Annotated in this window: 60 protein-coding genes, 1 tRNA gene and 3 rRNA genes (1 of these 64 only partly in view); 31 read left to right on the top strand and 33 right to left on the bottom strand. The window is 30.3% G+C overall.

What is annotated here, in order from left to right; translation table 4 throughout:
• The 3 genes in view from rpsP to trmD are tightly spaced (each overlapping or abutting the next) and all read left to right on the top strand, a layout consistent with a single transcriptional unit that may run on beyond the window.
• Positions 1 to 140: the 3' portion of a 30S ribosomal protein S16 gene (rpsP, locus tag A6V39_RS04695; RefSeq protein WP_187150509.1), read on the top strand. The gene continues 91 nt to the left of window position 1, outside the view; only the last 140 of its 231 coding nucleotides appear in the window; its start codon lies beyond the left edge, outside the window; it ends in the stop codon at positions 138 to 140.
• Positions 130 to 492: a 50S ribosomal protein L19 gene (gene rplS / locus A6V39_RS04690; RefSeq protein ID WP_245633518.1), complete on the top strand. Its 363-nt coding sequence runs from the start codon at positions 130 to 132 to the stop codon at positions 490 to 492. The genes rpsP and rplS overlap by 11 nt, the downstream gene beginning before the upstream one ends.
• Positions 493 to 1,170, top strand: a complete 678-nt coding sequence (gene trmD, locus A6V39_RS04685; RefSeq protein WP_187150508.1) for a tRNA (guanosine(37)-N1)-methyltransferase TrmD — start codon at positions 493 to 495, stop codon at positions 1,168 to 1,170.
• A gap of 1 nt (position 1,171) precedes the next feature.
• On the opposite strand, the gene A6V39_RS04680 is transcribed toward trmD, so the two are convergent.
• Genes A6V39_RS04680 through A6V39_RS04660 form a run of 5 tightly spaced genes read right to left on the bottom strand, consistent with a single transcriptional unit; the run spans position 1,172 to position 6,145 of the window.
• Positions 1,172 to 3,841, bottom strand: coding sequence for a hypothetical protein (locus A6V39_RS04680; protein ID WP_187150507.1), 2,670 nt, complete (start codon positions 3,839 to 3,841; stop codon positions 1,172 to 1,174).
• Positions 3,842 to 3,857: 16 nt separating this feature from the next.
• Positions 3,858 to 4,058, bottom strand: coding sequence for a hypothetical protein (locus A6V39_RS04675; protein WP_187150506.1), 201 nt, complete (start codon positions 4,056 to 4,058; stop codon positions 3,858 to 3,860).
• A 1-nt stretch (position 4,059) separates the two neighbouring features.
• Positions 4,060 to 5,100, bottom strand: coding sequence for a glutamyl-tRNA amidotransferase (locus A6V39_RS04670; protein ID WP_187150505.1), 1,041 nt, complete (start codon positions 5,098 to 5,100; stop codon positions 4,060 to 4,062).
• Positions 5,100 to 5,423, bottom strand: a complete 324-nt coding sequence (locus A6V39_RS04665) for a thioredoxin family protein (RefSeq protein ID WP_187150504.1) — start codon at positions 5,421 to 5,423, stop codon at positions 5,100 to 5,102. Before A6V39_RS04665 ends, A6V39_RS04670 begins: the two co-directional genes overlap by 1 nt.
• Entirely contained in the window at positions 5,423 to 6,145 is a 723-nt protein-coding gene (locus A6V39_RS04660) for a hypothetical protein (RefSeq protein ID WP_187150503.1), read from the bottom strand. The genes A6V39_RS04665 and A6V39_RS04660 overlap by 1 nt, the downstream gene beginning before the upstream one ends.
• A gap of 25 nt (positions 6,146 to 6,170) precedes the next feature.
• On the opposite strand from A6V39_RS04660, the gene A6V39_RS04655 reads away from it, so the two are divergent.
• Positions 6,171 to 6,246, top strand: a tRNA-Arg gene (locus A6V39_RS04655).
• Between the two features lie 3 nt (positions 6,247 to 6,249).
• Here A6V39_RS04655 and A6V39_RS04650 read toward each other — a convergent pair.
• Positions 6,250 to 6,738, bottom strand: coding sequence for an inorganic diphosphatase (locus A6V39_RS04650; protein ID WP_245633517.1), 489 nt, complete (start codon positions 6,736 to 6,738; stop codon positions 6,250 to 6,252).
• 28 nt (positions 6,739 to 6,766) lie between these two features.
• Between A6V39_RS04650 and A6V39_RS04645 the strand changes: the two genes are divergently transcribed.
• The 3 genes from A6V39_RS04645 to A6V39_RS04635 all read left to right on the top strand — a co-directional run bounded on the left by A6V39_RS04645 (position 6,767) and on the right by A6V39_RS04635 (position 8,184).
• Positions 6,767 to 7,579, top strand: coding sequence for a DUF6856 family protein (locus A6V39_RS04645; protein WP_245633516.1), 813 nt, complete (start codon positions 6,767 to 6,769; stop codon positions 7,577 to 7,579).
• An 84-nt stretch (positions 7,580 to 7,663) separates the two neighbouring features.
• On the top strand, positions 7,664 to 7,888 hold the full coding sequence (locus A6V39_RS04640) for a hypothetical protein (protein WP_187150502.1): 225 nt from the start codon (positions 7,664 to 7,666) through the stop codon (positions 7,886 to 7,888).
• 116 nt (positions 7,889 to 8,004) lie between these two features.
• Positions 8,005 to 8,184 (top strand): hypothetical protein, encoded by a 180-nt coding sequence (locus A6V39_RS04635; RefSeq protein WP_187150501.1) that lies wholly within the window; start codon positions 8,005 to 8,007, stop codon positions 8,182 to 8,184.
• On the opposite strand, the gene A6V39_RS04630 is transcribed toward A6V39_RS04635, so the two are convergent.
• The gene (locus tag A6V39_RS04630; protein WP_187150500.1) at positions 8,174 to 9,085 is read right to left on the bottom strand and encodes a type II restriction endonuclease; all 912 of its coding nucleotides are present in this window, start codon (positions 9,083 to 9,085) and stop codon (positions 8,174 to 8,176) included. The two genes, A6V39_RS04635 and A6V39_RS04630, sit on opposite strands and share 11 nt — an antisense overlap.
• A 48-nt stretch (positions 9,086 to 9,133) precedes the next feature.
• Here A6V39_RS04630 and A6V39_RS04625 point away from each other — a divergent pair, with 48 nt between their 5' ends.
• A complete protein-coding gene (locus A6V39_RS04625) occupies positions 9,134 to 10,111 on the top strand; it encodes a DNA cytosine methyltransferase (RefSeq protein WP_187150499.1) in 978 nt (325 codons plus the stop codon).
• On the opposite strand, the gene A6V39_RS04620 is transcribed toward A6V39_RS04625, so the two are convergent.
• Positions 10,108 to 10,431, bottom strand: a complete 324-nt coding sequence (locus tag A6V39_RS04620) for a hypothetical protein (RefSeq protein ID WP_187150498.1) — start codon at positions 10,429 to 10,431, stop codon at positions 10,108 to 10,110. The genes A6V39_RS04625 and A6V39_RS04620 overlap by 4 nt on opposite strands.
• 53 nt (positions 10,432 to 10,484) lie before the next feature.
• Between A6V39_RS04620 and A6V39_RS04615 the strand changes: the two genes are divergently transcribed.
• On the top strand, positions 10,485 to 12,320 hold the full coding sequence (locus A6V39_RS04615; RefSeq protein ID WP_187150497.1) for an ATP-dependent helicase: 1,836 nt from the start codon (positions 10,485 to 10,487) through the stop codon (positions 12,318 to 12,320).
• On the opposite strand, the gene rsmH is transcribed toward A6V39_RS04615, so the two are convergent.
• Both rsmH and A6V39_RS04605 read right to left on the bottom strand, forming a co-directional pair.
• Positions 12,310 to 13,245 carry a 16S rRNA (cytosine(1402)-N(4))-methyltransferase RsmH gene (rsmH, locus tag A6V39_RS04610; RefSeq protein ID WP_187150496.1) on the bottom strand — a complete coding sequence of 312 codons (936 nt, stop codon included), beginning with the start codon at positions 13,243 to 13,245 and terminating at the stop codon, positions 12,310 to 12,312. The two genes, A6V39_RS04615 and rsmH, sit on opposite strands and share 11 nt — an antisense overlap.
• Positions 13,246 to 13,247: 2 nt before the next feature.
• Positions 13,248 to 13,697 (bottom strand): division/cell wall cluster transcriptional repressor MraZ, encoded by a 450-nt coding sequence (locus A6V39_RS04605; RefSeq protein WP_187150495.1) that lies wholly within the window; start codon positions 13,695 to 13,697, stop codon positions 13,248 to 13,250.
• Between the two features lie 131 nt (positions 13,698 to 13,828).
• Here A6V39_RS04605 and A6V39_RS04600 point away from each other — a divergent pair, with 131 nt between their 5' ends.
• The 4 genes from A6V39_RS04600 to A6V39_RS04585 are packed head-to-tail and all read left to right on the top strand — an operon-like array spanning position 13,829 to position 17,485.
• Complete coding sequence (locus A6V39_RS04600) at positions 13,829 to 15,100, top strand: glycine--tRNA ligase (RefSeq protein WP_187150494.1); 1,272 nt, start codon at positions 13,829 to 13,831, stop codon at positions 15,098 to 15,100.
• A complete protein-coding gene (gene dnaG / locus A6V39_RS04595) occupies positions 15,075 to 16,913 on the top strand; it encodes a DNA primase (RefSeq protein WP_187150493.1) in 1,839 nt (612 codons plus the stop codon). The genes A6V39_RS04600 and dnaG overlap by 26 nt, the downstream gene beginning before the upstream one ends.
• A gap of 6 nt (positions 16,914 to 16,919) precedes the next feature.
• Positions 16,920 to 17,255, top strand: a complete 336-nt coding sequence (locus A6V39_RS04590) for a hypothetical protein (protein ID WP_187150492.1) — start codon at positions 16,920 to 16,922, stop codon at positions 17,253 to 17,255.
• The gene (locus A6V39_RS04585; RefSeq protein ID WP_187150491.1) at positions 17,255 to 17,485 is read left to right on the top strand and encodes a hypothetical protein; all 231 of its coding nucleotides are present in this window, start codon (positions 17,255 to 17,257) and stop codon (positions 17,483 to 17,485) included. The genes A6V39_RS04590 and A6V39_RS04585 overlap by 1 nt, the downstream gene beginning before the upstream one ends.
• Here A6V39_RS04585 and A6V39_RS04580 read toward each other — a convergent pair.
• Positions 17,472 to 18,173 carry a DUF5385 family protein gene (locus A6V39_RS04580; protein ID WP_187150490.1) on the bottom strand — a complete coding sequence of 234 codons (702 nt, stop codon included), beginning with the start codon at positions 18,171 to 18,173 and terminating at the stop codon, positions 17,472 to 17,474. The two genes, A6V39_RS04585 and A6V39_RS04580, sit on opposite strands and share 14 nt — an antisense overlap.
• A 6-nt stretch (positions 18,174 to 18,179) precedes the next feature.
• On the opposite strand from A6V39_RS04580, the gene rpsT reads away from it, so the two are divergent.
• Both rpsT and A6V39_RS04570 read left to right on the top strand, forming a co-directional pair.
• Complete coding sequence (gene rpsT, locus A6V39_RS04575) at positions 18,180 to 18,413, top strand: 30S ribosomal protein S20 (protein WP_187150489.1); 234 nt, start codon at positions 18,180 to 18,182, stop codon at positions 18,411 to 18,413.
• Positions 18,413 to 18,577: a 30S ribosomal protein S21 gene (locus A6V39_RS04570; RefSeq protein WP_245633515.1), complete on the top strand. Its 165-nt coding sequence runs from the start codon at positions 18,413 to 18,415 to the stop codon at positions 18,575 to 18,577. The genes rpsT and A6V39_RS04570 overlap by 1 nt, the downstream gene beginning before the upstream one ends.
• Before the next feature lie 107 nt (positions 18,578 to 18,684).
• Here the strand turns inward: A6V39_RS04570 and A6V39_RS04565 are convergent, their stop codons facing one another.
• The 6 genes from A6V39_RS04565 to A6V39_RS04540 form a co-directional block, all read right to left on the bottom strand.
• Positions 18,685 to 19,236, bottom strand: coding sequence for a hypothetical protein (locus tag A6V39_RS04565; protein WP_187150488.1), 552 nt, complete (start codon positions 19,234 to 19,236; stop codon positions 18,685 to 18,687).
• Positions 19,237 to 19,490: 254 nt separating this feature from the next.
• Positions 19,491 to 20,981: an ATP-dependent helicase gene (locus A6V39_RS04560; RefSeq protein ID WP_245633523.1), complete on the bottom strand. Its 1,491-nt coding sequence runs from the start codon at positions 20,979 to 20,981 to the stop codon at positions 19,491 to 19,493.
• Positions 20,918 to 21,565, bottom strand: coding sequence for a UvrD-helicase domain-containing protein (locus A6V39_RS04555; RefSeq protein WP_187150486.1), 648 nt, complete (start codon positions 21,563 to 21,565; stop codon positions 20,918 to 20,920). The genes A6V39_RS04560 and A6V39_RS04555 overlap by 64 nt, the downstream gene beginning before the upstream one ends.
• A 6-nt stretch (positions 21,566 to 21,571) precedes the next feature.
• Positions 21,572 to 24,673 carry a hypothetical protein gene (locus A6V39_RS04550; protein WP_187150485.1) on the bottom strand — a complete coding sequence of 1,034 codons (3,102 nt, stop codon included), beginning with the start codon at positions 24,671 to 24,673 and terminating at the stop codon, positions 21,572 to 21,574.
• 216 nt (positions 24,674 to 24,889) lie between these two features.
• Positions 24,890 to 26,923, bottom strand: coding sequence for an ATP-dependent helicase (locus tag A6V39_RS04545; protein WP_187150484.1), 2,034 nt, complete (start codon positions 26,921 to 26,923; stop codon positions 24,890 to 24,892).
• 6 nt (positions 26,924 to 26,929) lie between these two features.
• Positions 26,930 to 27,646, bottom strand: coding sequence for a hypothetical protein (locus tag A6V39_RS04540; RefSeq protein ID WP_187150483.1), 717 nt, complete (start codon positions 27,644 to 27,646; stop codon positions 26,930 to 26,932).
• A gap of 254 nt (positions 27,647 to 27,900) precedes the next feature.
• Here A6V39_RS04540 and A6V39_RS04535 point away from each other — a divergent pair, with 254 nt between their 5' ends.
• Complete coding sequence (locus A6V39_RS04535; protein ID WP_187150482.1) at positions 27,901 to 28,518, top strand: hypothetical protein; 618 nt, start codon at positions 27,901 to 27,903, stop codon at positions 28,516 to 28,518.
• Between the two features lie 87 nt (positions 28,519 to 28,605).
• A complete protein-coding gene (locus tag A6V39_RS04530) occupies positions 28,606 to 29,217 on the top strand; it encodes a hypothetical protein (protein WP_187150481.1) in 612 nt (203 codons plus the stop codon).
• 36 nt (positions 29,218 to 29,253) lie between these two features.
• Here A6V39_RS04530 and A6V39_RS04525 read toward each other — a convergent pair whose 3' ends face one another.
• Together A6V39_RS04525 and A6V39_RS04520 are read right to left on the bottom strand one after the other, a co-directional pair.
• Entirely contained in the window at positions 29,254 to 30,885 is a 1,632-nt protein-coding gene (locus A6V39_RS04525; protein WP_187150480.1) for an ATP-dependent helicase, read from the bottom strand.
• Between the two features lie 41 nt (positions 30,886 to 30,926).
• Entirely contained in the window at positions 30,927 to 31,133 is a 207-nt protein-coding gene (locus A6V39_RS04520; protein ID WP_187150479.1) for a UvrD-helicase domain-containing protein, read from the bottom strand.
• 72 nt (positions 31,134 to 31,205) lie between these two features.
• Between A6V39_RS04520 and A6V39_RS04515 the strand changes: the two genes are divergently transcribed.
• Positions 31,206 to 31,832 carry a hypothetical protein gene (locus A6V39_RS04515; RefSeq protein ID WP_187150478.1) on the top strand — a complete coding sequence of 209 codons (627 nt, stop codon included), beginning with the start codon at positions 31,206 to 31,208 and terminating at the stop codon, positions 31,830 to 31,832.
• Between the two features lie 30 nt (positions 31,833 to 31,862).
• On the opposite strand, the gene A6V39_RS04510 is transcribed toward A6V39_RS04515, so the two are convergent.
• The 6 genes from A6V39_RS04510 to A6V39_RS04485 form a co-directional block, all read right to left on the bottom strand.
• The gene (locus A6V39_RS04510; protein ID WP_187150477.1) at positions 31,863 to 32,204 is read right to left on the bottom strand and encodes a hypothetical protein; all 342 of its coding nucleotides are present in this window, start codon (positions 32,202 to 32,204) and stop codon (positions 31,863 to 31,865) included.
• A 127-nt stretch (positions 32,205 to 32,331) separates the two neighbouring features.
• Positions 32,332 to 32,655 (bottom strand): DEAD/DEAH box helicase family protein, encoded by a 324-nt coding sequence (locus A6V39_RS04505; protein WP_187150476.1) that lies wholly within the window; start codon positions 32,653 to 32,655, stop codon positions 32,332 to 32,334.
• An 18-nt stretch (positions 32,656 to 32,673) separates the two neighbouring features.
• Positions 32,674 to 32,776, bottom strand: a 5S ribosomal RNA gene (gene rrf, locus A6V39_RS04500).
• A gap of 47 nt (positions 32,777 to 32,823) precedes the next feature.
• Positions 32,824 to 35,714, bottom strand: a 23S ribosomal RNA gene (locus tag A6V39_RS04495).
• 187 nt (positions 35,715 to 35,901) lie between these two features.
• A 16S ribosomal RNA gene (locus A6V39_RS04490) occupies positions 35,902 to 37,373 on the bottom strand.
• Together the 16S, 23S and 5S rRNA genes form the textbook arrangement of a ribosomal RNA operon.
• A 141-nt stretch (positions 37,374 to 37,514) precedes the next feature.
• The gene (locus A6V39_RS04485) at positions 37,515 to 38,816 is read right to left on the bottom strand and encodes a hypothetical protein (RefSeq protein ID WP_187150475.1); all 1,302 of its coding nucleotides are present in this window, start codon (positions 38,814 to 38,816) and stop codon (positions 37,515 to 37,517) included.
• A 45-nt stretch (positions 38,817 to 38,861) separates the two neighbouring features.
• On the opposite strand from A6V39_RS04485, the gene A6V39_RS04480 reads away from it, so the two are divergent.
• A complete protein-coding gene (locus A6V39_RS04480; protein WP_187150474.1) occupies positions 38,862 to 39,452 on the top strand; it encodes a hypothetical protein in 591 nt (196 codons plus the stop codon).
• On the opposite strand, the gene A6V39_RS04475 is transcribed toward A6V39_RS04480, so the two are convergent.
• Both A6V39_RS04475 and A6V39_RS04470 read right to left on the bottom strand, forming a co-directional pair.
• Complete coding sequence (locus A6V39_RS04475) at positions 39,449 to 39,814, bottom strand: hypothetical protein (RefSeq protein WP_187150473.1); 366 nt, start codon at positions 39,812 to 39,814, stop codon at positions 39,449 to 39,451. The two genes, A6V39_RS04480 and A6V39_RS04475, sit on opposite strands and share 4 nt — an antisense overlap.
• Position 39,815: 1 nt before the next feature.
• A complete protein-coding gene (locus A6V39_RS04470) occupies positions 39,816 to 40,175 on the bottom strand; it encodes a hypothetical protein (RefSeq protein ID WP_187150472.1) in 360 nt (119 codons plus the stop codon).
• Between the two features lie 118 nt (positions 40,176 to 40,293).
• Between A6V39_RS04470 and A6V39_RS04465 the strand changes: the two genes are divergently transcribed.
• The gene (locus A6V39_RS04465; protein WP_187150556.1) at positions 40,294 to 41,730 is read left to right on the top strand and encodes an MIP family Ig-specific serine endopeptidase; all 1,437 of its coding nucleotides are present in this window, start codon (positions 40,294 to 40,296) and stop codon (positions 41,728 to 41,730) included.
• A gap of 170 nt (positions 41,731 to 41,900) precedes the next feature.
• Here the strand turns inward: A6V39_RS04465 and A6V39_RS04460 are convergent, their stop codons facing one another.
• Positions 41,901 to 43,841: an iron ABC transporter substrate-binding protein gene (locus A6V39_RS04460; RefSeq protein WP_187150471.1), complete on the bottom strand. Its 1,941-nt coding sequence runs from the start codon at positions 43,839 to 43,841 to the stop codon at positions 41,901 to 41,903.
• A 171-nt stretch (positions 43,842 to 44,012) separates the two neighbouring features.
• On the opposite strand from A6V39_RS04460, the gene A6V39_RS04455 reads away from it, so the two are divergent.
• Positions 44,013 to 45,479 (top strand): MIP family Ig-specific serine endopeptidase, encoded by a 1,467-nt coding sequence (locus tag A6V39_RS04455; RefSeq protein WP_187150470.1) that lies wholly within the window; start codon positions 44,013 to 44,015, stop codon positions 45,477 to 45,479.
• Here the strand turns inward: A6V39_RS04455 and A6V39_RS04450 are convergent.
• The 3 genes from A6V39_RS04450 to A6V39_RS04440 are packed head-to-tail and all read right to left on the bottom strand — an operon-like array spanning position 45,476 to position 48,941.
• Positions 45,476 to 47,299 carry a DUF2779 domain-containing protein gene (locus A6V39_RS04450; protein WP_187150469.1) on the bottom strand — a complete coding sequence of 608 codons (1,824 nt, stop codon included), beginning with the start codon at positions 47,297 to 47,299 and terminating at the stop codon, positions 45,476 to 45,478. The two genes, A6V39_RS04455 and A6V39_RS04450, sit on opposite strands and share 4 nt — an antisense overlap.
• Positions 47,284 to 48,318 (bottom strand): hypothetical protein, encoded by a 1,035-nt coding sequence (locus A6V39_RS04445; RefSeq protein WP_187150468.1) that lies wholly within the window; start codon positions 48,316 to 48,318, stop codon positions 47,284 to 47,286. Before A6V39_RS04445 ends, A6V39_RS04450 begins: the two co-directional genes overlap by 16 nt.
• 26 nt (positions 48,319 to 48,344) lie before the next feature.
• Entirely contained in the window at positions 48,345 to 48,941 is a 597-nt protein-coding gene (locus A6V39_RS04440; protein ID WP_187150467.1) for a DNA-3-methyladenine glycosylase family protein, read from the bottom strand.
• A gap of 31 nt (positions 48,942 to 48,972) precedes the next feature.
• Between A6V39_RS04440 and A6V39_RS04435 the strand changes: the two genes are divergently transcribed.
• From A6V39_RS04435 to A6V39_RS04400, 8 genes are all read left to right on the top strand, one after another.
• Positions 48,973 to 49,260: a hypothetical protein gene (locus tag A6V39_RS04435; RefSeq protein WP_187150466.1), complete on the top strand. Its 288-nt coding sequence runs from the start codon at positions 48,973 to 48,975 to the stop codon at positions 49,258 to 49,260.
• A 414-nt stretch (positions 49,261 to 49,674) separates the two neighbouring features.
• Positions 49,675 to 49,815, top strand: coding sequence for a hypothetical protein (locus A6V39_RS04430; protein ID WP_187150465.1), 141 nt, complete (start codon positions 49,675 to 49,677; stop codon positions 49,813 to 49,815).
• Positions 49,816 to 49,980: 165 nt separating this feature from the next.
• On the top strand, positions 49,981 to 50,388 hold the full coding sequence (locus tag A6V39_RS04425; protein WP_187150464.1) for a hypothetical protein: 408 nt from the start codon (positions 49,981 to 49,983) through the stop codon (positions 50,386 to 50,388).
• Positions 50,389 to 50,516: 128 nt separating this feature from the next.
• Complete coding sequence (locus A6V39_RS04420; RefSeq protein WP_187150463.1) at positions 50,517 to 50,807, top strand: hypothetical protein; 291 nt, start codon at positions 50,517 to 50,519, stop codon at positions 50,805 to 50,807.
• Between the two features lie 22 nt (positions 50,808 to 50,829).
• Positions 50,830 to 51,213: a hypothetical protein gene (locus A6V39_RS04415; RefSeq protein ID WP_187150462.1), complete on the top strand. Its 384-nt coding sequence runs from the start codon at positions 50,830 to 50,832 to the stop codon at positions 51,211 to 51,213.
• Positions 51,214 to 51,672: 459 nt separating this feature from the next.
• Positions 51,673 to 52,053 (top strand): hypothetical protein, encoded by a 381-nt coding sequence (locus A6V39_RS04410; protein ID WP_187150461.1) that lies wholly within the window; start codon positions 51,673 to 51,675, stop codon positions 52,051 to 52,053.
• Positions 52,054 to 52,179: 126 nt separating this feature from the next.
• On the top strand, positions 52,180 to 52,530 hold the full coding sequence (locus A6V39_RS04405) for a hypothetical protein (protein WP_187150460.1): 351 nt from the start codon (positions 52,180 to 52,182) through the stop codon (positions 52,528 to 52,530).
• A 15-nt stretch (positions 52,531 to 52,545) separates the two neighbouring features.
• Positions 52,546 to 52,950, top strand: a complete 405-nt coding sequence (locus tag A6V39_RS04400) for a hypothetical protein (protein ID WP_187150459.1) — start codon at positions 52,546 to 52,548, stop codon at positions 52,948 to 52,950.
• A gap of 1,007 nt (positions 52,951 to 53,957) precedes the next feature.
• Here the strand turns inward: A6V39_RS04400 and A6V39_RS04395 are convergent.
• Positions 53,958 to 54,875: a hypothetical protein gene (locus A6V39_RS04395; protein ID WP_187150458.1), complete on the bottom strand. Its 918-nt coding sequence runs from the start codon at positions 54,873 to 54,875 to the stop codon at positions 53,958 to 53,960.
• 688 nt (positions 54,876 to 55,563) lie between these two features.
• Positions 55,564 to 56,472 carry a hypothetical protein gene (locus A6V39_RS04390; protein ID WP_187150457.1) on the bottom strand — a complete coding sequence of 303 codons (909 nt, stop codon included), beginning with the start codon at positions 56,470 to 56,472 and terminating at the stop codon, positions 55,564 to 55,566.
• Between the two features lie 101 nt (positions 56,473 to 56,573).
• On the opposite strand from A6V39_RS04390, the gene A6V39_RS04385 reads away from it, so the two are divergent.
• Complete coding sequence (locus A6V39_RS04385; protein ID WP_187150456.1) at positions 56,574 to 57,227, top strand: hypothetical protein; 654 nt, start codon at positions 56,574 to 56,576, stop codon at positions 57,225 to 57,227.
• 23 nt (positions 57,228 to 57,250) lie between these two features.
• The gene (locus A6V39_RS04380; RefSeq protein ID WP_187150455.1) at positions 57,251 to 57,490 is read left to right on the top strand and encodes a hypothetical protein; all 240 of its coding nucleotides are present in this window, start codon (positions 57,251 to 57,253) and stop codon (positions 57,488 to 57,490) included.
• The last annotated feature ends 181 nt before the right edge of the window (positions 57,491 to 57,671 follow it).

The raw sequence follows: 57,671 nt of genomic DNA, 5'->3' as shown, positions 1-57,671 counted from the left end.
CTTACATAGAGTTAGTTGGTACTTACAATCCTATTAAGAAAGATGTAAGAATTGATAAAGAAATATACAGTAAATATATAAGTAATGGAGCACAGCCCACAGAAGTAGTAGAGAGATTATTTAAATCTTATGGCAATTAATAAAGTAGCTTTAACTGAATTAGTAGAGTCTTGACAGTGCAAGGTTAATATTCCTAATATTGCGCCTGGCTATACTGTAACTATTTCAGAAAGAGTAGTAGAGGGAAAGAAATCAAGAATACAAAAATTTCAAGGAATAGTAATTAGTAATAAACATAGAGGAAGACTTACTCATAATTTATTAATTAGAAGAAAATTTGATGATTTCTGAGTAGAAAAAAGATTCTTCTTACATTCTCCTTTAATTGAAGAAATAACTATAGATAGGTTAGCTCATGCAAGAAGAGCTAATTTATATTATTTAAGAAAGCCTAAAGGATTAGCGGAAAAACTAAGAAGACTTAAGAAATAGTTGCTAGAGAGAATTACAGTCTTAACTATCTTTCCAGAAATAATAGAATCATATATCTCTAAATCTATACCTAAACAAGCACAACTTAAAGGCTTAATAGAAATTAAAGTAATAAATATTAGATCTCATCCTCAAGAACAAATAGATGACTATGCTTATGGCGGGGGAGGTATGGTACTTAAAGTTGAACCTATAGTTAGAGCTTTAAGAGAAAATAACTTATTAAATGAACATATTATTCTTATGACTCCTGCAGGAATAAGATTAAATCAAGAAAGAGCAAAAGCTATAACTACAATAGCTAAACATATAGTGCTAATATGTGGGCATTATGAAGGAATAGATGCAAGAATCAATAAATATATTAAAGAAGAGATATCTATAGGAGATTATGTGCTTAGTTCTGGAGAATTAGCTTCATTAGTCTTATTAGATTCTATAATAAGACTAATACCTAATGTAATTAATAAAGATAGCTTAATATCAGAATCCTTTAATGATTACTTATTAGATTATCCTGTATATACAAGACCACAGAATTTTGAAGGTGATTTAGTTCCTGATATATATTTGTCAGGAGATCATAAAGCTATTGAAAAATATAGATTAGAGATGAGAAAGAAGATTACAGAAGAGAAAAGACCAGATTTATTTAAGAAATACTTAAAGCTAAAGTAATTTACTTCTTAACGAACTTGTCAACGAGTCAACCCAATTGTAACTTAGCAGGATCTAATTCTGGATTTACCTTTAATCAAAGTTCACTATTTGGAAAATAATCCATTCTTTTTGTTATTTGCATATCTTTTTTAGTAAACATACCATATTCATGCATCATATTAATATTGATTCAAAATCCATCTCTAATTAATGCTTCTCCTAGAATTTTGTGGAAATAAATACCTACTGAACTTAATAAAGTACCAGTTAATAAATCGCTTCAAGTATTCTTTTGTGAAAGTACTGATTCAATAGCTTTCTTTAAATTTAATTGTGCAAATGAAACTTTAGCTTTATTTCAATCAATTACTTTTCTTCCTTCAAATAAATTAGAGCTAGTGTCATATTCTTGTTTAATTGCTTGAATAATATCTTTAGTTCCATTTACTATTCCTTGTGATGTCTTACCTGCTCCATTTAAGAATTGATCATATTGTCCCTTTTGAATAGAGCCCTCTAATACTATTGGAGCATCGGGTAGGTACATAGAATGATTGAAAATTAGACTTCTTGCAATATTTTCAATTTCATCATTTTTTGGCTTTGCTATTGCTTCTCTATTATCAAATGAGAAATTAGTACCTCAATATTCTGATGATGTTGACGCTTTACAATTCTTGCTAGCTTTATTCTCAGTCTTGTTCTCAGTACCTCATCATTTAGGGTAATCAAAGAATAATTTACTATATCCTGTTACCATTTGGGAATGCTCAAATACTAGAGCATTTCCTAATAAAGAATTAAAGAAAACTGGTCAAGGGCGTGTATTAATATCAGTATCTTTTCTGTGACTTTTTTTGTAATTCTCATCAAATATAGAGTTAATAGCATGAGCAATGAAAGTAATAGGGCTTTGATTTAATTTTGCTTCAAGTTGAAATAAATCGTTGTAGCTTAAAGGATTATCTTTTTCTGAACCTAAATCAAATTTCTCATAGATTGAATAGAAAAGTTGTGTAAATTTAGATAAATCTAAACCTGCACTAACATCTAAAGCTTTTCATCCTATACTCATTCTTGGAAATAATTTACCCTGTAAATCTGATGTTTCATCTAGTGCTAAAGTTAAAGGTGTTCCATTAGTTTTATAAGTGTAAGTAATTGCTTCGTCTTTATTAATCTTTAGTGACTCTAATCCAATAAATTTACCAACATCAGGAATTAAGCTATTCATAATATCAATATCCCCAAACTTACCTCCATTAATTCCAGATATTAAGCCAGTTAAAGGAGTTAATACCTCTTTAAGATTTATTAATTTATTTGTAAGATCAAATTTGTACTTACCACTTTCTGTTTGTTGTTGTTTTAACTCTTCATATTTATTTTCACTAATATTCCATACACCTTTCAAAGGTATTTTCATTTCTTTAGTTCAAATAATTTTCTGTTCAAAACTAAAGGCAAAATTAGGAAAATCTCCACTTTGTCCTGCTTGGGAATAAACTCTTCTAGGTGTTTCGATTCACTTAATTTCAACTCTAATTGAATCTTGAATTTGCTTTAATTGATAAATTCAACTCTTTAATAAACCTATTACTTCTTCAATTGTTATTCTTATTCCACCTGTTGAATTCTTATCATTAGTTAATAACTTATTAAGTACTTGTTTGTAAGTATCATTAAGTCTAAAGTGATGATATAGATTATTTCTGAATTGATAATTATTTAATACTTGTTCAAATATGGATTCTTTAATTCCTTTATCATTCTCTATAGTTTTCTTTTGCATTAAATCAATAAGATTCTGAATATCCTCTATTCTTGTTCTTATTAAATAAGCAACATATCCTCCATATCAACTCTCTATATCTTCTTTAACTTGTTGTTCTGTTATTCGAGTTAAATAAGGTGTTAATTTATCTTTAATATAGCCATAGTCAATAGTATTGAAAGCTGTTTTCATTCACATAGAATACAACTTCTCATCACGAGAGATAGAGTGTGGAATGAATCTACTGGAACCATAAATTAATTGCAAAGAAAAATGAGTAGAGGTAATTGTTTGTTTATTAGGTTGTTGAATATTCTTTACTACTTTTCATTGGTCATTTTTGGGAAATAAATTTCAAGAACTATATTTAAGACCATGTATACCTGCGGCAACAGGTGCTACTTTTAATTCTGCATTATTTAGTAATATATTTACTTCTGTTTGAGTATGTGGGTCTAAATCAATAGATCTAAATACTTGTGCTTTTCTTCCGCTTAAATTAGATACTTTGAATGAAATAGAGAATTGTTTAACTTCTGTTATTTTGTTATCTTTATTTAACTGTAAATCTACTTTAATGCTCTCAGTATGTATTAAAGTATCATTGTATTTTGATTCTTCTCATAAAGACCACAAAATATCTTGTACTAATTCCTCTTCTTTAAGTTCTCTTACTTTTTCAGAAAAATAAGTATCTCCATAAATTAATTCTCTATCTGAAAGAGTTGCACAAGATAAACAATATGCTTCACTAGAAATAGCTGCTTTAATCTTTCCATTATTAGCTTTTCATAAACTAAATTTCTGTTTTTCAAAGATATCTTTCTTATTTAAGTACTTAGTTAAAGAAGGATGAAATCTATATTTATTTTGATCTAAATTCTTTAATGTATTTAATTCAAGTGCATTATGCACTTGAGGTATAGGAGCTTTAGTGAGCTTTAGTGAGCTTTATAGAATCTCTATATTTACCTTGTTGTATATTAGCCCCTTCTACTTTTCTTATGGAATTAGAAAGAGAGGGCTTTATGGCTCCGAGATAAGCACCATAAGTAATAGAGCTACCTAATACAAATTTAAGTAATGATTTCTTATGTGAAAGTAATAAGAAGATTAATTCAGCACAAGACATATTAGAGTAATACTGGTAATACTCTCTTCTCTTTTTTCTTTATAGGCATAAGTCCTCAAGTTGGATTCTTTTGAGTAGCTAAATTACCTCTAATATCGTTATGTAATTGGTATATATACCAAATAATATTAGTGAAGAGTATTACTGAAGGAATTGAAGTAACAATTCTTGCTACTAAGAATTGTTCATAAGGAAGAGCAGAAAGCTTAATATCAAAGAGTGGTAAAGCAATAATATCTACTATTAAATAAATAGCACAGTTAACTACAAAAATAAGAAAGAATTCATATAACTTAGCATATTTATGTACTCATGCTACATCTTTAAATTCTTCTTCATTAACACGATTAACAGCTAATACAGAAATTCATAAATATGTTAGAGCTATTGAGAGCATAAATGTTACAAAAATAAAGATTAGAGATCAAGGTAAAGAGAAGGAGAGGGAGAGAAATTGCACTCTATATAGAGAATCGCCTCCATGATTTGAAAATAGTAAGATACCTAAGTAAATAAGACTTCCTATAGCCATAGCAGCTGCTAAACCAGCTGGTTGATATTTCTTAGGATCTTTCATACGAATAAGTAAATTAATAAGACCACCTAAGAAACCATTCATAATGGCAGAGACAAAATAACCATAATTCAATACAGAAGAAGTAAGAATAACTGTTAATAAGTCAGTACTAAATCCTATGAAAGCTCCTATTATGGGGCCAAATAGAATGCCTCCTATTTTGATAAGAATATTCTCAACTAAGAAACGGGCTCCTGGATAAATCTTGAATAGTCATCCCATCATTTGATTGGATAACATTGAAATAGTAATAATTAATGCAATATTCATTGCAGTAATCATTGAGACACTTGAAATACCATTAGTTTGTAATCTAGGTAGTATTATGTATTCTTGATTAGTAGTAAATCTATAGTAGAGTTTCTTTCCTAGTAATACAGCAAAAAAAGTACTTACTATTAATGCATAAACAGAGGTGACATGTTTATCATTAATAGCATTGTCTTGCAGCAATGCCAAAAACATTACTGCAAATGCCTTTCAATTAAAGCTCTTAATTTTGATCCTTCCATAAAGCCTAATGTTCTATATACTTCAATACCTTTTTTGTAGAATACAAGTGTAGGAACACTACCAGTACTTACTATTTGATTAATTTCAGGTACTTCATCTAAATTAGCTTTAATGAAAGTAATATTTGGATAACCTTCTGCTATTTCAAAAAATATAGGTGTTAAATGTTTACAAGGAGGACACATAGTAGTGCTAAGCATTAGTAATACAGCTTCTTTTTCTTGTAAAGCTTCAACTATTTCTTCTTTAATTAGTGCTTGTCTTGCTTTAACCATTATTCTTTAAGTATTGAAATATCTAGCATTTGATGTTTAATTAAGTGTTTTGGTAAGTCAGGTATATCAAAGTCCATTTTTACAGCTATTTTTAACTTTAAATTAGGTGGTAGTAATTGCTTAAAGGAAGCATACCTTACTGCATTAAGAAATGAGCAATATTCTAAAAAAGTTAAATCAAATTCAATCTTAGTAATATTTATGCTTTTGTATCTAATTCCTTCTGCTTCATTCTTAAGTACAAATAGCTTTTTTTGATGATGTCTTTCATAAGAAGTTTTTAATAGTCTTTCTTTAGCTGAAGCAGGCTCAATACTATTATGTAATACCATAAATTCCAACATAGGATATTCCTCTATTGGCTTTACTTGTGTCTTACTAGAAAAAAAGAAACTAAGAATATTACTCCTACTTATTATTTTTTCTTTTTTAGGTGATAAGTAATCATGCTTAATAATAGTTTCAGGTTCTGGAGAGACAAAGAATAATCTATCTAGAACAGCTACTTTAGTATCTGGATAATACACAACTTGTGGATATAGTTCTAATTCTCCTTCGTATTCTTTACCTAAAAAGGCACATTCACCATTATGATAGCCAACATATTCTTTGAGTGCATCTCAAAGAGTTAAATTCTCTTCATTTCTAAAAGATTTAAAAAAATCTACTAAAGCTTCTGATAGCCAAGAGTTAACATCTGGATAAATCAGTTGCTTTTCCATATATTAATATTATTTTAAGTTATATGCACCTGTAGCTCAACGGATAGAGCATTTGACTTCGGATCAAAAGGCTGTAGGTTCGAATCCTATCAGGTGTGCCAGTTTTAATAGATACTTTTTTTATAAAGATCTCTACATTCCGCTAATACCTTTAAAGCTCCCTCTTTATCTATAAATTCTTGTACTTCAACTGCTTTATTTTCCAGCTTTTTGTAATTAGTAAAGAAATCTTTGATTTCTGCAAGAATAGCTTTAGGAATATCATTTAAATCTTGAAATTCACTATATCTAGGATCTACATCAACTACTCCTAATAACTTAGTATCTCTATCTCCTGCATCTATCATTTTCATAGCTCCTAATATTCTTGTTGGAACTACCGTATTAGGAATAAGAGATTCAGAAGAAATAACTAATGCATCTAATGGATCTCCATCGTGATCTAATGTTTTCTCTATATAACCATAATTTTGTGGGTATACATTAGAACCATGTAACACCCTATCTAAGGATAATTTTCCTGTTTCTTTGTTTATTTCGTATTTAAGTCTTGAACCTTTAGAAATCTCAAGAATTACTTCCAACTTATTCATAATTATCTATTAATATTAGCACAAATATATGTCAATACTGGATAATCCTAATTTACTAAAGAATATTTTAATGGGGGCTGGAGGAACAGGAATAGTTGGTGTTATGGCTATTACTAATCTTAGACCAGATGAAAGTGCTTATTTGTTAAGAGTAGTACCTGAACCAAATAGTGTATCAGGCTGTAATGCAAATAATGCAGATACTTGTATGGATGGAAAAAAATTTGAAGAGATTGAGAAAGTTAATTATTCCTACAAAGAATTAATTAATGGTACTACTAGGTACAATAACGGTGATTATGTAATCTATTATGGTTCTGAAGCGTGTCCTCACTGTACTGGTTTCTTATTTGGTAATGAAGAATTATCGAGAGGTAATCTTTATTTAAAGAGGGACAAAATGAGTGATGGGGCCTTTATGAAGGCCTACAAATATACTCGCACTAATGAAGCTTTAAAGAGTAAGAATATTAAATTCTTAATGTATGAAGATGTGCCAGAAGTAACTAAGTATACAACTAATGATGATTTATGAGTATTGCCTTGAAGTACATGAGATACTACTGATTTAAATAAAGGAAGAATTAAAGGAGAATACAAGAGAAATGATAAGTCTGCTATAGAGTTTAGGAAGGTATTTAAAGCAGCTAGAGAAAGATTTGGAGATAATGCTGGCGGTACTCCTACAGCTATTATTTACAAAAGAGGAGTAGGAAAAATATTCTATAGAGATAAGTTGCCTGGACTTAATTTAAGACAACAAGGAGAAGCTCTTTCTGACGATATTGAATTAATGAACTATATTCACTATTACTATGTAGCGATGGACAAAGCAAATTAATAAATATTTATTTAAATTTAAAAATTAGAGTACTAAATAAGAAGTAGTTTCTTTAATAAAGATTGCATCTAGTGTAAGTACAGTATGTGCTGTAAATTATTTAAGTCTCAAAAATCCACTACTGTAAGTCAAGATTTATTTGCTAAAGGACTTAATTTAATTTCTTCTTTTCTTTCGAGTGATTTAGCTACTCAATGACAAGAAGAATTTGAATCATATGAAGAGAATATTAAGAAAGCTATTGGGGTAATTGAAGTAATAGACAAGAAGGAGGAAAGAAATTACAACGATAATGAATTCAAAATATAGTAAAGATTCAGAAAATACCCAAAAATGATATGTAATTAGATCAAACAAAAGCCAGATGGAGATAGTTAATTACAGATGCAAATGTTGATAAATGAAATACCAATTACTTAATCATATTGAAAAATAATGAAAATAAATTTCATGCAGAAATAGGTTGCTTGCAAGGGCTAAAAGGCGATGCAAAAGACATAGAATTAATAGAGGGTTGATGAAATAAGAAAGAAAAAAGTCGTAGCGCTTTTTCTTTCTTCTGTACAAAGGCTAAATATGATATTTTTCAACCCTCTACTGATTAGATTCAGATACTTCTTTAATTTTTCTTAAGTAGTATTCCTTTATTTCTTGTAACTGTGAATATTTTTTTAATTGTTTATTCAATATTTCTCTAATTTCTTGTCTTTCTTTTTCAGAATAGTCATAATTAATCCAATAAACCAAGTTGTTTTTGCAAATATTTAATAGCTCTTCAATAGATATTATTTCATTGCTATTAAAATAATATTTCTCTTTAACAGATTTAAGCGTTACTAACTGTATATTTAATTGTTTACAAGTATGTAATAAATTCTTAGTTAATTTTTCATCTAAAGTTATTAAGAAAATCTTTGTTATTTCTGCTCTATTTATTTCATCTATTACTTCTTGCCATCTTTCTCTCAAAGTGGTCTTTACACTAATAAAGATCACTTTATCTTTGTCTATTTGATACTCTACAGAGCTAGGAGAGATAAAATCTATTAATTTTTTTGAATCTTTATTTTTAATAACACTTTGATTATTTACGGGAATATTGCTACTAGAAAAAATTAATTCAATAATACTTTCAAATTCCTTTCCGGTTCTTGATCTTCTGCTTTGAGTTAAGGATAAATTCAATGAATAAAGATGTTCATGAAATTGCTTTAAGAAATTAACAATTATTTCTTTAGTTTTTGGATCACTAATTTTAGCTTCTTTAAATAAATATTCAAATACATGATCTAATGAAAATATCTCTCTATTTTTCAATTCTTTAAAACTTTTTCATCTTATTTCTTCAATAACAGTACTAGCATTCTCTAAAAAATAATTCTTATTTTGTTTATTAAAACCTAACTCAATAAATAATTCACAAATTAATTCTCAAGCCGCTTTAGAACGCTGTTTTTGTCATTCTCTAACAAATTTTTTAAATTCCTTTAAAGATTGTTCGTTCATTCTTAAAATAACTTTTCCAATACTACTAAAAAAATATTAATTCAAACTATGAAATCAATACCTTTCCCTAATAATGAAAAAGCTAAATATAAAATGATTGATTTATTTGCTGGTATTGGTGGGACAAGATTAGGCTTTCACTTAACTGGACAAGTTAAAGTAGTGTTTAGTAGTGAAATTGATAAATTTGCAAAAATCACTTACAAAACTAATTTTGGTGAAGATACGGCCGGAGATATTAGAGAAATAAATACTAATGATATTGATGATCACGAAATATTAGTAGCTGGATTTCCTTGTCAAGCATTCAGTCAAGCAGGCAAGAAAAAAGGCTTTAATGATGAAAGGGGAGCATTATTTTTTGAAATAATAAGAATTCTTGAAGATAAGAAACCAAAATCATTTCTTCTTGAAAATGTAAAGAATTTAAAGACGCATAATAAAGGCGAAACATTCAAAATAATTAAGGATAATTTAGAAAAATTAAACTACTATGTTACTTATTCTATACTTAGAGCTAGAGACTTTGGAGTGCCTCAAAATAGAGAAAGAATATATATTGTTGGCTTTAATAAAGGATTGATTAGCAGTTATGAAGAATTCAAAATGCCCACTCCAACTTTAGAAAGTACTTATGTAGGCAATATATTAGAGCAGAATGTAGATAGTAAATATACTATTTCTGATTTACTTTGGGAAGGGCATCAAAGAAGAAAAGCCAAACATATAGCAAAAGGTAGAGGGTTTGGTTTTTCATTATTCAACAAGAACAGTAGATATACTAATACCATTTCTGCAAGATATTACAAAGATGGTAGTGAGATACTAATAGAGCAGGAAAATAAAAATCCTAGAAAGATAACGCCTAGAGAGGCCGCAAGACTACAAGGATTTCCTGATAATTATCTAATACCTGTAAGCGACAATCAAGCTTACAAACAATTTGGTAATTCTGTCTCAGTACCAGTAATTTATGCAATAGCTAAAGAGATCTTAAAAGTATTAGATGGCACACCTATAAATTAATTTATATTTTCCTTATTACAATACTCATTATTGCTAGGTTTTGGCTCCTCTGAGCAAAACAATTCAATTCAGTTGCTTGCTACTCTTTGATGATCCGGTGTATCTCCCAATTTTGTTCAAATTTGGGCCGCCTGTAAATCTACAGGAAGTGATTCTTTTTTGGAATTTTTAAGTTTATTAAATCATTTAGGAGCATTGCTAACTTTAGGTGCTACAGTAAGTTCATCGCTAGATCATCTGGAAAAAGCATAATAACCAGCTCCTCCAACTGCCCCAGCACTACCCAGCACAATTAAAGGCTTCTTAAATCTTACTCGCATATCTCTTTCTTTTAATTTCTACCTTTTTTACTATTGTCAAACATTAATGAAATATGAATACAGAAGAATTAAATAAACAACAAAAAGAAGCTATAACTGCACCTCTTAAACCAATATTAGTTGTTGCTGGAGCAGGTACAGGCAAAACAACAATATTAGTAAAGAGATATGAATATTTAGTTAAAGAATATGGAATAAGTCCAAATAATATTCTTGCTATTGCTTTCACTAAGAAAGCTGCTCAAGAAATGAGAAAAAGAATAGAGCAAACTATTAATAATTTAGATCTAAAGAATACTTACATCTCTACTTTTCATAAATTTGCCAAAACTTTATTAGAGTCTAGTGGCTTTAGTTTTGCTATTTGTTTTCCTAAGAGAACTGAATATTACATAAGAGAAATAATTACTGAAGAACTAAAGTTATCAATTACTAATATTAAGTTTGCTACTGATATTATTAGGAAAATTAAATGAAAAATAAGAACTAAAGACTTTACAGAAGCAGACTTAGTTAATATTGGAAAAGAAATAACTAGATTTAAAGAAAGTAAAGTGCTTGATAAATTTCCATATAAAGAAATGAAAGCTGTTTACAACAGCTATGAAAAGAAATTACAGAAACATAATCAATTAGATTTTGATGATATTCTTTTGAAAGCTAATGAATTATTAAATAACGAACAAATAAGAGAGATATGAAATCAGCAATTTAAGGCAGTATTATTTGATGAATTTCAAGATATTGATGAAATACAGTTTGAAATAATTAAGAAATTAACTGAAAAAGAAGCAAATATTTTTTGTGTAGGAGATCCAGATCAAGCTATTTATGGCTTTAGAGGGGCTCTAAAGAATTCTTTTGAAGAATTTAAAGAACATTACAAAAATGCAGAATTATTTAAATTAGAGCTTAATTACAGATCTACTCCTCAAATCTTAGAGACAGCTAATACTTTAATTAATAAGAATAGAGGTATATTTTCAAAAGAATTAAATACTAATAATCCTGATGGGAATAAAGTAAGTTGTTATTTAGCGGGAGAAGAAGACAAATATGTAGTTAATACTATTATTAAATTGCAGACTGAAGAAGATATTGCTCTTAAGAATTGTGCAGTACTTTACAGAAATAATAGTTTTGGTAATCAATTAACTAATTTATTACTAGCCAAAAGAATTCCTTTCATCTCTAGAGAGCTTTATGCCTTTTGAAGAAGAGAAGAAATTAAAGATATGATTGCATATCTTTCAGTAGCATTTGAAAAAGATGCAAAAAAAGTAGATAGAGCGCTTGAAAGAGTTATTAATAAACCAAATAGAGGGATAGGCATAAAGAAACAAGAAATATTAAAGAATACTGCTAAAGTTGAGAATATCTCTTTGAGAGAAGCAATAACTAAATCAAAAGATTATGCTGTGAAAGCTTTTTCTGAATTACTTAATTCTTTAGTAAATCAAGAATTAAGTATTGTAGAGCAAGTAAATAATGTATTAACTAAATGTGGTTACTGAAGTTATTGGTCAGAAAGAGATATGGAAAAATATGATAGAGCTAAAGCGATATTAAAGAATGTATTAGATGAAGAGAAGTTTGATTTGGATGTTATCAAAAAGAATATTGAAGAAATGACTAAATATGGGGTTGAGAAGGATCAATTGTATATAGGAACTATACATGGTGCAAAAGGGCTAGAGTTTGATTATGTTTTTGTAATTAAATTAGATGAAGGAAAGTTGCCTTACAAATATTCTTTAGAGGCCGAGGAAGAAAGAAGATTGGCTTATGTGGCCTTTACTAGAGCAAAGAAAAAATTATTCTTAAGTTCTTCTGGAAAAGTCTCTCCCTATATTAAAGAATTAAGTAACTTACTAGAATTTAATCCTTAACTTTTTGAATAACTCATAATTTTGAAGATCTAGAAGCTCAATTCTCTACTATTTCATATTCTTCAGGAACTATATATTTCTCAGTAACAAATTTAAATTTATTAAGAATATTTTGTGAATAGTCTTGAATCTCTATATTGTCACAATATTTACTTTTTCAAGCTCTAACTATTCTTTCTTCTCCAGAGTGAAAAGTAATAATACAAGCAATTCCTCCTACTTCAAGAATTTCATTTAATGACTCTAGAGCTTTCTCTAATGAAGAAAACTCTTTATTAACAGCTATTCTTAGAGCTTGAAAACATTTTCTTAATACTTTATTAAATTTAATAGCATCTATATTTCAGAAAGCTTCTTCAACTATAGCTTTAAATACTTCTGTAGTTTCAATGAAATCATTTTGTTTTCTATAAAGACTTATTAAATTAACTAATTTATCTGGATTAGCAATATCTCCATATTTCTTAAAGATATCTTTAAGCTCTCTTCTTGGATAAGTATTCAATATTTCTGCAGCAGTTAAAGAAGAAGATTGATCCATACGCATATCTAAATGGGCATCATATTTGTAACTAAAGCCTCTTTCTTTATCTTTAAGTTGCATAGTAGAAGCCCCTAAATCAAAAATAACTCCTTTTGCTTTAGGTAAGTCATGTTCTTTTCTGTACTTAACATAGTCAGCAAAATTCATATGTATTATTGAAAATCTATTATCTTCTTTCTCTAATTCTTTACCTATTTCAACTGCTCTTTGATCTAAATCTAGTCCTATTACTCTAGCATTAGGAGAAATTACAGAAAGTAATTGTTTAGTATGCCCGCCAGCTCCAAAAGTACAATCTAAATAAAGGCCGTCAGTAGAGTGGGCTAAATATCCCACTGTTTCTTTAGCCATTACTGGAAAATGAGCAACGTATGGTGACATATTTACTTTTGTTGCGACAGCTCTTGCCCCACGGTTTCCAAACGATTTCTTTCATCGTCTCTTCAATTTTTCAGTGCTTCTTTGCTTCATACCTCTATTAAATCCCCTACCCCTACCATTACTAGCGTACCTTTCTGAAGATTAGTAGCTAGACTTCCTGGTATTACAAATCTATACCATTTATCTAATGCAATTTCATGTGATCTACCTAATGTCTCTCTTCTTAATGCTCTAGCCTTAATATCATTCTCATCGTAACTCATTAATTTTTCACAATAATTTTCAAAAGTAACTGGAGTTCTGATTGCTAAGCAGTCATCGTAATGCTTAGAGATAACTATCTCTAGTCCTAATTTTTCTTTCCACTTACTAGGGATAGTAATTCTGTTCTTGCTATCCATTGTTACTTCATGCTCTCCAATAAAGACAATTCCTTTTTCATTTCGCAACATCTATTATTCACTAAAAATCTTAACCACAATTTACCACTTTTCGCTACTTTTTTTATTTTTTTTAATTATTTCGGGATTTTCAACCACTTTTTAAATTAGCCTACAAACCAAATAAACTTAAAATTTTCAATATGTCAAATATCAATAACTACCTATTGCAATACGGCTTTGTGATAATTGGTAATGAAATTTATGGGGGGAAGAGTGGATATTACGATTATGGCCATTTAGGAGTGTTATTAAAGAAGAATATACAGAGAGCTTGAGAACAGTACTTTATTAGTAGTAGAGAGAATGCTTATTTCTTAGATGCTTCAATATTTACTTCAGAAAATGTATGAAAAGCTTCTGGGCATATGCAACACTTTAACGATGTCTTAGTAGACTGTAAGCAATGCAAAAAGAGATATAGACAAGATCATTTGCCAGAAGATCAAAAGTGCCCTAATTGTGGAGTTATTGATTGAACAGATAGTAAATCCTTTAATTTAATTTTCAAAACCCAAGAAGATAACTATTTAAGACCAGAAACAGCTCAATCCATTTTCATAAATTTCAAAAATATTCTTCGCGCTTCCAATGCTAAGATACCTTTTTGTATAGGTCAAATAGGTAAAGCTTTCAGAAATGAAGTAACTATTTCACACTTTATTTTCAGAACTAAAGAATTTGAACAAATGGAATGTGAATGATTTGTGCATAAAGATAAAGCTAATAAGTGTTTTGAGAAGTGTGTGGAAGAGATGAAATCATTCTTACTTGAGGAATTAGCTATTAACAAAGAAAATATTAAAGTGGTTGAGATTGGTGAAGGAGATAGAGCTCACTATTCTTCAAGATCTGTAGATATAGAGTTTAAATTCCCCCATGGTTGAGGTGAATTATGAGGATTAGCAAATAGAACAGATTTTGATTTGAAAGCGCATCAAACTAGCTCTAATAAAGATATGAGCTATTTGAATCCCCAGACTAATGAGAAATATATTCCATATATAGTAGAGCATTCAATTGGTTTAAATAGACTCTTATTTGCGGTAGTCTCTGATGCTTATGTAATAGAGGAATTAGAGAATGGAGAGAGTAGAGAAGTATTAAAGATTAAGTCTGAATTAGCTCCTTATTCTTTTGCTATTTTGCCTCTAACAAAAAATGAAAAAGATTTAGCTTATGATTTATTTAGATCTTTAATTAAGAAAGGTATTTCAGTGGCCTTCATGGATAAAGGTTCTATAGGAAAGAGATATAGAAAGAATGATGCTATTGGTACTCCTTATTGTATTACTATAGATCAAGAATCAACTCCCAATAATTTAACATTTACTATTAGAGATAGAGATACTATGAAACAAAAAAGAATAAGTCTTGAAGAGCTAGAAAATGCAAACTACAAAGCCAACTTCTAATTTTCCAATATTAAAGGTTGTTCAGCACTTTGTAAAGACAGTACAAAAAGGAGCTAATCATTGGTGTGTTTGTCCTTTTCATCAAGATACTAGTCCTTCTCTTTCTGTAACTCCAGAAAAGAATATATTTAAGTGTTTTTCATGCAATATCTCTGGAGATGCTATTGCATTTGTGATGAAAATAGAGAAATGTAATTATGTTGCTGCCATCAAAAAAATAGCACAAATACTTAATTTAAATCCTAATGATTACTTATCAAATAGCTCTAATTCTTATTCCAAACTATACAAAATTAATGAACTTACTGCAATGGCCTATAACAAATGTTTGTACAACAGTAATAATAAAGAACAATTAGATTATTTACTTAATAGAGGCTTAGATAAAGAGATTATTGATAAATATCAAATTGGTTATGCTCCTAAAGAAGATATCTTAGAGAGTATCTTTAAGAGCTACTCTGATGCTAATGAAAGTGAGAAATTTGAAGAAGAGGATTTCAAAAAAGCAGGTATCTTTTCTTACAATAAGCAAGGAATAAAGGAGCCATTCTATAGAGATAGAATTATCTTTCCTATATGTGATAAAGATAATCAAATAGTTGGATTTTCTGGAAGAGCATTAGGTGATATTACTCCTAAGTATTTAAATATTAGATCTAGTGTACTATTTAGTAAGAAAGCTACTATTTTCAATATTCAAGCATTAGAGAGTCAAAAACCTATTTATTTATATGAAGGCTTTTTTGATGTACTTAGTTCAGAAATGATTGGTATTAGGAATAGTGTTGCTTGTATGGGTACTTCTTTGAATTCAATAGTATTAAGTACTTTGAAAGAATTTTCAAAGAATATAGTATGTTGTTTTGATAACGATAATGCTGGTTGAAATTCAACCATTAATACTTTCAAAATATTACTTCAAAATGGTTTTTCTGTTCAAGTAGTAGATTTATTAGATAGTGATCATAAAGATATTGATGAATATTTAAAGAGTAATCAAAAAGAAGCAGAAGAAAAACTACTTAATCCTATTCATTTCTTTAGTTGATACAAAAAATATATTGCAAAGAAGAGTAATTTGGAAGAAATAATTAATTTGCAAATGCTTATTACTAACTCTTTAGAGTTCTTATTTCAAGATCATAATGATGAAATTAAGATAAGACATGGTATAGATTTAGCTTATGCTAGTAGCTCCATACGAATAATCTTTGACTTTTATAAAGAAATAAAGTTATTTACTGAAACTAAACATCAAGAAGCTATTAATAAGAAATATGAGCGTTATTCCAATGCTATTATGTGCTCTTTATTACAAGAGCCTACAAAAACAGTAAGAGTCAATATTACTCCTACTACTAAATTTTCAATAAGTCTCTTTGGTACATTATTTTCTAAGTACTTTCCTTTAATTCCTTATTTAGAGAAGAATTTAAATCAATTGGAAAGTAGTGAAAAATGAAGAGTAGAGTTGCCTATAGATTGCACTACTTTTTCTGAAGAAACAAGAGATTTTTTTAATTTATTAAATAATACTATTGAGGGCATAACAACAGCATACGATAATAGTGCTTTTCAAAAAGAGAGACCAATAGAGATAAAGAGTAAAGAAACTTTTTTTGATAATTATTACAGTTTACATAGGGCTTATTTGGATAAATTAATTGAAATTGTTAGTAAAGATGAATTCTTAGAATTTCCTGAGAAATTAAAGAAAAAGAATAGCTATTTAGAAATACAAAAAGAAGTGCAAAAAAAAGGTTCAGAATACAGAAAGAATTCTTCCTTTTTTGGAAAAAATGTACATTAAGGAGATATGAAAAAATTATCTCTTAATAAGAAATATTTGTTAGTTGGAGGGGCCGAAAGTAAAGCGAAAAAAGTAGCAAATACAACCGTAAAGAAGGGTAGTAAAGCTACTAATTTAACTAGATGAAATAGTTATTTTCATAATGCTGGTCTAATATCTGTTTCTGCTATTGCTGCTGTAGGACACTTTTCTAGCTCTATTCAAGAATTATTAAATAAAGTGCAGGGTACTGAAACAGAGAAAAAATATCATACTTACAAGACTGCTTTAAGACCAAACTTTAGATTTACACAAAGCTATTGAAATAGTGCTATTACTTTTGGAATGCCTTGATATTACTAATGAAAAAACTTAATAACTTAGAGAAGAATAAATATAGAGGTGGTGGATCTTGATTAGGAATTATTCAAGGGGCTGTAGCATTAGTTTACACAATTGGTGAGATATTAAATTTTTCTGCTTCTTGAATTCCTGAAAAGAAGAGCACTAATAAATATACACCCCCTATTCAAAATGAACCCAAAGCTTTCATAAATCGTAATGATGACAATCAAATTACTATTTTTTCTTAGACTTTTCTTTCTCTAATTTCTGAGGCAATAATCAACTTAATTCTTTTTCATAATCTACTTCTTTATTAATAACTACTCTATCTTTAAGTTTTGAATTGGCATCATAATTACTAAATATTTCTGCCTCTAAAGCATACCAATTACTAACTTCATTATTATTAGGATTCTCTAATCTATAAATAATTACATATCTTCTACGCTTATTAAATCCTCTCTTATTCTTCTCTATTAGTTCTCTCCTATGTGATTTAAATTCATGTTTAAGTTCAGAAATATATTGCTTATTTAATTCGGCAGTTTCTTTCTCTAGAGCATCAAAATAATCTTCAATTGGAAATCTATCAGGATATTTCTCTTTAATATACTTTTGTTTATTTTTCTTTGCTATAGCCTTTGCTTTAAATATTTCACACTTCTTTATTTCTTCATGTAATTCTTCTTTTTCTGGTCTTTCAAAAGCATAAGCAGAATGTATTCTTTGGCCATGAATATTATTTAAATGTAAATATTCTTTAATTATTAATCAAAGATGATCTTTCTTTCCTTTTCTTCCTAAGCCTCTTCTCTTACTACTTTCTTCAGCCTTTTTCTTTTGTAAATACCAAATAAACCATATTAATACAGCAGCTGGTAATATGGATACTAGAAAGGAATGTAAGTTTTGTATTAAAATAGTATTTAGAGACAACTTAGTATGCCTAATATATTATCTAATACTAAATCCTTAAAAAAGGACAAAGCCAGAAGACTTGTAAGAATTTCTTGTAAGAAAAAATTGAAAAGAGTAGTAGTTCAATCATTAGAAAAAAAGGATATTTCTGAAGTATATAAGACTTTAGATAGTCAACTAGCAAAAGGAATAATTAAGAAGAATAAGTGTAATAGACTTAAATCAAGATATGCTATTAAATTAAATAATTTATCATAATGGTTAAGGTTATTAATAATGATGTAGATGCAGCTCTTAAAGAGTATAGGAAACACTTTAGTGAGATAAGAAGAAGAAAGATAAGATATAGTTATTATTTAAGACCAGCTTTAAGATTAAGAGAAAAAAGAAAGATAGCAGCTATTAAGAGAAAATTTTATTAATAATTTTACTTACAAACTCTATTTATTAGGGTTTAATAGAAATAAGGTAATAAGGAAAGTAAAGAGAATTTGAAGGCAGTCAAATAAGAGGTATCATTTTACAACCCTTATGTTCCCTCCGGACATAAAGAATCAATAGCGTTTCGTTGACTTTCATAATAAAAAGTTCAAGCATCACTTAAGGACTCTTTACAAAATCCTGCAACTACACCCCTAAGAAGTTTTGCTTTATTCTCTTGTGTTGAGTGATCTTTGCTATCTCATAAATTGGGGAAACGTTCTTTAACAAATAATTCAATTTTTGAATCTACAACATCCTGAAAAAGCTTACCAAACTTAGTTTCATCCAACTTATTACTTTTTCTTAATAAAACTACATGAACAGGCAAGCTGCATCACTTTAATCCGTGCATAAGCACCTTTCCACTGTCAGATTCCCATTTTCCTTTAGTAGCATTTTGACATCAACCTTGTAATTCTTTTCCACTACTTATTTTCAGTAACTTTTTTATTTTTGTTTGGTTATTTGTAAAAATTGTGTTAAAGATTTCTGGTGCTTTATCTGGCGGATAATACTTGTCAACAAATCTGTATCCTATTCCTTTTCCAGAAGATATTAATTGTTCACGCTTTAATGAAAAATAAACATAGCTACTCATTGAAAATGAAAAAAAAAGAGAAATTAAAATGGGGAGTTTTAGTTTTGAAATCATAACTCACCCCCCAGAGAGCTAAATAGGATGGTGTGACCAACCTAAAAGTAAGAGCAACAAGACTATTCCACCCCTTTTATAATAACGAAAAATACCCCTCTGTTCCTCATCCTATCCTTGCAAAAGCCGAAGCTAATATAGAGCACTAATCCAGTTCCAAATCTAAAAAAACAATTACACTGCCTTCCATTTTTTATTTCCTATCCATCTTCGTCATCATCCTGTAAGTCTTTAGCTTCTTCAAGATCACTACCTCTCTGTAAATCTTCATCTGAGTACATTTCTTCCTCAGAAAGCTGATCATCAAGCATATCGTCGCTTGGATCAGCAAATAAATCCACTATTGAAAATATTTTAGTTTCAACATCTTTAACAAATCTAGAAATCATTGCCTGTCCAAAAGCCGAAGATAAGAACAATGCTTTCTTGGCTCTAGTAAAAGCGACGTAAGTTAATCTTCTTTCTTCATTAATTCTTTGTTCGAATTCATTAGGTTCCTTTTCTAACAATGTAAACTTTGAAGGAATTTTCCCTTCGTCCATATGCATTACAAATACGTAATCAAACTCTAAACCTTTAGCACCATGTATAGTGGTTAAATAAACAACATCTCTATCTGCTGTATATTTTGTAAGTTCTCTTAATCTTTCTTTAATTTGCTCAAGATCATTTAAATCTTGATCAAAAATCAATTGTAAAAAGGTATTTATATTTGAGACTCTTAAAGGGTCTACTTTTTGAAAATGAGATATTAATCCAGACTCTCTTAAGATTCTTGTAACTCTATTGTGTAGCGGTCTTTTTTTATCTTTGGCTATATTTCTAATAGTCTTAAGGATATTGCAAAGATCCTCACATTTCTGTTCGCTATTTACCTTTTCCTTTGAAACAATATGTTTTATTAGTGGTCTTCCTAATTCTCTTGCTTCATTGGTCAAAATTTCCAAAAACTTTGCGCCGAATCCTCTAGCTGGTTTGTTAATTACTCTAAGAAGGGATTTATTGGCATTGTAAATATCATCCTCAAAAGCTATATTTAAATAAGCTAATGAGTCTTTAATTTCTTCCCTATTTCAAAGTCTCTTCAAATCCTCTGAAAAGAAAGGAATTCTTTTTTGTGTAAGCACTTCATTTACCCTTCTCCCATAAGACCAATTACGAAATAAAACAGCAAATTTCTTGAAAGGAACTTTTTTCTGCTTATGTAAGCTTAGAATAGTATTGGTAATTTCTTCAATTTCTCTTTCCGGATTAGTAGTAATAAAATGCCTTACTTTTTCACCATTCTTTTCTTTAGAGCCTGGAATTAAATACTTAGAGAAAATGTTTTTTTTCTTATTTATTAACTCATTAGCAACATCAAGAATTTGAACAGTTGAACGATAATTAATTTCAAGTTTTACAATTTCAGCATCATCAAAATAATTCTTAAAGTCTTGAAAAGCCTCTGGTAACGCATTTCTAAAACCATAAATAGCTTGATCTGGGTCTCCTACACAGAAAATGTTCCTATTATCTTGTGAAAGCTTGGAAATAATTCTAAATTGTATTGGGTCTATATCCTGAAACTCATCAAACAAAATTGCTTTTATTTTTCCATCCCATTTACTTCTTTTTGATTCATCCTCTAATATTTTATCAGTTCTAAATAATATGTCATCATAATAAAGCGAATTTTGTGACTTAAGAATATCTTCATACTTCGCCCAAATTTTTTTAAATTCCTTAAAGGGATATTTTTTGCTATAGTATCATCATTTGAACGTGTAATAATCCTACCAGCCTTTATTAAATCCCAATCAGTAGCAGGTTTTCCTGATACATTTTGAAATCACTTCACTTTTCAAATAAGTCTGGCACATTCACTATTAGATTTAAGCGGAAGATTTAATTTTTGAATAGCTTCTTTAACACATCCTATTGCTTTAGTTTCAAAACAAACTTTAAAATTTATTCCTTCCTCGGCAAGAATTTCTCTACAAAATTTATGGAAAGTAGAGACTCTCACATCTTTCAAAAACTCTGGATCCGGAAATAAACGTGAAATTCTTCTCTTTATTTCGGTAGCAGCCTTCTTAGTAAAAGTAACAAGTATTATTTCTTCTGGAGGTATATTCTTCTCTTTAACTAGATACTCAAATCTCTTTATCAGAACTGTCGTTTTTCCTGTTCCGGCACCCGCTACTACTAATATCGGTTTAAGGGGTGCAGTTACTGCCTCTCTTTGTTGTGGATTTAAAGATCTTAATATTACTTTAGATTTATCTGAGGACATGATTTTCTAAAAAAGTCCGCCATCTATATCATCGTCGTCATCAGGAGGATCTGACTCTTTAAACTCTTGGGTATCATCAAAAAGTGGATCGACTTCTGAATATGAATCATATTCCGCATCTTCAAAAAGTAAATCTTCTTCCTGAGCTTCTTCAAAAAGAAAAGTAGATTTGACTTCTGGTTTTTTCTTAGAAAATGAATCAATATTAATAGTCTGTCCATCCTTTGATTCAATTGCCTTAAACTTTGAATAAGTAGGTAATAAATCATCAATTAACAAAAAGTTTTCTTCTGAAAGATCTGGATAACAGGCAAGTCAAAGAACATTGCTAATACCTTTAATTCTATTAACAAACTCCTTTAGAACAATGTTGCAATCAAAAGTTGAAATAATGATAAAGGCCTTGTATTTATTTTCAAAATTTACACTATCAAAAATTCTCCTTCTCTGATATTCGTGGTAAATTTGATGCAAATCATTGTCACATAAATTTTCACAAGTTTTCCAAAAAGAGTCTACTTCTAATGAACTATCATCCTTATACGAAGAACTGAAAGCAATCATTATTTGATTTGGAGAAAGTCCATATTTATTTCTCATCAAGGAAATACGTTCAAACGCTAGTTTTTTACTAACCTCCTCATTTTCTGTAAGGATTGCTAAAGGTTTGGAAAAATCCTCAATAACTTCCAAAGATTTTTCTGAAAATTCTTCTCCTTGAATATCAAGTACAATTGACAGTTTTTCATCCTGATTTTCTGTAGGTGAAGGATTATTTTCTAAATTTTTCTTAACTTCAAAACTTCCACCCGCAACTTCGGGATTTATTTCATCAAAAAGTGGATCTTCTTTATCTTGCACATTTTTTTCTGGATGTACATAATCTTCAAAAATAGAAATTGGCTCATTAACAGTTAAGATCCTAGAAGTCTCCGAAGATAAAGTTTTTGGAAAAATTTCTGCCTCAGCTAAAAGTCCATTGTCAAAATTTAAATAGACAAATTTTTGGCAGTTTACTTTAAAGGTCGACAAGGTTAATTGTGATTCTCTTCTAAGAGCGACAAAAACTTTAATATTTGAATTTAAGCATCTGGCGATAAATTTCAATAAATTTTCGCCATCGTCTTCACAAACGACCAAATAATTAAAGTCAGTATCTTGTTGTAAAGAATGATTGTTTAATAAAACCTCAGGCTTTATCAAAGTAATATTTGGGTTTTTTTGTCAGTTACTTAAAGGAGAAACAATTCTTATGCTTAACTCATTTTTAATTTTATCTATTCTCTCTTGAACTAGTCGCTTTAAAACATCCCAATTTTTTGAAAATACAAAACAATTATCTTCAAAGATATATTTCTTGACCTCTGGATCCAATTGTAATTCTTTTGTTTCAGAAATTTTGGGTCCTATTGATAAAAGAGACCTTTCAAATACACTGCGACTTCCCGTAAAATCTTCCTCAAAGTTTAAATAAGTAAATCGTCGACAATTTTCTTTAAAAATTTCAAGAATATCCTTGGACTGCTTTTGAAGAAGAACCAAGACACTTTGACAAACCTTTAAAGCAGTAGCAATAATAAGATTTAAAAGACTACTTGGCTTTTCAAGAAAGATAAAAGCATCAAATTTTTCTAATTGTTTCTTTGCCTCTTCTTCCCAGCCCGAAGATAACTTAGAATCTTTAAAAATACAATTTTTGACGAAGGACTCGAAGTCGTGTTTAACTATGTTTAGTTCTCCTTTCAGCTCGAAAATTTCAGAGTTTTCAAACAATGGAGAAATTATCAATACATTTAATTTTTCTTTTGATAATTGACTCAAATAGTTAACTCTTACTGAGGTTATTTTTTCTAGGACCTTTAAATCTTTAGAGAGAAAAAGACAGTTGTTTTCGAAAACGTGTCTTTTAACCTCTGCGTCTAGTTGTAGTTCTCCGACTTCAGCGGATGTGGAATTTACCGACAATAGCGGAGATGAAAATACTTTTGCATCTCCAGCAAACTTTGATTCAAAATCAAGAAGAATAAACCTACGACAATTTTCTTTAAAAATAGTTAAAATATCTCAATCCTTTTGTCTAAAAGCGACAAAAACTTTAATATTTAACTGTAAACATTTAGCAATACAGTTTTTTACGTTGTCGTCAATGTCTTCGTAAAAAACAACAGATTCGAAACTTGCTTTGTCAATTTGATAGTTACTTAAGAAACGTGGATTAATTAAGGTTACATTTGGATGAGGTTTTCAATTTTGAGAAAAAGTAATAATCTTTATTTTTTGAGAATTTTTCGAAATTCTATTTATTCTTTCCTCTGCTATTACTTTTAAAAGGTTATTATTTTCAGAAAATAAAAAACAATTATCTTCTGAAACATATTTTCCAATTTCAGCTGATAATTGAAATGGAGCACTTTGACATGCAACACTATTTAAGCCAATTGTTACTTTTGTTTCAAAATTTGAGGGACTTTTTTCTTCGCCATTTAAGACTTCGCTTTTGTACATGTCAACATGTAAGAGGGTGCCATCCTTAAATTCACGTGCTTTACCTTTACCATAAAATGAGAACAGTCCATCTGGGAGTGTAAATTGTCTCTGGGACAGTATTGCTTGATTAGCAAGCCAAAGAATATTATTATGTTCTCCTTTAATTCTTGAAATAAATTCGTTGAGAACATTGCCCCTTTCTAGAGGTGCAAGTATAATAAAAGCCTTATATTTTTCAAAATTTGCGAGTGTGAATAGTCTTTTTCTCTTGTTGGGATCATTAATTTGAGACAAATCATTATTACACAAACCACCAAATACCCTTCAAAATGAAGTTGCCTCTTTCCAAAATTTATCTTTGTAAGAAGAGCTAAAAAACACTATTATCTCTGTCGGTTTAAAACCTAATTTTTCCGACAATAACCTAATACGCCTTTGTGCTAGTCTTTCGCCAATTTCTTCTTTTTCTGTAAGAATTACTAAGGGAAAATCAAAGTTTGAAAGAATTTCAACGGTCTTAAGTGAGAGCCTTTTTAAAATTGGCTGTTCAGGCCTTTTGACCTGAGGGACAATAGTAGGTTTTTCTTGAATTTCAATTTTCTTTTTTCGTCAAAAAAGCATAAAAAAATTTACTTACTTCAACTGAAAAATCCGAAAAAATGAATCTTTTATTGTGATAGACTAACGCCTTAAGTTTTAGAAAACCTTTTGCACTAAAAATAAGGATATTTTTAAATACAATAGCTTTAGAAAAGTTAACTAATATCAAAGACTACAAAATATAAGCAAATAATCTTAAATTAATAATAATTTTGATTTCTTACTCATACTAGCCATTTATTCATCTTCATAGACATCATCTAATAATGTATCATTCTCTTCGAGGCTACCGCCTCTATCTTCATTTGAAGACTCGTCATCTTCATCATCCTGTTCTTCATATTCTTCTGATAAATCAATGGTTTTCAAAAGAAGTGGTTCAATATCTTTAAGAAATCGTGATATCTTTTCCTCTCCCCCAGAAGAGGATAAAAATAACAGTTTCTTAGTCCTTGTAAAAGCTACATAAGCTATTCTTCTTTCTTCCTCAATTTTCTTATCGTTCTCTAGAGAATATTTAGAAGGCAATTTCCCCTCCTCCATATGCATCACAAATACATAATCAAACTCTAAACCTTTAGCACTATGAACGGTCGACAAATAAACTGCATCTCTATCTGTAGTAAATTTAGTTAATTCTTTTAGTTTGTCTAGGGCTTCTCGTAAATCACCTATTTCAAGTTCAAAAATAAAACTCAAAAACAAATTAATATTTATTAATCTTTGAGGTTCAGACCTTTCAAAATAATCCATTAAACCAGACGCTCTTAAAATTTTTGACATTCTCACATGCAAACTTGACTTCCTTCTTGCCAATTTCCTAATATCTCCTATGATATTTCAAAGTTTTCTGCACTTAGGATCCTTTCTTGCTCTTCTCTTAATTAAAGCCAATAAAGTAATACCAATACGATTCGCCTCTGACTTTAAAAGTTGCAAACTCTTTTGACCAAAACCTCTTGTTGGCTTATTAATTACCCTTAACAATGATTTATTAGCTATTAAAATGTCATCTTCAAAAGCTAGACTCAAATAAGCCAAAGCGTCTTTAATTTCTTCTTTATTCCAAATATTTTTCAAGTCTTCCGAGAAAAAAGGAATACCCATATCAGTAAGTGTTTCACTTAACTTTCTTCCGAAAGATCAGTTACGAAAGAGAACCGCAAAACTTCTATATGGAGCTAATTCTTTTTTCTTAATATCTAAAATAGTGTTTACAATTTCATCAACTTCTCTTTTAGGGTTATTAGTAATAAATAACTTTACTCGTTCCCCAATGTTATCTTCGTAAGCAGAAACCAAGCTTTTTGAAAAATCTGTTTTTTGTTTATTAATTAACTCGTTAGATACTTCGAGAATGCTTTGTGTTGAACGATAGTTAGTCTCAAGTTTGAAAACCTCTACATCATTAACCTGTTCTTTAAATTTTGAAAACACTTCAGGAATAGCATTTCTAAATGCGTAAATAGCTTGATCTGGGTCTCCTACACAGAAAATATTCCTTCTGTTTTTTGTAAGTTTGACAATAATACTAAACTGTACTGGGTCTATATCCTGAAACTCATCAAACAAAATAGCTTGAACTTTTCCTTCTCATTTAAGCCTATTTGACTCATCGTCTAACAATTTATCCACCTCAAATTGCAGATCATCAAAAAAAAGTGAATTATTGCTCTTAAGTATGTTTTCATATTCATTTCAAACATTCTTGAAAGACTCAAAAGGATATTTATTTCTTATTTCTTCATCAGAAAGTGCAGTACAATGCCTTCCTGCTCTTAACAAGTCATCGTAAGTAATGTCTTTTTTCTCAAGATGTTGCAATCACTTAATTTTTCAAATAATATCTGCAATTTCATAATTTGCTTTAATAGGAAGATTTAATTTACTAATTGCTTGTCTAATATAGTCAACAGCCCTTGATTCATAACATACTTTGAATTTTCTTCCTTCACTTTCCAAAATATTTTTGCAAAATTTATGAAAAGTAGAAGCTCTAACTCTTTGTAAAAAACTTTCGTCTTTGCCAAATACTAGAAAAAGTCTTTTTTTTATTTCTGTTGCCGCTTTATTAGTAAAAGTAACAAGTATTATTTCTTCTGGAGGTATATTCTTCTCTTTAACTAGATACTCAAATCTCTTTATCAGAACTGTCGTTTTTCCTGTTCCGGCACCCGCTACTACTAATATCGGTTTAAGGGGTGCTAATACCGCATCTTTCTGTTGTTTATTTAAATCTTCTAAAGAAACTTTGGTCTTATCTAAATCCATAATTCTCTAAAATAGCCCGCCGCTTATATCTTCATCATCGTCAGGTAAAAAATCAGGAGTTTCTTCATTTAAAGATTTGTCAAAATTTGGATCGCCTTGATCAAGGTTATTTTTTTCCAAACTTACAAGTAATTGATCCTCGTTTGTTTCTTCCTTAAAATCAAAAGAGAATTCATCTTCATCATTCTCTTCTTCTTGCAAAGAAAAAAAATCATCTTCAGTCTCCTGATCCGCTGAAATTTCATCATCTATCTTTAAGACTTTTTTTGATCTTCTGATCGCCCCTTTAAAACCAACTCCAAAGTCTAAAAATACAAATTCTTTCTCGCTTTCATTGAAAATACGTAAAATATCTTCTGGATTTTGTCGAATAGCAATAAAAACATTATCATCTTGTCTTAAAGTTTGAATAATGAATTTTTTTAAATCTTCATTCACGTCTTCACAAATCACAATTGCATCAAAATTAGATTTGAATTTCTGAGGAGCAATATTGTAGATCCCCAAAAATGCATCTAATCTAAACCAAACTATATTTGAGTTATTCTTAAAATTTTCAGGTAAAGAAAAAAACGAAATAACTAACGTCTTTAAATTTTGTTCAAATAAGGAAGTTATTTTTTGCAAAGTAACTTCAGTTAAGACATCAGTTTTTTGAGAAAAAAAGAGACAAAAATTTTCAAGTATACAATCCCTTGTTTTTGGAGCTAATATTATTTTCATCAACCTAATGTAAAAGAGAAACTAAAATTTGAAGAGAACTCATTAATAATTTTTGATAAAGAAAAAACTTAAAAAAATAAAAAATTACTGGATATTTTATTTTAGTCTCTCCCTAAAAGAGGGGGTATACAATCCTTTATAGAGAACACACTTAAAATAAAGTGTGTTATTTAATAAACGAATTTTTCTACCTTTTAAGCTTATTTAAAAAATTCAAAGCCTAAACACAGAGGTTTAACAAATAAACACAAGAAGTGGCGTTTAATAGGAACAAAATAATATTTGGTTTATTAGGAGCCTCAATAGCAACAGGAATTGCTATAGTTAGTAGTAATAACTCAAACACTAATGAAACAAATCTAAAACAGCCTCAAGATAAACAAACAATAAATAAGACTACATTAAGAACCAAATACAAGACGTCTTTAATAGATGGAGAAATGAATATTTGAAATAATAGATTTGCAGATTTAAAGAAAGGAAATCCTAAACACAAAAGTTTATTATTAGCGAAAAAAGCCAGTGAGGAAGAAGGAGGTTTAAAAACTAAGGAAGCTTGTCAAGAAATTATTGATACTGATGAGGGCGCTGAATGATTTAATGATTTTAGAAATTTCTGTGTTATGAAAAATAAAGATGAAGTACGTTTAATTACTCAAGTAAATGGCTTCGATACAAAATATTCAACATTTATTAAAGCAAAAAAAGAATCGTTAAGTAAAGGATTTGCAAGTATTTGAGATCAAAAAGGAACAGCAGTTAATGAGAGCTGAAAAACAAGTATGTTGAAAGAATGTCAAAGACTGCAAGAAAAGATGTATGAAAACGATGCAGAAGATAGGGATTTTAGTGTCTATTGTGTTATCCCTTAATTAATAACTTACAAATCAAAAACTATTTATTTAATAAGTCTATTTAAAATCCAAAGCTTAACTTTAAGAATTTATCTAATAAGAAAAATGGCCTTTAGTAAGAAAAGAATTATATTTGGTGGATTAGGAACTGCATTAGCTGCTGGAATTGCTATAGCGAGCAGTAATAAATCAAACATTGATGAAACAGCCCCAGAAAAGCCCCAAGAAAAACAAACAGTAATTAAAGTCAAATTAGGAACTAAATACAAAGACTCTCTAATAGGTGGTGAAGTTAATTTTTGAATTAGCCGATTTGAAGATCTGAAAAGAGGAAATCCTAAAAATAAAGACTTACTGGAAATACAAAAATTAGATATTGCGGAAGGTTTAGATAAATTAAGAGAAACATGCAATAAAATTAATGGCGAAGATGAAGATTCAGAACTTTTTGAAGATTTTCAAAAGTTCTGCGCTATGAAAAACAAAGATGGTGTAACGCCAATTAGTACCAAAAATGGCTTTATCAGCAAATACTCCAGTTTTTCTAGTGCTAATAGAAAAAACTTAAGTGACGGTTTTGCAAAAATTTGAGATCGTAAAGATGAATCAGCTACTGAAGATTGAAAAGAAGAAATGTTAAATGAATGTAAAAAATTACAAGAAAAAATGTATGTAGATGATTTGTCAGATAAGAATTTTACTACTTACTGTACTTAATAATATTTAAAAACAACCTCTACACTACAAGTAGCTTTACTTATTAACACAATCAACAAAGCTATCAACTTCCAAAAGCAAAGGCCTAATATCTTCAATAAATCTTGAAATTATTCCTGCATCTTTTGAGGCCGACAAGAATAAACATTTTTTAGCCCTAGTAAAGGCAACATAAAAAATCCTTCTTTCTTCTTCCACTAAATTGGAATAATTAAGTCCCTCATTCATATTCATGACAAACACATAATCAAATTCCAAGCCCTTAGCACCATGAATTGTTGATAAATAAACAGCATCTTTATTATTCATTAAACGAAAACAACTTTTGTACTGTCTTAAAAATTCGGAAAGACTTTTTGCTTCTATTAAAGAAACAAGACTCAAAAAAGATTTAATATTTTGAAGTCGACTAGGCTCTATCTCTTCATAATAATTTAATAGTCCAGTTCTCTCTAATATCTTTGAAATAACTTCACTCAAATTCAATGAACTTTTTGCTATTACTTTAATATCTCTCAAAAGATCTCAAAGCTCTTTACATCTTTGATCACTGCCCCTTTCATCTAAAAAACGAGTATATTCCATTACAGTAATATTAAATTTACTTGCCTTTCTCTTTAATGTCTTTAAATTCTTCGGACCAAAATTCCTATTTGGCTTATTAATTATTTGAAGAAAATTAACATCATTAATATCGTCTTCAGAAGCCAAACGTAAATAACATAAAACATCCCTTACCTCTTCACTATTTAAAACTCTTTCTGGATCCTCAGAAAAAAATGGAACTTTTCTTTGAATCAAAGCCTCACTTAGTAAACTTCCAAAACTTCAACAACGAAAAAGAATAGCAATTTTTTTAAGAGAAATTGACTTTTGTCTATTTACAATCTCAACTGCATTTAAAATTTCTTCAATTTCATTACACCATTTGTCAGAAATCAATAATCTAACTGGTTCGCCCAATTGCCGAGGATAACAAGGTAATAAATTTTCTGAATAATTTTCATTACCTTTATCAATTAAGGCATTTGAAACATTAAGAATATTAACAGTAGAGCGGTAATTTACTCTTAATTCAAAATTTTTAGCATTCGGAAATGCTTTCTTGAATGTTTCAAAAGGTCTGTTTAATGCATGTCTAAAACCATAAATCGATTGATTTGGATTTCCTACACAGAAAATACTCCTTCTGTTTTTGGATAGCTCTCAAATTATCTTGAACTGTATTTGATCTATATCTTGAAACTCATCAAATAAAATAACACGCAACTTTTTTTCTCATCTTTTTCTATTATTCTCATTGTCTAAAAGTTTCTTGGTTTCAAACAATACATCATCGAAATACAATAATTTATCTTCTCTTAAAAAGTTATCGTACTCTTTTCAAACTCTTCTGAATTCTTCAAAATTTTCTTCTATTTCCCTCTTGAATTTTGGTTTGAAATTAACTAAATCTCTATAGGTAACTGGTTTTTGATTAACATTTTCTAATCACTTTGCCTCTCAAATAAGTTTGACAATATCTTTGGAATCAATTTGCAAACTCAAATAGTTGTCTCTGACATATTCAATTGCTTTAGAGTCATTACAAATATCAAAATCTATTCCCTCAGTTTCCAAAATATATTGGCAAAATTTATTGAAAGTAAAAACCTTAACCTTTTTCATAAATTCAGCATCCTTATTAAATTCCTCAAAAATCTTTTTCTTTATTTCCCTGTAGCTCTATTAGTGAATGTTGTAATTACTATTTCATCTGCTAATATCTTTTCCTGTGTGACTAAATGCTTAAAGCGTTTTACTAAAATAGTAGTCTTTCCAGTTCCGGCTCCTGCTAATACAAGGCATGGCTTAAGAGGAGCAATTATTGCTTGTTTTTGTTGTTTATTTAATGCATCTAATTTAAGCTCTCCCATAACAAAAGAAAAAAAATTATACCTATTAATGCTTAAAAAAGCAATAAACAAATCACCTTTGAGGATAATTAAATGGCCTTTAGTAAGAAAAGAATTATATTTGGTGGATTAGGAACTGCATTAGCTGCTGGAATTGCTATAGCGAGCAGTAATAAATCAAACATTGATGAAACAGCCCCAGAAAAGCCCCAACATGAACAAATAGTAACTAAGATTAAAGTGGGAGTGAAATACAAAAGCTCTTTAATAGAAGGATCAGAACATCTTTGAAATGATAGATTTGAAGAGTTGAAAAGGGATAATCCAAAACATGAAGAACTAATAAAGGCTAAGGACTTGAAAGATGGTACTGGCCCACTAAGAGTTAGAGAAGTGTGTAATGGAATTATTGCTTCTGATGAAGATACTGAATGATTAGATGATTTTCAAAAATTCTGCACTATGAAAAATAAGGATAATGCACATTTAATTACTGACAAAAATGGTTTTGCAGCTAAGTATTCTGATTTTTCTAGAGCGGGCAAAGATAAGTTAAGTAAAGGATTTGCAAGTATTTGAGAACACAAAGGAGACAAAGTAAATGAAGTTTGAAAAGAAAAAATGCTTGATAAATGTCGAAGCTTACAAGACAAAATGTATGTAGGAGATGCAGAAGATGATGATTTTGAAAAATATTGTCAAAAACCTGCTTGAGGTTAATCTTTTAGAAAAAGCTTTAAACTTCTAGAATTAAACTATCTGGGAAATATTCCAAAAACTTTTTTTTCATGTTTTGCGGGATGCGGGATAACCTACGCAAAATAAATTCCTATTAACATCAACAAGTCTCTTAATTACTCCAAATTCAAAAGGACAAACTGAATCAAATCTATCGTAAATTACTGCCTTTACTCTCCTACCCCATTTACTTCTTATTTCTTCATTATCTAATAAAATCATTGTTCTGATGAAAATGTCATTACGATATCAAAGTCTCTTATCAGAGATTTTTTCTATTAACTTAGAATAGATATCTTTAATATCCCTGAAAGTAATTAACTCAGTTCCTATTGGATATATTATTGAATACACTATTAATTACAATTAAATAATCACCAACTTCAAAAGCTTTATTATTCTTTGTCTCTATCCAAGCCAACCTACCAAGTACAGTTGCCATCTTTTTTTGAAAAGGAATATTTAGTTCTTCTGCTATTTCTTAAATAGCATCCACAAAAACACCTCCACTTCTTACATTACTTCTTTCTTCAAATAATATCTCTCTACAAACTTTATTAATAGTAGTAAAATCACTATTCCTTCAACCTAAACCATCATTATTTTTATTTACCTTTCCAAGAATTCTACTTCTTCCCCAATTAGCATAAGTAATAACTAATATATCTCTAGGATTCAGACCATAATTCTTTATTAAATGATCTAGCCTACAAGCAGCAATATTATTCTGAAACTTCCTAGTTCTTATTATTACTAAGATTGCCCTAGCAGGCGAAGTAATTGCTTTTTCTATTTCTTGAAACATACTTTAATTAACAAAATAGTGCGGCAAACCCGAGAAACCGATAAGGAGAAAAGGGCACATGGTGCTTGACTTTTATGTTCGGAATGGGAATAAGTATTTCCACCATGTTATGCTCACCGCACAGAGAATGCTTGAAATAAAAAAGATAATAAAGAGTTAACTTTAAGAATACGTAAATCTCTCGGATTATTAGTAATGTTTAGCTTAATGTATTACTACACTTACACAGACATCCTATCAACCTAATGATCTATTAGGATCCTTAATCCATAAAGGAAGGGAAAACTATTTTTGGGGTTAGTTTCACACTTAGATGCTTTCAGCGTTTATCTATTCCATACATAGCTAAGCAGCAATGCCGAGGGCACGACAACTGCAACACTAGAGGTATGTTCATTCCGGTCCTCTCGTACTAAGAACAAATCCCCTCAGTTTTCCTACAGCCGCTACAGATAGGGACCAACCTGTCTCACGACGGTTTGAACCCAACTCACGTATCTTTTTAATCGGCGAACAGCCGAACCCTTGGAACCTGCTTCAGCTCCAGGATAAGATGAGTCGACATCGAGGTACCAAACAATGTCGTCGATATGAACTCTTGGACATTATTAGCCTGTTATCCCTAGAGTAGCTTTTATCCGTTGAGCGATAGCCCTTCCATTCGGTACTACCGGATCACTATAGCCTAGTTTCCTACCTGTTCGACGTGTGTGTCTCACAGTCAAGCGCCCTTATACTATTATGCTTTACATACGATTTCCAACCGTATTAAAGGCACCATTGCACACCTCCGTTACTTTTTAGGAGGTGACCGCCCCAGTCAAACTGCCTACCTAACACTGTTCATCTATCCTGATAAAGGACAAATGTAAGAAAAAACTCAAAGGAATAGTGGTATTCCACTGTCGACTCCAACTAGACTGGCGTCTAGTTATCTACGCCTCCCACTTATTCTCTAAATCCATAGAACTTTTTCAATATCAAGCTACAGTAAAGCTTCATAGGGTCTTTCCGTCCCATAGCGGCAAGAGAGTGTCTTCACTCTCACCAGGATTTCACCGAGCCTACAGTCGAGACAGTTAAGAGATGGTTACACCATTCAAGCGGGACAGAATTTACCTGACAAGGAATTTCGCTACCTTAGGACCGTTATAGTTACGGCCGCCGTTCACCAGGGCTTAAGTTAAATGCTTCGCAATGCTAACATCCTTCATTGACCTTCTGGCACTGGGCAGGTGTCGCCTCATATACGTAATCTTACGATTTTGCATAAAGCTATGTTTTTGTTAAACAGTCCCCCCTCATTCTTTACTGTGACCTAAAAAATAGGCACCCCTTCTCCCTAAGTTACGGGGCTATTTTGCAGAGTTCCTTAACTGTAGTTATCTCGAAAGCCTTAGGATATTCTCCCTGATCACGTGTGTTCGTTCTAGGTACGGTCAGAACAATCATAAGTTTAGAGTCTTTTCTTGAGAATGTGATATTTATGGCTTCGCTACTATCCGAAGAGTTCGCTCGTATTCATTCCTTGTGCAAAATTAAGCGCATTTAACAACTTAAAACACTTGAAATTTAAACGGAAATCCAGTAATCCGCCCATATTAACCTCTTCTGTCAACCCATCACTGATTGTACTGGTGCAGGAATATTAACCCGCTGTCCATCGACTACGCCTTTCGGCCTCATCTTAGGTTCGACTAACCCAGGGTGGATGACCCTTGCCCTGGAAACCTTGATCAATCGGCTAGAAAGATTTTAACTTTCATACGTTACTCACGCCGGCATTCTTACTTGTATAGACTCCAACTGTGCTCACGCTCAGCCTTCAATGTAAATACAACACTCGCCTACCACTATTAAAAATAGTCCAAAAATTCGGTATTCAGCTTAGCCCCGTTATACCTTCGGTGCCAAAAAACTAGACTAGTGAGCTATTACGCACTCTTTAAATGATGGCTGCTTCTAAGCCAACATACTAGTTGTTTATGAATTAAGACTTCCTTCTCCACTTAGCTGAATTTAGGGACCTTATTTGTTGGTCTGGGCTCTTTCCCTCACGACCACGGAGCTTATCCCCCGTAGTCTCACTGCTGGAGTAGATAAGATGGCATTCAAAGTTTAATTTCATTCAGTACACCCAGAGGGCGCCATCAGGAATTCAGTGCTTTACCTCCAAATCATCAATAATCCAACGCTAGTCCTAAAACTATTTCGGCGAGAACCAGCTATCACAGAATTCGATTGGAATTTCACCCCTACCCACAAGTCATCCGCTAACATTTCAACGGCAGTCGGTTCGATCCTCCAGTAAGTTTTACCTTACCTTCAATCTGCTCATGGGTAGCTCATCCTGTTTCGGGTCTATTGCCACATACTAAACGCACTATTCACACTCGCTTTCGCTACGGCTCCGTTTTTGATTACTTAACCTTGCATGCAACAATAACTCGCCGGCTCATACTTCAAAACGCACGCCATTACACATAAATGTGCTATGACTCTTCGTAAGCTAAAGGTTTCATGGTCTATTTCACTCCCATCTCTGGGTTCTTTTCATCTTTCCTTCACAGTACTGGTTCACTATCGGTAAATGGCTAGTATTTAGGCTTACCCAATGGTCTGGGCAGATTCAGACAGGATTACACGTGTCCCGCCCTACTCAGGATACACTCAAACTCTAAATTCATTTTGGATACGGGGGGTTCGCCCTCTATGCCATTTTTTTCCAAAAATTTCTCCTATAAATTTAGAGGGAAAAGAGTGTCCTACAACCCCTGTAAAACAGGTTTGGCCTGTTCCCCTTTCGCTCACCACTACTGAGGGAATCGCATTCGCTTTCTTTTCCTCTCGCTACTGAGATGTTTCACTTCACGAGGTTCGCTTTCAACAGTTATGAATTGGCTGTTGAATGATAAATCTTTCGAAGTATCATATTTCTACATTCGGAGATCTAGGAATAAGTATCTCTTATCGATTACTCCTAGCTTATCGCAGATTAGCACGTCCTTCATAGCCTGCCATTTCCAAGAAATCCACCTTTAGCTCTTATTAATTTACGTATGATTAACTTTATTAAGTTAACTCGGTTATTATCTTTTTCATTTCAAAGAACATCCTGAGAAAGTAAATAGCTTTCTCAAAACTGAAAATCATCCGCCTTGGTCATTATCCATAATTATTTAGTTATTACGGGTGTCCAAGTAAAACCTCACCTAAATATTCTCTAAATAGAAAATATCATTAATAACAGAAGATTATCCACCCGCACGTTCTCGTACGGGTACCTTGTTACGACTTAACTCCAATCAGAATGTTCACTCTAGATGCAAATGAATACATTTTTAAATGCCCACTCCTCTCATAGTTTGACGGGCGGTGTGTACAAGACCTGGGAACGCATTCACCCCGATATAGCTGACACGGGATTACTAGTGATTCCAACTTCAAGAAGGCGAATTGCAGCCTTCTATCCGAACTGAGACAAAATTTAGTGATTAGCTCACCATCGCTGATTTGCAACACATTGTGTTTGCCATTGTAGCACGTTTGCAGCCCAAGGCATAAGGGGCATGATGACTTGACGTGATCCCAACCTTCCTCTACATTACTGTGCAGTCTCTTTAGAAAAATAACTAAAGAGTAGGGTTGCGCTCGTTGCGGGACTTAACCAAACATCTCAAGACACGAGCTGACGACAGCCATGCACCACCTGTCACTCCGATAACCTCTACTATATTTCTATAGCTTTGCGAAGGATGTCAAACCTTGGTAAGGTTTTTCGTGTATTATCGAATTAAGCAACATGCTCCACCACTTGTTCAGGTCCCCGTCAATTCCTTTGAGTTTCATATTTGCATATGTACTACCCAGGCGGGGTATTTAACACGTTAGCTACAGCACTGAGGCTCAAACCCCAATACCTAATACCCATCGTTTACGGTGTGGACTACTGGGGTATCTAATCCCATTTGCTCCCCACACTTTCAAGCCTAAGCGTCAATTATGGCCTAAGTTTTCGCCTTCGCCTCCGGTGTTCTTAAACATATCTACACATTCCACCGCTCCATGTTTAATTCCAAAACTTCCTACCACATTCTAGACATGTAGTATTCGGTGCAAACAACTATTAAGTAGCTACTTTTAACACAGAACTTACACATCCGCCTGCGCTTGCTTTACGCCCAATAAATCCGAATAATGCTTGCGACCTATGTATTACCGCAGCTGCTGGCACATAGTTTGCTGTCACTTATTCATGAGGTACTATCAGTTGTTATCCCTCATAAAAGAACTTTACAATCAAAAAGACCTTCATCGTTCACATGGTATTGCTCCATCAGACTTTCGTCCATTGTGGAAGATTCCCTACTGCTGCTTCCCGTAGGAATATGGGCCGTATCTCAATCCCATTGTGGCTGTTCATCCTCTAAGACCAGCTATCTATCATAGCCTTGGTGGGCTTTTACCCCGCCAACAAGCTAATAGAGCATATCCCAATCCCTCAGCGCATAAAGCTTTAATAACTAACTCTTGTGAGAAAGTTACCTATAGGGTATTAATCACCTTTTCAAGTGGCTATTCCCTACAGAGGGGCATGTTAGATATGTATTACTCACCCGTTCGCCACTAACTTTGGCCGAAACCAAAGTCCGTTCGACTTGCATGTATTAGGCATACCATCAGCATTAATTCTGAGCTAGGATCAAACTCTCAGTAAATTAACAGATGACTTTCAGTTTTCAAAAAGCTAGCAAACCTGTTCAGACAGATTCTAAAAAAGAATTATATACAAAACCGATCTCCCAAAAATAACTTATTTTTAAAAAAATTATTCCAAATTCTTTCCTAAAGCCAACATTCTAAGACGCGAAATTATTAAGATCAAAAATATCCGCTGGATTTATAGGTTTTTTCAAGAATTCTTCTGCTTGTCTAAGTATTTCTTGTTCTGGGGCTGTACTAGACCGACTAGCTAAAGAAGTAAGTTTCTCATAACTTGAAACTCATTTAGAAAAATCAGTATCTATATCTAAATAAGTCTTACATATATGTTTCCTAATTTCATTTAATTCTCATAATCTAAAAGCTATTCTTCACTTATCCCTATTCTTATTTGTTTGTCTAGATTCTTCAATTAATTGTTCTCTCTCTTGATAATAAGCAAAAGATCTATTAATTATTAATACAGCATCTGAACTAGTTAATGTTTCAAGAGGAGGCTTGCTCTCAACATTAATATATTTCTTAATTAATAATTTGTAGTAAACCTTAGCGTACTTCCTCTCCGACTTTAAGAACTTATCTTCTAAATGCTTATTAGTATTATCCAACTTAGATAATAAATAAGATCAAGCTTCATCTAAAGATTTAGTAATCCTTAATAAGTCTTCTGTATCTCCATGCTTCATTTTCACTTTAAGCAATTTCACATATTTCTTAATTATTTTTGCATCAGTAAATAATTCAAACTTCTCTATATTTCTTATTTTGTTACTTGAAAACAAACTTCAATCTTTACTTAAGAAAACATTCTGATTACTAATAAAGTCTAGCAGAGTATCTGCTATTTGAGCTTGATCAAAACCAGTAATATCAAACTCTATAGGTGCTTCATCTCCACTATCTTCAATATCCATAACGCTCTGTCTATTTCCCTTTATTAAATTCTCTAAGAATTTAGTATTAGCTTCACACTTTGCAAACTCTTCTTTGAATGTAGGATCAATTCTCTGTATTTTTCAAATTAATTTATTTAAAGAGCCTTTAGTTTTCTTTGTCTTAGCTTTTCTTATTTCATCTTCAAAAATATCATATTCATAGTCTATTAAATAGATATTAAGTATTTTCTCATACTGTTGAATAAGAGTTTTCTTAAGCAATCAGTACTGAGATAAAGCTGGAAAAAAGAAAATAGGGTTATCAGGAACTTTATCCTGATAATCTGCCATCATTATCTCAAATATCTCATTCTTTTCTCTAATGAAGTCGGTGTAATGTTTAAGAAATACTGGAAAAGGAGTCTTAGCAATTAAATATTTCTTTTTGCATCAAAGTAATCCATCTCTTATTTTTGAATTCTTTCCTGCAAAATATATGAATATATCTTTTGCGGCATTAAGACAAAAAGCCAATCATACACTAGTTACAACCGCTGCTGACACCGCTAACTATCTAAAATTAATGAAGAGACTATAATTTTATTTCTAATGCTAGGCATTAAAGTAGCAAGCGGTTTTACCGCTATTTCTGCCGTCTTGTTTTCAGGATACCACTATCTTTCAATCAAATCAGGAACTATAAGTAATGTTTTAATCAATGAAGGTTACGAACTTATAGAGAATTTATCCAAGAATGAGAAAATAAAAATCTATGAAGCCTCTTTTAAAAGAAATAAAGTTTATATTGGAGCAAGAAAAGATTTTCTTAAAGGTACTACTTACGAATTAAAGGACTTTGATGATGATGAAGAAGGAGGTATAGCTCTCGCTTTTTGATGTAAAGAAGTAACAACTAAACCTGTTAGAGCAAATAGTAGTCATCATTTAATGTATGCTTCTCAATGATGTACTTTAAATTTCGAGGATAAGTTGAAACAAGAAGCATTTAAATGAGATGATTCCATCAAACCAGAAGAATGAAAGAAAAAAATTGATGAAATAGAAGAAATATCAGGTTTACCAGACAAAGATATTGAGGAAGAAGCAATAAATTGATGTAATTCTAAAAGAAATACAATATTTAATAAATTGAGTAAAGAGGACTATGAAGCAGTTAAAGTTATTTGCAGAACTATTTAACCTCCATTTCATTCACAATGAGTGGCCAAATCACTAGCCATTTTTTCAGATAAAAAACGAGGACTCTTAAATAAATTATCAGTACATCAATTATTTAATGCAATTGCTTGTTCATCAGTTGCCTCTGCACCTATATCCCCAGTAAATCCTTTAATATTTAAACTCTTAATGGTATCTTTATTTTTGATAATATTCCTTCCATAAAGATAAAGTGGGTCCCCTGGACGTAAGAGTTTGCGTTTTTGTTTCTCTAACTTTATCCTTAAATTAGCGGGAGCACTAGAATATCAATAACCTGTTAAACCTCCCAATACAGAACAGCCAAAGATTAAGCAATATCTAGAAAATTCACCGAAAGCCACCTTATTCTGGGTACTTACAGTATTTTTTAACTATTTCTTGTTTATCTCAAGACTTGCCAGAAAGATATTTGTTGCACAGCTCAAGCAATTCATATGCTTGATCTTCTGTTGGTTCTGCTCCAGTATTTTCAGTAAACTTTGTTAGTTCCTTTAGTTCCTCTTTAATTTTTGCACTATTCTGTCTAAGGACTCTTTTGTACATCCATAATGGATCACTTGGTCGAAGTAATCGTGTTTTACTTCTCTCTAAATATGTTCTCAAATTATCTGGTGAATTAGAATAAAAGTAACCTGATACTCCCCCAGTTAAAGAACTAACAAATACTAAGATGTATTTAGTAAATTCTCCTATCTCTGCCACGCCTCTACTCTAGAGTCTCTTTCTCTTTTACCTCGTTCTAATATTTTAAAAAACTAAAAACTAACAGTATTTAAGCTTAAAAGCCTTAAAATATTTTCCTTTTCACATGTCAAAATTGATGCCTTTTGTGTCCTTTAGAAACGTATTACCTATTGGAATAGCTTTAGCAACTATTACCAATTTTATATATTACAAATATTCCTGATATCAAGGTCCTATAGGAGATTTCTACTCCCCTTATCATTTAACTAGTTTAAGTGAAGAATTCACAAATAATGCTTACAAAAATAAAGCATATAGTTCAGTACTAAAAAAACAATCCAAAGAAGTTTATTTAAAGGCTGATGATAATGGAAAAGTTGATGAAACAATTGCAAAACTTAAAGATTACACATTAAAGATTCAATTGCCTTGTAGTTCTGGTACTGCTTGAATATTAGACTACGTAAAAAAAGATGACGAAGAATATCCTAAAAAATGATTTATTGCAACTAATGCGCACGTAATTAATAGTTTTAGATTTACTTCAAATAAATACGATCAAGTTCTCCCTATTTCATTATCAGAAACACAACATTTACGAAATACATACGGCAATAGAGATGGAGAACTTTCTCCTATAGCAGGTGAGGCGTGTGCAGAAGCTAAATATCATGGATATTCAGGACTTAATTTATTTAAAGAAAAAAGCGACAATCACTATTGATTGAGTCATGGCTTCATTTACTACAAAACTATTAAAGATGCTAAGTTGTTCTATGTTCCTATTAACTTCTTAGGTTCTAGATACTCTAATTCTGGTTGAGCTTGAAGATATGACAACTACTACAAAGATTTTGCAATATTAGAGATTGATTTTGAGACTGAAGAACAAGCAAGAATAATTACTGACGAATTCTATACCAAGTATCCAATAGAGGGAGCTGGTACAGGAAAAGAGAAGCTTAACCTATTTGATTCTGAATTAATGTCAAAACACACCAGTGAAGAACTAGATAAATCAAATACTAACTATTACACAGTAGGATATCCAGTAATATCCAAACTTGACTATAGTAGATATACCAATTACAGTAGTGTTGAAAGAAGAGCGTCCGTTCTACATTATGGTTCTCCAGATATAGCGGTTAAGAATATGGCAAATCAGCCGATAAGAGGTCATGCTGACTCTTATGCTATTGATAAGAAGAATAAGAATACTGTAACTATATGAGACGGTAAAGCTCATTACAACTGAGGCTACAACTACTTATTAGAAAATATGCATATGGGAGGTGGTGCTTCTGGTTCTCTAGTAACTGATAAAGATGGCAATGTATTAGGTCTATACAGAATGCAAGATACTCATAATAAATTGGGGTTTGTAGAACCTTTAAGATCAGAAGGCCTTTATATAAATTCAAAAATAATACTTCCTAAATATGACTTAATTAAAGGCGCTCCAGGTCAAGTTACTTCTTACAAACAACAACTAGAAAGATATTATCCAAATGCAAATACTTTATTAAAGAGTCAATGAACTAAAGGATCTCCAAACTTAAAACTAGTTTCATAATTCTTTACTTAAAAAACAACCAGCATACCTAATTAAGTGCCCTTGAAGTTAAAGGTTCTTAAGTGTGTCGAGTATATTGCCATTAATATGTGGTAATAACTCTAGATTGGCAGATATTACAAAGAACTACAACACATTAGACACTACTAGAACTTGTTGTTCAATACCTACTAATTAACTTTGCACTCCGATTGTACTTGAATTAAATTCTTTTCACACGATTTGCCTGCGATAAAGGCTTCATGCCAATAATTTCCTCAATCCATAGCTTTTGCGTAGCATCCATTCTGGTTCTCTCCTTTACTCTTTACAAACTTAGGGTCGTATTGTCTTTGAAATATATTTACTAGGTTATCTAATAATAGATTTAAAGCAATGGGGGATCTGAGTCCTTCATTTCATAAGTGATATTTGTTGTAACTCACTGGATACTTTTCTTTATTTACCTTACCTGCATCAATATCTTTCTCTCCTTTAAGTAAAGTTCCTAAAGACTTTAAAGTTACTGCATTCTTATCATTGATAAGATTCCAGTCTTCTGGGTTTGCTAATACTAATAAACTATCTGCTTGATTTTCAAATTGAAATAAATTACTTGAATCTAAATTAACATTACCAATCTTTCACCATCATCCATTGTCATCAACTGAAAATATTTCATCTTCTCAAGATATATGATCTCCATTTGTTTTCTTTAAATTAGTAGGAAATACTTGTCTTAATCCTATATCTGTATAGAGAAAAGGAAATTTAGACATAGATTGAATAGTTGCTTCTCCTGCGCCGAATGAAGAGGGAGGATAAGTAACTATTGCAAAAGCTTTACTTTTGTTATTATTGATAGGAGATGTAGTAGATAATTTTGAAGGATCAAATGATGGATCAACTACTTCAATTTTTTGAAAATATTTCCTAATATTTGAAATTCTGTCTTCCAAATTCTTGGCCATAACTTTAGCATTTTGTAGTGCACTTTTCATAAAGTCTTCTCTTGGATCTCCAGCAAAATCTGTTTTAAAATTTCCATTCTTTCTCTTTACATATTCATCAATAAGAGCTGCAAATTGGAAAAGAAAGACTATTACTTCTTTTTGAGAGCCTTCTGCTAATGGGGCAGATCCAGGTAAAGTGGTTTGTTCTAAAGCGGGATGATGAACTAAAGATATGCCTGTATTACTTGCTAATAAATAGTTAGATTTGAATGTTCCTGAGGATGAGGATGAGGATCATTCATCTAATTTTTTTGTTTCTTCTGGGCCAAAGATAATTTTTGAATACCTATCTGCTATTTCTTTGTCCTGTTCTTTCTCTAAAGCAAATAAATTTTCTTTCTTTATTCAACTCTCTACGCCAAGTTCTTTCAAATTTGAACCAGCCTTCTTAAATAAATTGTTTCAAAAATATATGTATTTACCAAACCTATAAAGAGAGTTAATTTTGTCTTGGCTGTAGTCCTTAATATATTGCTTAAACTTTTCTGCCAATTGTTTTCCTTGACCTTGACCTTGACCAACATCGCATTGTTCTTCTGAGCTAGATACCGTCTTTACTGCGTCTTCTTCGAAGCACTTAAATACCTTTTTTGAAAATATTGTGTAAGGATCTCTTGCAGCTCTGTAGTTAGTAATTATTAAGTCTTTGTATGCTGGTAATGAATTAGTAGATTCATTGATATCAACAAAATCATCAGCAATAAATTGCTCTAAGAAAAGTATTGATGTGCTCCTATTACTTCATTGCTGATCGTTTTTGAATACTAAACCTGTTTCGTACAAGTCTTCATTTCATAAACTAGGACCAAATTCTTTAACATTTCCTAACAAATCATCAAGTCTTTTTTGTAATCCTTCCTTTAATTTTTTCTTTTCTGGTGAAGTATGTTCATTAACCACTAAGTAATCATTGACATTTGTTAAATAGTCATATAGAGTAGTTTTTTTAAATTGATAGGGATAATAGTCTGGAAATATTTGTAGGCTTAGTAATAGATCTGCTTGACCATTGTAGTTCACCATTATTTTGTAGTGAACATTAGTGGGATTGGATCCTAGAAATCCAATACCACTTAAGCATGGAAAGGCAGAAGCAACTATTACTTTTTTGTTAAGCAAATAAAGGAAGGATTAAGAGTTAATATGTATTTACTTAAGGAGTTAAGTAGGTATTAGTTAATGTGGGGCTTTAAGCTATAAATATTGCTTATAAAATAACTCTAAACTATGTAATGAACTTTTATCCACTTTATTCTCATGACAAACATTTAAGAACAAGCTTATTTTTGTATGTCACTTGTTAACTGAAAAGTTAAATCTTTATCTACTTTAATTCTAATTGGTTTTATTGCGGGGCTCAAGAGTTTATCTATTGATTCAGAAACTGAAAAGATTTTAATTTCAACTAATGAAGAAGAACCAATTCCTCGATATGGTAATACAGATCAATGAACCGAAGACACAGGAGAATTTCATTTAAATAGTAGTAATGGTGTTAAAGAAAAGGAAGTTTGAGACTGGGGCGTTAACTATACAGAAGAGCAAAAACAGAAAAACAGAATGGATGCTGAAAAATATCTTAAAGCATTAAATGACTATACTTTTAAGCTTTTTATGCCTTGTGGTTGAGGTACAGGATGAGTATTGGACTATCAAATTCCCGAAACAGGCAAATATCCTACCATTTGATATATTGCTACAGGCGCACACGTAGTTTGAAGGCTTAGATTCTCTGACAATACTTACAATCAAACCCTGCCTTGATACGACAAAAATACCCAGCATTTAAGAAAAACTAGAGAACAAGAATACAACGCCATCAAAGACTCTCAGGATGAAGTAAGAAATAATTGTGACTATGTAGACAAATATGGTTACATTGATATGAATCTTTCTCAACAAGAGGCCGGTGAAAGCAGAAGGGCTGATGTAGGTGCAATTGCTAAAGGACAAATGAAAGAACCTAAATTGTTCTTTTCTGCTTTCAATTACTTAAAGAAAAATGAAAAAAATAATACCAACTACAACCACTTTAGTGACTTTGTCATCTTAGAAATTGAATTTACAAGTCCAGAAGCAGCTAAAGAAGCAACCAATAACTTCTATGGAAAACAAAAAGAAGGCAAAGTTATTAATGTACTTGGAAAACCAATAGAGAGTAGATATACCACAAAAAAAGAATTATGACAAGCAAAAGATAATTACTATCACTTAGCTTATCCAAAAGGAGCAAAAAACAAATGAGTTTACACTACTAACTTTAATAAACATACAACAATAGCTTCACATCTAGCTGGAGATCCAGAAGACTGAGAAAAAGAGGAAAACAAAAAGAAATATAGAGGTTTTGTTAAAGCTAGAGATGTTATGCCTGATGGATATCAAGTATATGGAGGATTTAGATGGTATGGTGAAACTTACAATGAAGTAGGACATTTCTATAAATTTCAACACAATCAATTAGGGCCAGGTTCTTCTGGTGGATTATTTGTAGATAGTAATGGAAATGCTGTGGGAGTTATTGTTGCTGGTACAAATGGAAATACTTTCTGAGTACAACCACTTAGAAGTGTTGGTGTTTCTGAGGAAGAGGCGGGAGTTAAGACTCCTAAATATGATCTTATTTTAGGAGCGGAAGAACAAGTAAATTCTTACAAAAAACAAGTAGAGGAATACGTTATTAAAAAAGGAAAACAAACTTGATTAAGTACTAGATCAGAATGAAATAAAGGAATAACTCAAAGCAAAGCTACTTAAGCAACTCTTCTTACTTTCTTTTTAAGCTCTAAGTATTTCTTTAAATCATAATAACCATACTTATTCTCATCTAATAACTTCTCAATAAATAACTCCACTGCTATCATACTCCTCGCATCATTTTCACAATAAATATACATAAATTCTTTATTCTTTTCTCAATTACTAGCATCTCTTTCTTTTGATGCTAAAGCTCTTGACAATAATAAAGCTTGTGCCATAGCACCATTCTTACATCTCTCTAATTCTGAATACTTTACAGTATTAGTTTTCACTAATAATTCTTCTGGTATTAATTCAATAACTTTCTTAATACTATGAAAACCCCTTAATTCTTTATGAATAATATATGGCGAATTACCAAAAGTAAATCAATCAGCTAAATCTATAGTCCTATCTATTATTGAAACTATCTTTAATTCATATTCTTCTTCATTTATTAAAGTGCTTATCTCTTTAAGTCTAGTATTCTCAAAAGCTTTATTGTAAACAATATACGCCACATCAGGGGCATCTATATATATCTCATCTATTATTCTCTTAAAATCACTTACTTTAAGCTCTAAAGGATCAAGAATAATATTAACTACTCTACTTTCTTTATTATTCTCTGTTTGTATTAAAGATAACTGTAATACTATTTGAGTAAAGGGTTTAGTATTTTCTAAATAAGGAAAAGGTACAGAAAGAGTTTCAAAGTCATAATATATCTTAATAGTCTTATTCTTTAAAGTATTGTACTTAATAACTGCTGGTTCAAATACATAATAAGCTTGATCTTCTTTAAAATTTAAGAATTGCATTTCATTTAAATAGCTCAATAAATTTGAATTACCTAAATGAACTATTAATTTATTAATAGGTAATAGCTTTCCACTAAAGGAAGTATTCTTAAAATACTTCCTAATAAGATATCAATATCAACTACTATCAGGAGTAACTATGAATTTATGATACTTTAAATAAGTATTTACTACTCTTGTTAAATTTACTTCTCTATTAGGCTTATTCTTAAACTCTCTCAATTCTTTAATTATTCCCTCTATATTTAATTCTTCTTGTTCTCATATTTCATTCTTAAGTTCCAAAAACTCTTCTCTAGTACATAGTAATTCATAAAGACTATCTCCATAATTAATATTCTCTAATTCAAAATAAGTATTTACATTCCTAATTCTTTCATCTTTAAAGTCAGTAATACATAACTTCTTAGTAGTAACCGGTAAGAATACATTGATATGTATTATTAATTCTTTATTTGGTACTATTTCTGAACTTAAATAAGAAATAAAGTATTGCGAAATCTCAATATCTAATTTCTTAAGTACATATTGATAATAAATAAGAGAACCTATTAATTCTTTCTTTAAAGCAGTAGATCATGAATGTGTTATTAAATAGACTCTATTTTTGTATTTGTAGATAGCTGTAGGGATTATCTTTAAATCTTCACAAACTATCTTAGGCTTAAATATGAAAGCATTTCTAGAACTTTTAAGTGCTCTTAGAAATTGATCAGTAGAGTCATCTTTATAGAAAGTATGGTCATAGAAATCAAGAGTTGGAATTTTGAATTTATTAATAAAGAAAGTCTTTAATTTTTCATCAAGTAAAGTATTCAACTTAAAATAATTGCTCTTTATTAAATTATCTTCTGAATCTACTAATTTAATTAGATCTAATAAAGTAGTAGATTCCTCTATTTCTTCTCCTAATAATTCAAGTAAATAATTCTCTATCTCAGAATCATTAAGAAATCAAAAAATATATGGTTTCTTGAAATAATTTAAGAAATCAAATGTAGTTATGTGGTTTGACAAGGCTTCTTATCTTTAACTCATTTCTGTATAGTATCTAAGCTTGATTCCAATTTAACAAAGTTACTACCTAATAAGCATTCAAGTGAATCAGGCTTAGGATCATCACTACAACAACATGTTTTCAATGTTTTCTTATCTCCTAATAACTTATCTAAATTCTTTTTCTCATTTAACTTATCGTAAGCCTTTAACAAGTCATTTTCTTTTTCTCCTTTCTTAAGTTGTCCATTCTCTAGTTTCATTGTGAAAGTAGTAGGATAATTGGCAAAGTATTTCTTACCGCTACTTGCAGAAGCATCAGAAGAAGAAGAAGAAGTTAATTTATAGAATTTCTTCTTATCCTCTTCAATTTTTCAATCAACCCCTTCTTTAGGTTTGTATCAATAGTCAACGTGCCCATAAACTAAGGAGCCAGAAATTGATTTATTATCCTGATTTGACTTATTTGTTAAATCTTCAAATTTAAGATCTCCTAATGAAATGTGTGCTTGAACCGGACTTAAATAAGCCCCGTTTGAAGCACTATTTAAATTATTTAAATGATAGAAAAATTGCCTATGATCGTTTGGTAAACTAGCACAATCTTTAAGAGGGCAACAATCTAGTTTTGTTTTACAAGTATCTGGACAGGTTACTGTAGTATCTTTATTTTCATCTTTAATTAAATAAAGAGCTTTAGCAATATTTAAATAATGCTGATTAAGAAAGAAGTATTTAGAAATTTGAGCCAATAATAAATATTTCTTATGATCTTGTCCGGCTTCACTAAAATTTACTCATTTGCTTTGCCCATTATTACTTTTGTAGAATTGAAACCTTGAAGTGTTGCCTAAATCTTCAATTCAAACTTTAATTTTTTCAGTTTTTTGTTCATTATTTCCGGAAGTTGGAGTTGGAGCATAAAAATAAACCTCTACTAATCTTGCATTATGGTACTTGTCATTATCCAAAGATAATGTATTTAATAATACTGTTCCAACTAAAGGAATTCCAATTACTGGAATAGTTAATAATCTCATAATAGTTATCTTATGTAGATTAATTTCTAACTATCATTAGCTACTCTTCATATATAGAAACTTGCTATAGTCCCATATGGACTATATAATTCTTTGCATTTCTTAAATATTTCAGGAGTTACTTTATCAATACCATATATTATTCTTAAACCTTTCTTAATTCCTGCATCTCCATAACTAAGTACATCTTCTCTTAATAAAGCATGTATCATTACCATTTCTGCTGTTCATCTTCCTACTCCTGGTAATTCACATAACTTATTACATACTTCTTCATCATTCATAGTATTCAAAGAATCAAATTCTCCTAATTTAAATCTTTGACTAATAAATAATAAATTACTAGCTTTTTTAAAGCTAGTGCCACATGCTCTTAATTCCTCTATAGTTAAAGCGGAAATACTATCTGGCGTTACTTCTCCTACTTTATCTTTAACTCTTTTTCAAATAACTCTAGTAACAGAAGTAGATATTTGTTGTCCTAATATTGAATTTACTATTGCTTCAAATACATTATTCTTTATTGGTCTTGATATTACTCCATACTTATCAATAAACTTTGATAAGTATGGATCTTTTTTTCTTAAATAATCTAATGCTTCAGCTTTAAAAGGAAAGAACATTTAGTATGGCGGAAGCTTTAACAAAAACAGTGTGTGCGATAGGTGTTGGGGCAGTATTGTTGACGGTGCAACTGCAGGCGTTTTATTATCACGTAGCATACTAGAAAAAAATTTAAAGAAAGAAGGATATCATCTAATTTCTGAAGTAGAAGATTCTAAAAAAGATACATTATTTAACTCTAAATGAACCAAATACAAACAAGAGACAAATAAAGCTAATACCTTTTCAAAAAGCGAAGAACATAAAACTATTTCAAAAGAAGATTTCATAAAATTATGTAAATTCAAGCGATACCTCTTACAAAGAAAAAGTAATTAAATGATGTACTTTAAATATTGAAGATGAAATAGTAACAATAAGTGGAGGAAAATATATTGCTGAAAACAAATCTCATAAAAATTGAACAGATAAATACAACGACAAAAAACAACTACTTCAGTTAAGCCAATTAATGTCTTAACTGATGATAGTGAAGCTGACGCTGGCCAAAAACTACATACTTGATGTGCTGGAACTAAAGAAAAAGCATATTTCGATGATAATAAATCAATATTAGAAAATGCAAAGCAACTATGTCTGACACAGTGGCTTAGTATTATCAGCCCTTAAATTAATGCCAAAAGCAGGAGTAATAGCAGGGAAATTTACTTTATTTTAGTTACCAATGTTAGTGATGGTTTAGTAGTTAAGAGACTACAAAAATAAAATTACCACAAAAAATTGGCTCTATAGATGGAATTAAATTCTATGAAAATCATTATGGATGTAAATATGCCTTTACAGAAGGGGGGTCAAAATACTTACAAAGCCAGAGGTTTTGTAGAACATTCAAAGTCAAATAGACCGGATTGAAGTCTAGAATGAAAAGACTAAATAACTTACAGCGAAGAAAAACAAAAATCTAAATGCGAAAAAGTAGAGAATATATTATTGATCTATGAAAATGGAAGAAGATTTGAACCAAAGACTTAAATTAACATATATATATATATATATCTTTAATTAGCACCCCTTAAAATCTAAAAGTTCTTTTAAATAATGACTAAGACAGTTCTTATTGGAGGAGTTGTGAAAACAGTATTGATGGGAGGTGCCGGAGGTGCAGTATATTTGACTAATATCTTGGATATCCCAGATGATCTTACAACCAAAAGTTATGCTCTTAAAACGACTTCTTTACCCGAAACAATTTCAGCCTTAAATGATATTGAATTATATGAAAGATATTATGGATGTAGTTTTGTATTTGTTAAATCGTGAGGTAACAAGGAAATATACAACTACTCAGAATTTTTAAAACAACATAGAGATACCCCTAATCAGTGAAGTAACTTAGTAATTAAAAGCGCCGATTCTTTTAAGAACGATTGTAAACAAAAGAAAATAATTACTCTTTCCTTTCTTCAAAGAGGGAATAAATTTACTTATCTTGTTCCTAGTACATAAATTTATGATTTTCCTTAACGCAAAATTTAAAGAATAATACTACTAATAAGAATTTATTAGGGCGCCTAATTCAGAAATCAAATAAATATGATGGCTAAATTAGGTATCTAAGGTCGGATTAATAGAAGGTGCAATTTTATTTTGTAATAAATACAAGAGTTGATGATGGTTTATTAATAGAGAATGCTTACCAAAAACAATATAGATACAAATATATTCTTTTAAATAAATGGAATGAACAACAAATACATAACACTAGAGGTCTTTTAGATCAAGCAAGGACAAAGCCAGATGAATGAATAGGAAATATAAGATGAGAAGGGTTAGTGACTTATGGAGCTAATAAAAATAAGAGTAGTTGTGAAAAGGAAAAAAACGTGACTTTAATTTACCAAAAACACAAAAGTATTTACTTTTAAAGTTAGTTAAAATGGCGGCTTTATGCTTTTTAAAGCTCTTTCCAGAGTAGTGGTTTTAGGGAGTGCAGGGAGTGCAATATATTTATCTAATGCTATAGATGTGCCTGAACAGTTAGTAAATAAACAAAAACAACTTGAAAAAACTTTCTTACCAGCAACAATTACAAAAATAGAAGATATCAAACTATATGAAAACTTTTATGGGTGTAATTTTGTATTCATTAATAATTGAGACAAAAAAGAAACCTATAGTTTTAGAGAATTCATAAAAAAAAATAAGGAAGATAAAAAATGACCAAATCTAATCATTAGCGCAACTAATGAACACAAGACAAGATGCGAAAAACAAAAGTTTATTACTCTTGCTTTTCATGTTAATAAATTTGTAATTTATCACCCAAAATAAAAATTTACTTATTCTAAGTTTGAAAGCTTAACAATAATATACAGCAAAAATTGATTTTGAGCCTTCATGTTTTTTTAAAGTTTTGCAAAAAACAGTAATAATGAGGCGCCGAAAGTGCAGTATATTTATCTAATGCTATAAAGACCCCCTAATGGTCTATTAAATGACACTCATAAAATTGCAGAAAAATCTTTACCAACAAGAATTGCTAGGTGATATGTCGTTTTATGGTTGCAAGTTTGGCTTTATTAGCTTTTGGCCAACGACATACAATTTTAAAAATTCTTGAAAGAATACAAAAAATTAAATAATTATAATGCCTAATTAAAGGAACAAATGATTTTAAGAAATATTGCAAAAACAAGCAAGTAGTAACGCTAGTTTTGACAGAACAGTCTTTAAGCTGAAAGCTTAAGTAATTTATTGATAGTCTTTATTTCTTAAAAGATTCCATTTTTTATGATTCTTAAGATGCTTTCAAAAACAGCATTATTTGGAGGAGTTGGGGGAGCGGTATATTTAACAAATTCTTTAGATATCTCTGATACATTGCCGCCAAAACAACTTGATCTCCAAGACTCTTCTTTCACAAAAACAATAAATAATCTAGACGATATTAAGCTTTATGAAAAACTTAACAATTGTAATTTTGTATTTATTGACAATTGAACAAATCAAACAATGTATAATTTTGAGAAATTTTTAAGTAGATATGAAACGGCTGAATGAAAACAAAGAATAATTAAAGGTGCAAATACCTTTAAATTAAACTGTAAAGAAAAAAAGATAGCAACATTGGCCTTTAACAATCATAAAAAAGTTTTTGAACTTAAGATTTAAATTATTGATTTTTTAAGAAATAACTATCCTACATACGATTTGCTGTTTTTGACAACAATATCTAATAAAAATTGAAAGTTTAAACTTATTTTCTGTGCTACTTAAAGTACTATAAAAATAGCATTAATGGGCAGTGCAAGTGGCAAAATGTATTTATCAAACTCTATAGACGTTGAAGGCAGTTTAATAAATAGTAGACATAAAATTGAAGAAAAAACTATGCCAACAATTATTGCCAATCTGGCAGATATGTCTATTTATGAAAACTTTTATGGGTGTAATTTTGTATTTGTTAGTTTTTGATCGACAACATACAACTTTGAAAAATTTTTAAAGGAATGACAAGAAAATCAATGGGAAAAAGACTTGATAACAGAAACAAATAAATTTAAAGACCAATGCAAAAAACAAAAAGCAGTGACACTATCCTTTAATTTTGGAAGAAGAGTTTTTGAAGAAAGGGTATCAAGCTATTAATTATTTTTAAATTCTATGATTCTTAAGATTCTATCGAAAACAGCTATTGCAGGAAGTACAGTTTATTTATCAACAAATGTAAGTGTTGCTAATGAGTTATTAACTAAACCAATTAGCCTTTCAAAAGTTAATTTACCAAAAAAAATAACAAGTTTAGAGGATATTAAAATTTATGAAAAATTTAATAATTGTAAATTTACATTCGTTGAAAAGTGAAGAGGAAGTGTAATATACACTGCTAATGAATTTTTGGCAAAGCATAAAGATAAAGAAAAAATATGAAAAAACAAAATAATTGAAGGAGCAGAAATATATAGAACTTATTGTACGAACGGTAGAGTTATTACGCTATCAAACGTAGCATGAAGAGGGGGGTCAGGTTTTCGTATCGATCCAAGAGAACTGCCTCCTTCCGACTAACTATTTAATATAGATAAAAGACTACACTTATTTTTATGTTCTTTAAAGTATTAATAAAAACAGCATTTGTTGGAAGAAACGATACATTTAACAAATACTACTGATGCCAATAATGTTTTAAATAAATAATAAGCACAAAATTACAGAATCATCTTTGCCAAAAAAGGCTTCAAAACTAAAAAATGTATCAATTTACGAAAATTTCTATGACTTTAAATTTGTATTTACTGAAAGTTGAAGTACAAAGAAACCTATGGTGTTGATGGATTCTTGAAAAAACATTTTTGCAATTCTTTCAACTCTTCTTCATTTTCGAAGAAAATGATTGTTCATGATTTGTTATCTAATGCCTTGCCGCTTTAATAAATCTCTAATATTACTTGGTTTGTAGTATTCGTTATCTCCAAAAATAATTAATGCTGAAAATAACAAAGTAATACCTATCTTAAGCCGACATACCAACAATCCTTCTTACCTTATAGCAATAAAGCCACATATCAAATGAAAAAGAGATCAAAATAATAAATATGACCATTACAATAACTCAGTTATTGTTGGCTTTGAAAGTGTAGAAAATGTTACGGTAGTTATGTTAATACCTAGCACAAACATTAGAGTCAGAAGATTACAAGTTAATATCACAGTTAGATAAATCAAAACAAGATTCTATATTTGATGCAAAATGAGGTACATACATAAATCCTGCAAATCATTTAAAGTTTTTGCTCCAAAAAAGTCACGTTCGTATTTAAAAAATTATGTACAAAATACGAAAATTCAAATGATGAATCTTTCAAAGATAAAGTAGCTAAATGATGCGCCTTAAATATTGAAGATTATCTTGAAAAAATAGAAGGAAAAACATACAACAAAGATGAAATTAAAAAATTAATAGAATCTCCTACAACTAAACAAAATGATTTTAGGTCAAAATTACAAGCTTGATGCGAAAAATAAGAGAGTATAATTACCCCAACAAAAATAAAGAAATCTTCAATAAAGCAAAATTATTCTGTTTGAGTAATTAATTTCCCTGTTTTTGATTTAGAGCAACGTGTTTTAAATTTAGGATAAGTTTCTTTGTAGAAGTTTTCTTCATATAATTTTTTGTCCTTTTGATTGCTACATCATTCATTAAACCTTTGCCCAAACTTATTTTGATCATCTTGTAATTCTATTCAAGAATCTTGTGTAGAAGTATCCTTAATATCCTCTAAGAGAGTATTTCCTATTCTGTAATTTTTTGATTTTTTTTCATCTCTATAATTTTTCCACTCTCCTTTCAAATCATCTAAGCTCTTTAAAATTAATCCCTCGCTAGTAAGTTTTTGTTCAGCTGTTTGATATTTATGTTGTTTTGAACATATCTGCTTTACAACTTCAATCTTAGTATCATTAGCGCTTAACTCATCCTCACAATATTTTTTATATTTTTCTAGTAATGGTTGATTCTTGTCAATTTCTGGTTCTTTATCTGTTTTCTTTTCGCCTAAAAGTTCAAGAAAAGTAGGGCTATACCTGTTGAAAGTAAACTCCACTTTAAAGTCTTCATCTTCTTTTAAAAAGATCTTTTCATCAAAACCTGTAGCTATTATTCTTGCTTTTCTAGTCTTTAAATTATCTAGACAGAACTTCTCTACATACTCTAAATCCTTATTATCATTGCCTGTTTTTTGTTTTCAAGCTTTAACACAAGACTTCTTTAATTCTTCTCAATCTTTAATCTTTTCGCCTAGCTCATGTTTTCCTTGAAAATAAAGGGCTTTTCAAAGATTATCTTTATCTTCTGTAGCTAACTTAAGCCCTTTTCAATTTACTCATCCTTCAACTGTTTTAGGCTTGTACAATTCATATCCTAATCAAGCTCCACCACCAGTCAATAATGATGAAAGCAACAGAGCAACAGAATTAAATCTGAATGCCATAAATTAACTCAATAAAGTAATTAATTATTTAATCTATGAGTAATTATCTTTTAGTTAGCTAAAAAATAATAATATGTTAATTTTGATACTTAAATAATAAGATAAATAAAGTAAATTATTTATCTATCAATCGCTAATAAAATCATCTTAATTTAAACTTTAAAATAATACAAAATTTAACTAGGATAAATAACAAGAAATATTCTTTAATAATACAAATAAATCTTTTGAAAATTTGATAATCAAAAACTAAAAATTCAATACTTAACTAGTATTCAATAATAGTCAAGCTACTAACTAAAGTTGGTGCGACTAGAGGCAAAATAAAAGATGTATTTTTTGTAAATGAAATACCTGCAAATCCTTCAGTTTTTTCAGCAACGAACAAGTTAAAAATAAATTAAATAAATCTATTAAGACATTCAAAATCTTAGAGTCTATTTAGTTATATGAAAAAACGAATGAATGTAGATTCTCATTTGTACAAACCTGAGCTAGTGACCAAATTTGAAGTACTAGAGAGTTCTTGAAACAAATCAAATCTTATATTAGTGAAAAAGAATGAACCAGAAGAATGATTTAAAGTTTAAATATATAACAAAATAAAAATAAAGTGGTAGTTTTATTTTACGTAAAAGATGTATTTATGGCTGAAAATCAATTACCAGCAAAAAGAAAATAAAAATCTTTAGCGCGAAGGTTTAATTTCATTAGCACATCTAGATTTAAACTTTGGATAGACATCTTTTAAGAAGTCTTTTGCATAAAGTGATTTTTCTTTCTGTTCATTACAGTATTTCTTAAATTGAGTTGCAAATTTATTTTTGTCCCTAGTTAAATCTAATCAGCTATCTTCTCCTTGTGAAACATCCTTAATTGCCTCCAAAAGGGTATTACCTACAACGTACTTTGCGTCTTTACCATTATTATCTTGTTTGTATTTTTCGAAATCTGCTTCTAATTCTTGATCGCTTCGTAAAGTGTATCCGTCTTTAGTTAACAAATCTACTACTGTTTTTTCTTTACTTTTTGAACATAATTGTTGTGATACAGCAATCTTAATATCATCTTCATTTAATACTTTCGAACAATAGTCTTTATAGGACTGTAAGAGTTCTGAATTATCATCTATTTCAGTATCTTTCGTAAGATTAGGTTTTCCTAAAAGAGATAAGAAAGTAGGACTATACCTGTTGAAAATAAAAGCCAACTTGTAATCATCATCAGTACTTAGAAAATCAGTTTCCTTAAATCCTTTAGAAATAATCCTAGCCCTCCTACTTTTCAAGGCATTAACGCAAAACTTTTCAACATGTTCATAGTTCTTACTAGAGTAATCTATCTTTTCTTTTGCAGTCTTAACACAGAATTGCTTTAATGTACTGGCATCCGTAACTTTATCACCTAACTCAGCTTTGCCTTGAAAATAAAGTGCTTCTCAAATGCCACTATCTTCTTCAGAAGCTAAAGTGAATCCTTTTCAAGCAATAAGATCTCTAACTGTTTTTGGTTTGTATAATTCATAACCTACTCAAGCTCCACCACCAGTCAATAATGATGAAAGCAACAGAGCAACAGAATTAAATCTGAATGCCATTTAATACTAAAGACTAGTAAATAATTATTCTTTTTATTTGTTTATTAAATTGATACATTCTTAAATAAATACAAAATATATATTTAAAAGAGTAGTCTTTTATGGCTTTTTCTGCTAAAGTTTGCCTAGTTGCTGGGGCAGGATGCATAACATCTGTTGCTATTGGCTTGTCTCAAGCTAGATCAAGCTTAAGCATAAAAGAAAGACTAGCGTTAGATGGTTATGTTCTTATTTCTTCTAAAGATGAGAAAATAACTACAAAAGCTTGAGAAAATAGAGCATCAATCTATAGAGATACTTCAAAAAACAGCAGTGTATTATTAAGTGATTTGCCACACACTAATGTAAATGAAAAAGGGGATGAGCTTAAAGCAAAATGTGACAAATTTACTGATGGAAAAACAACTATGAATTCAATAGATAAAGATATTTATGAAAAAATTACTAAACTTTGTGCTTTAAAGATCAAAGAATATATTCAATCTCATTTAAACAAAGAAGACAAATTCATAGAAAAGCAAGGACAAGATGAAGAATGAAACAATAAGTTTAAAGAACATAAAGACAGAATGTCTACAGAAATTGAAGGAATAAATGAAGATAATGCAAAAGAGAAAATATCTGAATATTGTGAAAAAGTTTATGAACTACAACAATCTAATACTAATTCATCCACAAGTAGCAATGCTAATTACTGATGTGTAAAGAGACCTGCTTCTCCCACAAAACCAACTGATAGTGATTCAGAGGATTAAGATATCTAAAATAATACATTGTTTTGTACAGTCCTAAATTAATAATTTGTTCATTGTTAGGTGTTGCTCCATTTAGTGGAAGTATTCCTTTATTACTAAGTACGATTAGCTCTACAAACAAATTAAATGAAACATCACCACATTGAAATAAATTAATTCAAGTTAAATTCTATGGTAAAGACAATAAAGACACAAGTATCAAAGTATGAATAGAGGATTTAGAGAATATTAATAGGGCTGAATACTTAGATAACAATGCCTAAAAACCTATTGGTAATAGCAAGAAATACAAATACTTAGCTGAATTAGCTAAGTATTATTTATTAACTCAACACAAAATTAATATAGCTTCCAGTTTTCATTGATTATCTAAAGATAATAATGAAATCAAAGATCTACAGTGTGCTCAATGTCCATCAACACAATGTGTTGCAAAGTCCGAAC

Origin of the sequence: Candidatus Mycoplasma haematobovis, from assembly GCF_001645765.1 — a bacterium.
Classification (GTDB): Bacteria; Bacillota_I; Bacilli_A; order Mycoplasmatales; family Mycoplasmoidaceae; genus Eperythrozoon_B; species Eperythrozoon_B haematobovis.
This window is presented reverse-complemented; position numbering and strand designations above follow the sequence as displayed.